Annotated in this window: 56 protein-coding genes and 1 pseudogene (1 of these 57 running past the window's edge); 14 read left to right on the top strand and 43 right to left on the bottom strand. The window is 42.8% G+C overall.

The features are described 5' to 3' along the window. The 5 genes from L1028_RS23040 to L1028_RS23020 form a co-directional block, all read right to left on the bottom strand. A protein-coding gene (locus L1028_RS23040; RefSeq protein WP_234540105.1) for a hypothetical protein crosses the window boundary here: on the bottom strand, positions 1-81 show its 5' end (the start). The gene continues 642 nt to the left of window position 1, outside the view; only the first 81 of its 723 coding nucleotides appear in the window; its start codon is at positions 79-81; its stop codon lies beyond the left edge, outside the window. Between the two features lie 177 nt (positions 82-258). Continuing rightward, a complete protein-coding gene (locus tag L1028_RS23035; protein WP_234540103.1) occupies positions 259-921 on the bottom strand; it encodes a glycosyltransferase in 663 nt (220 codons plus the stop codon). A 129-nt stretch (positions 922-1050) separates the two neighbouring features. Beyond that, the gene (locus tag L1028_RS23030) at positions 1051-1407 is read right to left on the bottom strand and encodes a nucleotide excision repair endonuclease (RefSeq protein WP_042192814.1); all 357 of its coding nucleotides are present in this window, start codon (positions 1405-1407) and stop codon (positions 1051-1053) included. An 85-nt stretch (positions 1408-1492) separates the two neighbouring features. Next, positions 1493-2467: an NAD-dependent epimerase/dehydratase family protein gene (locus L1028_RS23025; RefSeq protein ID WP_234540101.1), complete on the bottom strand. Its 975-nt coding sequence runs from the start codon at positions 2465-2467 to the stop codon at positions 1493-1495. Positions 2468-2562: 95 nt separating this feature from the next. Next, positions 2563-3117: a TetR/AcrR family transcriptional regulator gene (locus tag L1028_RS23020; protein ID WP_234540098.1), complete on the bottom strand. Its 555-nt coding sequence runs from the start codon at positions 3115-3117 to the stop codon at positions 2563-2565. Positions 3118-3429: 312 nt separating this feature from the next. On the opposite strand from L1028_RS23020, the gene L1028_RS23015 reads away from it, so the two are divergent. Beyond that, positions 3430-4920, top strand: a complete 1491-nt coding sequence (locus L1028_RS23015; protein WP_234540096.1) for a peptide MFS transporter — start codon at positions 3430-3432, stop codon at positions 4918-4920. A gap of 63 nt (positions 4921-4983) precedes the next feature. Here the strand turns inward: L1028_RS23015 and L1028_RS23010 are convergent, their stop codons facing one another. From L1028_RS23010 to L1028_RS23000, 3 genes are all read right to left on the bottom strand, one after another. Continuing rightward, positions 4984-6399, bottom strand: a complete 1416-nt coding sequence (locus L1028_RS23010) for a hypothetical protein (protein ID WP_234540094.1) — start codon at positions 6397-6399, stop codon at positions 4984-4986. A gap of 96 nt (positions 6400-6495) precedes the next feature. Continuing rightward, positions 6496-7266 carry a helix-turn-helix domain-containing protein gene (locus tag L1028_RS23005; RefSeq protein WP_234540130.1) on the bottom strand — a complete coding sequence of 257 codons (771 nt, stop codon included), beginning with the start codon at positions 7264-7266 and terminating at the stop codon, positions 6496-6498. Positions 7267-7448: 182 nt separating this feature from the next. Beyond that, positions 7449-8201 (bottom strand): SDR family NAD(P)-dependent oxidoreductase, encoded by a 753-nt coding sequence (locus tag L1028_RS23000; protein WP_234540091.1) that lies wholly within the window; start codon positions 8199-8201, stop codon positions 7449-7451. A 188-nt stretch (positions 8202-8389) separates the two neighbouring features. Between L1028_RS23000 and L1028_RS22995 the strand changes: the two genes are divergently transcribed. Then, complete coding sequence (locus L1028_RS22995; protein WP_234540089.1) at positions 8390-9031, top strand: TetR/AcrR family transcriptional regulator; 642 nt, start codon at positions 8390-8392, stop codon at positions 9029-9031. A gap of 58 nt (positions 9032-9089) precedes the next feature. On the opposite strand, the gene L1028_RS22990 is transcribed toward L1028_RS22995, so the two are convergent. The 3 genes and pseudogenes from L1028_RS22990 to L1028_RS31865 all read right to left on the bottom strand — a co-directional run. Continuing rightward, positions 9090-10211, bottom strand: coding sequence for a nitric oxide synthase oxygenase (locus L1028_RS22990; protein WP_234540087.1), 1122 nt, complete (start codon positions 10209-10211; stop codon positions 9090-9092). A gap of 149 nt (positions 10212-10360) precedes the next feature. Continuing rightward, the gene (locus L1028_RS22985; protein WP_094868406.1) at positions 10361-10639 is read right to left on the bottom strand and encodes a hypothetical protein; all 279 of its coding nucleotides are present in this window, start codon (positions 10637-10639) and stop codon (positions 10361-10363) included. 78 nt (positions 10640-10717) lie between these two features. Further along, positions 10718-11035, bottom strand: a pseudogene (locus L1028_RS31865) (methyl-accepting chemotaxis protein); the annotation flags it as partial. Positions 11036-11645: 610 nt separating this feature from the next. On the opposite strand from L1028_RS31865, the gene L1028_RS22975 reads away from it, so the two are divergent. Then, positions 11646-12506, top strand: coding sequence for a metallophosphoesterase (locus L1028_RS22975; RefSeq protein ID WP_234540083.1), 861 nt, complete (start codon positions 11646-11648; stop codon positions 12504-12506). A gap of 212 nt (positions 12507-12718) precedes the next feature. Further along, positions 12719-13825: a PdaC/SigV domain-containing protein gene (locus tag L1028_RS22970; protein WP_234540080.1), complete on the top strand. Its 1107-nt coding sequence runs from the start codon at positions 12719-12721 to the stop codon at positions 13823-13825. A 61-nt stretch (positions 13826-13886) separates the two neighbouring features. Here the strand turns inward: L1028_RS22970 and hmpA are convergent, their stop codons facing one another. The 10 genes from hmpA to L1028_RS22920 all read right to left on the bottom strand — a co-directional run bounded on the left by hmpA (position 13887) and on the right by L1028_RS22920 (position 23137). Continuing rightward, entirely contained in the window at positions 13887-15092 is a 1206-nt protein-coding gene (gene hmpA, locus L1028_RS22965) for an NO-inducible flavohemoprotein (RefSeq protein WP_234540078.1), read from the bottom strand. 206 nt (positions 15093-15298) lie between these two features. Continuing rightward, entirely contained in the window at positions 15299-16135 is an 837-nt protein-coding gene (locus L1028_RS22960; RefSeq protein ID WP_234540076.1) for a YitT family protein, read from the bottom strand. A gap of 45 nt (positions 16136-16180) precedes the next feature. Further along, positions 16181-16672: a VanZ family protein gene (locus tag L1028_RS22955; RefSeq protein ID WP_234540074.1), complete on the bottom strand. Its 492-nt coding sequence runs from the start codon at positions 16670-16672 to the stop codon at positions 16181-16183. Between the two features lie 29 nt (positions 16673-16701). Next, entirely contained in the window at positions 16702-17565 is an 864-nt protein-coding gene (locus tag L1028_RS22950) for a M15 family metallopeptidase (protein ID WP_234540071.1), read from the bottom strand. Between the two features lie 118 nt (positions 17566-17683). Continuing rightward, positions 17684-18379 carry a response regulator transcription factor gene (locus L1028_RS22945; RefSeq protein WP_234540068.1) on the bottom strand — a complete coding sequence of 232 codons (696 nt, stop codon included), beginning with the start codon at positions 18377-18379 and terminating at the stop codon, positions 17684-17686. A 126-nt stretch (positions 18380-18505) separates the two neighbouring features. Beyond that, entirely contained in the window at positions 18506-19513 is a 1008-nt protein-coding gene (locus tag L1028_RS22940; protein WP_234540066.1) for a sigma-70 family RNA polymerase sigma factor, read from the bottom strand. A gap of 100 nt (positions 19514-19613) precedes the next feature. After that, the gene (locus tag L1028_RS22935; protein WP_234540128.1) at positions 19614-20294 is read right to left on the bottom strand and encodes a YdeI/OmpD-associated family protein; all 681 of its coding nucleotides are present in this window, start codon (positions 20292-20294) and stop codon (positions 19614-19616) included. A gap of 67 nt (positions 20295-20361) precedes the next feature. Then, on the bottom strand, positions 20362-21396 hold the full coding sequence (locus L1028_RS22930; RefSeq protein WP_234540063.1) for a C40 family peptidase: 1035 nt from the start codon (positions 21394-21396) through the stop codon (positions 20362-20364). A gap of 153 nt (positions 21397-21549) precedes the next feature. Next, complete coding sequence (locus tag L1028_RS22925; protein WP_234540061.1) at positions 21550-22005, bottom strand: RidA family protein; 456 nt, start codon at positions 22003-22005, stop codon at positions 21550-21552. A gap of 73 nt (positions 22006-22078) precedes the next feature. Beyond that, on the bottom strand, positions 22079-23137 hold the full coding sequence (locus L1028_RS22920) for an LLM class flavin-dependent oxidoreductase (protein WP_234540059.1): 1059 nt from the start codon (positions 23135-23137) through the stop codon (positions 22079-22081). Between the two features lie 522 nt (positions 23138-23659). On the opposite strand from L1028_RS22920, the gene L1028_RS22915 reads away from it, so the two are divergent. Next, complete coding sequence (locus tag L1028_RS22915) at positions 23660-25087, top strand: putative bifunctional diguanylate cyclase/phosphodiesterase (protein WP_234540057.1); 1428 nt, start codon at positions 23660-23662, stop codon at positions 25085-25087. 48 nt (positions 25088-25135) lie between these two features. Beyond that, positions 25136-26791: a histidine kinase N-terminal 7TM domain-containing diguanylate cyclase gene (locus tag L1028_RS22910; RefSeq protein WP_234540125.1), complete on the top strand. Its 1656-nt coding sequence runs from the start codon at positions 25136-25138 to the stop codon at positions 26789-26791. Positions 26792-26863: 72 nt separating this feature from the next. Here the strand turns inward: L1028_RS22910 and L1028_RS22905 are convergent, their stop codons facing one another. After that, complete coding sequence (locus tag L1028_RS22905; protein ID WP_042131582.1) at positions 26864-27205, bottom strand: zinc ribbon domain-containing protein YjdM; 342 nt, start codon at positions 27203-27205, stop codon at positions 26864-26866. Positions 27206-27437: 232 nt separating this feature from the next. Between L1028_RS22905 and L1028_RS22900 the strand changes: the two genes are divergently transcribed. Continuing rightward, positions 27438-27776 carry a DUF4234 domain-containing protein gene (locus L1028_RS22900; RefSeq protein ID WP_234540054.1) on the top strand — a complete coding sequence of 113 codons (339 nt, stop codon included), beginning with the start codon at positions 27438-27440 and terminating at the stop codon, positions 27774-27776. A gap of 43 nt (positions 27777-27819) precedes the next feature. Further along, entirely contained in the window at positions 27820-28167 is a 348-nt protein-coding gene (locus L1028_RS22895) for a DUF2752 domain-containing protein (RefSeq protein WP_234540049.1), read from the top strand. A 6-nt stretch (positions 28168-28173) separates the two neighbouring features. Here L1028_RS22895 and L1028_RS22890 read toward each other — a convergent pair whose 3' ends face one another. The 6 genes from L1028_RS22890 to L1028_RS22865 all read right to left on the bottom strand — a co-directional run bounded on the left by L1028_RS22890 (position 28174) and on the right by L1028_RS22865 (position 36486). Next, positions 28174-28830, bottom strand: a complete 657-nt coding sequence (locus L1028_RS22890) for a response regulator (RefSeq protein WP_234540047.1) — start codon at positions 28828-28830, stop codon at positions 28174-28176. After that, positions 28827-33905, bottom strand: a complete 5079-nt coding sequence (locus L1028_RS22885) for an AAA family ATPase (protein WP_234540045.1) — start codon at positions 33903-33905, stop codon at positions 28827-28829. The genes L1028_RS22890 and L1028_RS22885 overlap by 4 nt, the downstream gene beginning before the upstream one ends. Before the next feature lie 219 nt (positions 33906-34124). Further along, a complete protein-coding gene (locus tag L1028_RS22880; RefSeq protein ID WP_234540043.1) occupies positions 34125-34760 on the bottom strand; it encodes a response regulator in 636 nt (211 codons plus the stop codon). Positions 34761-34815: 55 nt separating this feature from the next. Beyond that, complete coding sequence (locus L1028_RS22875) at positions 34816-34962, bottom strand: hypothetical protein (RefSeq protein ID WP_234540041.1); 147 nt, start codon at positions 34960-34962, stop codon at positions 34816-34818. A gap of 371 nt (positions 34963-35333) precedes the next feature. Further along, positions 35334-35888, bottom strand: coding sequence for a hypothetical protein (locus L1028_RS22870; protein ID WP_234540039.1), 555 nt, complete (start codon positions 35886-35888; stop codon positions 35334-35336). 112 nt (positions 35889-36000) lie between these two features. Continuing rightward, entirely contained in the window at positions 36001-36486 is a 486-nt protein-coding gene (locus tag L1028_RS22865) for a Crp/Fnr family transcriptional regulator (RefSeq protein WP_234540038.1), read from the bottom strand. A 76-nt stretch (positions 36487-36562) separates the two neighbouring features. Between L1028_RS22865 and L1028_RS22860 the strand changes: the two genes are divergently transcribed. Then, the gene (locus L1028_RS22860) at positions 36563-37414 is read left to right on the top strand and encodes a leucine-rich repeat domain-containing protein (RefSeq protein ID WP_234540037.1); all 852 of its coding nucleotides are present in this window, start codon (positions 36563-36565) and stop codon (positions 37412-37414) included. 15 nt (positions 37415-37429) lie between these two features. Here the strand turns inward: L1028_RS22860 and L1028_RS22855 are convergent, their stop codons facing one another. The 4 genes from L1028_RS22855 to L1028_RS22840 form a co-directional block, all read right to left on the bottom strand. Next, the gene (locus tag L1028_RS22855; RefSeq protein ID WP_234540034.1) at positions 37430-38419 is read right to left on the bottom strand and encodes a sensor domain-containing diguanylate cyclase; all 990 of its coding nucleotides are present in this window, start codon (positions 38417-38419) and stop codon (positions 37430-37432) included. 40 nt (positions 38420-38459) lie between these two features. After that, positions 38460-39251, bottom strand: coding sequence for an alpha/beta fold hydrolase (locus tag L1028_RS22850; protein WP_234540032.1), 792 nt, complete (start codon positions 39249-39251; stop codon positions 38460-38462). 143 nt (positions 39252-39394) lie between these two features. Next, positions 39395-40150 carry a class I SAM-dependent methyltransferase gene (locus L1028_RS22845; RefSeq protein ID WP_234540030.1) on the bottom strand — a complete coding sequence of 252 codons (756 nt, stop codon included), beginning with the start codon at positions 40148-40150 and terminating at the stop codon, positions 39395-39397. Positions 40151-40164: 14 nt separating this feature from the next. Further along, complete coding sequence (locus tag L1028_RS22840; RefSeq protein ID WP_042192886.1) at positions 40165-40707, bottom strand: hypothetical protein; 543 nt, start codon at positions 40705-40707, stop codon at positions 40165-40167. A gap of 95 nt (positions 40708-40802) precedes the next feature. Between L1028_RS22840 and L1028_RS22835 the strand changes: the two genes are divergently transcribed. Further along, positions 40803-41717: a phosphatidate cytidylyltransferase gene (locus L1028_RS22835; protein WP_234540123.1), complete on the top strand. Its 915-nt coding sequence runs from the start codon at positions 40803-40805 to the stop codon at positions 41715-41717. Position 41718: 1 nt separating this feature from the next. On the opposite strand, the gene L1028_RS22830 is transcribed toward L1028_RS22835, so the two are convergent. From L1028_RS22830 to L1028_RS22785, 10 genes are all read right to left on the bottom strand, one after another. Then, a complete protein-coding gene (locus L1028_RS22830) occupies positions 41719-42777 on the bottom strand; it encodes a copper amine oxidase N-terminal domain-containing protein (protein ID WP_234540028.1) in 1059 nt (352 codons plus the stop codon). Between the two features lie 92 nt (positions 42778-42869). Next, positions 42870-43100, bottom strand: a complete 231-nt coding sequence (locus tag L1028_RS22825) for a uracil-DNA glycosylase family protein (RefSeq protein WP_234540026.1) — start codon at positions 43098-43100, stop codon at positions 42870-42872. A 37-nt stretch (positions 43101-43137) separates the two neighbouring features. Beyond that, the gene (locus tag L1028_RS22820) at positions 43138-43620 is read right to left on the bottom strand and encodes a hypothetical protein (protein WP_234540024.1); all 483 of its coding nucleotides are present in this window, start codon (positions 43618-43620) and stop codon (positions 43138-43140) included. Positions 43621-43640: 20 nt separating this feature from the next. Continuing rightward, positions 43641-44864, bottom strand: a complete 1224-nt coding sequence (locus L1028_RS22815; protein ID WP_234540023.1) for an amidohydrolase — start codon at positions 44862-44864, stop codon at positions 43641-43643. Positions 44865-44974: 110 nt separating this feature from the next. Continuing rightward, complete coding sequence (locus L1028_RS22810; protein ID WP_234540022.1) at positions 44975-46612, bottom strand: methyl-accepting chemotaxis protein; 1638 nt, start codon at positions 46610-46612, stop codon at positions 44975-44977. Positions 46613-46656: 44 nt separating this feature from the next. Further along, positions 46657-47421, bottom strand: a complete 765-nt coding sequence (locus L1028_RS22805) for a polysaccharide deacetylase family protein (protein ID WP_234540020.1) — start codon at positions 47419-47421, stop codon at positions 46657-46659. After that, entirely contained in the window at positions 47421-48023 is a 603-nt protein-coding gene (locus L1028_RS22800; protein WP_234540018.1) for a YkoP family protein, read from the bottom strand. Before L1028_RS22800 ends, L1028_RS22805 begins: the two co-directional genes overlap by 1 nt. A gap of 26 nt (positions 48024-48049) precedes the next feature. Further along, positions 48050-48646 carry a sensor domain-containing protein gene (locus L1028_RS22795; protein ID WP_234540016.1) on the bottom strand — a complete coding sequence of 199 codons (597 nt, stop codon included), beginning with the start codon at positions 48644-48646 and terminating at the stop codon, positions 48050-48052. Positions 48647-48940: 294 nt separating this feature from the next. Then, positions 48941-50728 carry a helix-turn-helix transcriptional regulator gene (locus L1028_RS22790; RefSeq protein WP_234540014.1) on the bottom strand — a complete coding sequence of 596 codons (1788 nt, stop codon included), beginning with the start codon at positions 50726-50728 and terminating at the stop codon, positions 48941-48943. A 188-nt stretch (positions 50729-50916) separates the two neighbouring features. After that, positions 50917-52095, bottom strand: coding sequence for a PQQ-binding-like beta-propeller repeat protein (locus tag L1028_RS22785; protein WP_234540012.1), 1179 nt, complete (start codon positions 52093-52095; stop codon positions 50917-50919). Positions 52096-52316: 221 nt separating this feature from the next. Here L1028_RS22785 and L1028_RS22780 point away from each other — a divergent pair, with 221 nt between their 5' ends. From L1028_RS22780 to L1028_RS22770, 3 genes are all read left to right on the top strand, one after another. Next, on the top strand, positions 52317-52931 hold the full coding sequence (locus tag L1028_RS22780) for a LysE/ArgO family amino acid transporter (RefSeq protein WP_234540010.1): 615 nt from the start codon (positions 52317-52319) through the stop codon (positions 52929-52931). Between the two features lie 189 nt (positions 52932-53120). Further along, entirely contained in the window at positions 53121-54104 is a 984-nt protein-coding gene (guaC, locus tag L1028_RS22775) for a GMP reductase (protein ID WP_341482575.1), read from the top strand. Between the two features lie 230 nt (positions 54105-54334). Next, positions 54335-55225 (top strand): diacylglycerol/lipid kinase family protein, encoded by an 891-nt coding sequence (locus tag L1028_RS22770; protein WP_234540009.1) that lies wholly within the window; start codon positions 54335-54337, stop codon positions 55223-55225. Positions 55226-55327: 102 nt separating this feature from the next. Here L1028_RS22770 and L1028_RS22765 read toward each other — a convergent pair whose 3' ends face one another. Beyond that, entirely contained in the window at positions 55328-56509 is a 1182-nt protein-coding gene (locus tag L1028_RS22765; protein WP_234540007.1) for a multidrug effflux MFS transporter, read from the bottom strand. Between the two features lie 558 nt (positions 56510-57067). Between L1028_RS22765 and L1028_RS22760 the strand changes: the two genes are divergently transcribed. Continuing rightward, a complete protein-coding gene (locus L1028_RS22760; RefSeq protein WP_234540005.1) occupies positions 57068-57469 on the top strand; it encodes a RidA family protein in 402 nt (133 codons plus the stop codon). The last annotated feature ends 202 nt before the right edge of the window (positions 57470-57671 follow it).

Raw genomic sequence — 57671 nt, 5'->3', positions numbered from 1 at the left:
TGATAATTGCACCTTTTGAACCATACCCGGTTTGGACTGCTTATCCACTGAATCTTTCTTTTTAAAAAAGGGAGAAATCATTGATCTTATCACCTCAATTATAAAAAAATGTCAAAAAATGTCGAGTGCCCACGAGTCTATTATAGTTTACTTGTCTTGTCTGTAAGTGAGCCTTTATATCTAACTTTTTGAATTGGATCAAAAGACCTAAATTGTTGCCAATAACAAGAAAAAAGCACCCTTGCGGGTGCTCTGGTTTTAATTAAATTTATCGGGGAATTGTTTAACAATACCCTCGGTTAGTACATCTCCAAACATAATCATATGCTCCAGCCCTTTATCGAAAGCAACGATTTCGGCATCCCAATCCTTTTTAACCCTAGCTGTCACGTCGTCCGTAATTAGCTCCAAATGTTCATGAAACATCTCTTTCAATTGTTCATACGAATATTTGGGATTCTGTGCGCTAAGGAACTTAGCAATGTCGTCAGCGTTGTCATACCACTCTTTGTTGTATTTTTCTAAATCAGCCTGATTACCTGCTAGTACAGCAGCAACTACCTTTCCAGCAATGAGGATATGCTCCCGCAATAATTGAGCTAGCTTATCTCCTACTGCCTCACCGTAATACGGCTTATAAACATTGCCTATCTCCTGCTGATTCTGTAGCAATCTTGCCAGTACCTTCTCTTTGTCCTCGGAATTCGCAAAGGCGCTAACAATGTAGTTTTTCGTCCATATCACATGGTCGCTCCATAGTTTCCTAAGGTTATCTTTAAGCTCTATCACGGAGGGTGTTAAGCATTGTTTATGTGAGCTCTTTTTCTCTTTGGCTGCAGCATCGGCAGTTACGGGCATGACACTAACAACAAGAAACATACACAACAAAGTTAGCTTCGCAATCAAAAACTTAGGCTTCAATATGACCTATCTCCTTTTAAGCATTTATTAACTATCTTGCATAGTGTGTACCGATACTCTTATTTCATTCCTATTTTCTTTTAAGCACAAAAAAAAGCACCGTCATTAGACGGCGCCTCTTCCTTAAACTTATCTGAACATCACTTTATCTACATTGTATTTAGACTTCAATTCATTAATGATATACGTTTCGTAGATCTCTCTATGAACGGGGCTCTCGATTAAACTTACATCAATTCTGGTGACTTCGTCCCGATGCAGCTTGATATCAGATACGGTGTCTTCAAAATGTTTTTTGATTCTGGGTCTTAGCTTTCTCGCTTTACCTACAAACAACAACTCATCTTGGTCATTGTAGAACATAAAGATACCGCCGTAATCCCTTGGAATCAGATGGAAATCAGTGAATCCGTAAATATTGCTTAACTGCGGGTTGATTTGTTTAGTAATACTAACATCCACATTGGGCATAGTTATGTTGATCATTTTAGCTCACGTCCTCTTTCTATATAGGAGTAAATAGTATCATAAGTTAACCTTTTATTCTATCTTTCACAAAGAGCCTGGTTCTTTATTCTGCCTTGGACTGACGACTCATTAGAGCTTGGACAGTCTCTGTTATCCCTTGTTCAAAAGGAGTAGCAGGAATTGGACCCACAACACGCTCGTATTTACCACCGCTTAGGACCACAGGCTCTTTGGTTAAATATAGCATCTCAACGATCTCTTTCATGACTGGAACGAATACACCGAGCAGCGATAATCCAACCTTTCCTAAGGAGATAACGGGCTTCTTAAAGCCGCTTGCTGCTTGCGCTCTTCTAACGATATCCCGCCCTGAGATTGTGCTTGCCCCCGGAATGTTCCAATTCTGACCATAAGCTCCATCTCTACTAGCGAGCTCAACAATCATGACAGCGGCATCCGGCAAATACACATACTCACGGGCAACGGTCATATTTCCGATGAACACTGCAGTTTTACCTGCAGCGATGGACTCCAGGGTCGATCCTAAATAGGAAGCCTCATTGGCAGTAGGTCCATAATAATCCGGTAAACGGACAATGAGCCGCTGTGCTTTACTCCAACGCTGGCTAAAAAACATTTGTTCAAACTCAAGTTTCACTTTACCTTTTTTTGTATGCGGATTCTTCGGATATTCCTCGTCGATCGGCTTGTCATTCTGTCTTCTTCCATAAGGATAAATGCCATCCACCGCAACAACCTTTATCCCCAGCGTATTAGCCGCCTCCATGACCGCCTCTCCCATAGGTAACAGTCTTGTGCTCATTTCATTATACGGAACAGATGCACTATGAAAAATAATATCCACATCCTGTGCAGCTGATAATATATCCTTCGAATTAAATACGTCCCCTGCCATTAGCTTAAGAGCGGCGGGATTACCCAGCTTTGTTGCAAGCTTCTCCAGCTTTGGAATCGATCGCCCAAAGGCCACCGTTTCTATCCCTCTCTTTAATAATTCAGCGATAATTACCGTCCCTGTTCCCCCGGTTGCACCAAGCACAAGCGCCTTTGTTAACATAAATATGATCCCTCCTTGTTATTGATCAATCACTAACTAATGATCATAAATCTAAGAGCCGAAGCTCTTAGATGTTACAACGTATTTCATATCTACTACTCTGTCCGGTGTTTCGGCTTCAACTCTGGCATTCCAAGGGCCATAGAAATATTGCAGAGCATACCATTGGCCATGAAGGTACTTACCTCTACTTCAGGCTGCTCGATCCCAGCGGCGACAAACTTCTCGTGTACAAGGTTGGTGATCTCAAGCATTCCCTTTTTCATCGTTTCACGGATGACTTCATCGCGAATCCCTAACCCCTGAACTTGCAAAATAATCTCATTCGGATGCGTCTTCATCAACAACTCGTATACTTTAATGCTTTCCTTTAACACTTGATCTGCTGGGGCCTCTACTCCTTGAAACGAACGAATAATGCGTTCAAAAGCCCGCTCTAAGGAAGCAACAAACAATTCTTCTTTATTCTTGAACACCTTAAACACATAGGGCTGAGAAATTCCTACCTTTTCCGCAACCTGTGCTGTCGTAGCTCGGTAGTAGCCATTCTCGGCGAATACAACAACCGCTGCCTCCAAGATTTGTTCTCGGCGGTTTACGGAAACCGATTCATCCGATTTCTTGCGGCCGGAACTAGATTCTGTAGTCATAATAATCTCCTTACGCAACCAAATCCATTAGGTTATTGATCAATCACTTTCTTGATTAGAGTATATGCTCATCTCCTAAATAATGCAACTTAAAATCAACTATAATTTTTATCAACTTTCATCCGTACAAAAATACAGTAAAAGTTAATTCCCCATCTCCACTGGAAATATTACTAAAAGATATGACATTATTCAGAACCTTCTCACCAAAGGGTTGTGATTTTCCTCATGAGGGTATTATAAATATTAAGGTAGTGTAGAGTTGTGTTAACTTCATGAAAAGAGCAATTAGCATCTAGGAGGATTTGATTCATGTCAGCAACAGACAGGCAAAAAATTGTAGATAGTGTCCCGCAAACCGGATTTTTCGGACATCCTAAGGGACTATTCACACTCTTCTTTACTGAATTTTGGGAACGTTTTTCCTATTATGGCATGAGAGCGATCCTTGTTTACTACATGTATTATGAAGTAAGCAAAGGCGGGCTCGGATTTCCAGAGGATATGGCCCTTTCGATTATGTCTATCTACGGATCACTCGTATATATGTCTGGAATTATAGGTGGATGGCTTGCGGATCGGATTTTCGGGACTTCGAAGGCTGTCTTTTACGGCGGCGTTCTAATTATGTTCGGGCATATTTTACTGGCGATACCGGGAAATGCCACGCTATTCTTTTCTTCGATGATTATGATCGTGCTTGGAACCGGACTTCTTAAGCCCAATGTATCAAGTATTGTAGGCGAAATCTATAGTGAACAAGATAACCGCCGCGACGCTGCTTTCAGCATTTTTTATATGGGTATTAATCTCGGCGGATTCATCTCTCCGCTAATTGTAGGCGCTGTAGGTATGAATAATTTCCATCTAGGCTTCTCGATAGCCGCAATCGGAATGTTTATCGGACTAATTGTTTACGTAGTGACTCGCACCAAAAATCTGGGTCTGGCAGGTACGATTGTACACAACCCGATCCCAGCCGAACAAAAGAAAAAATTATTTACTTGGATTGGTATTGGACTAGTTATACTTGCTTTATTAGTTACGGTCGGCATTCTTACTGGAGCACTCACCTTTAAGACATTCATTAAGATCGTAGGGGTGTTAGGACTACTTATTCCTACAATGTACTTTATTGTGATGTACCGCAGTCCCAAAACAACAGCTGTAGAGCGATCACGGATTGTCGCGTACATCCCTTTATTTATTGCTTCGATTATGTTCTGGGCGATACAGGAACAAACTTCAACAGTTCTAGCAAGCTTTGCTGATAAGCGTACCCAGTTGGACTTTGCAGGCATACACATTTCTCCAGCTTGGTTCCAATCGCTTAACCCGCTGTTTATTATCGCCCTTGCACCTGCATTTGCATGGATTTGGTTAAAGCTCGGTAACCGCCAACCAACGATTCCACAAAAGTTCTCGCTTGGTTTATTGTTTGCCGGCCTGTCCTTCCTAGTAATTCTGATACCGGCTTACTTCGGTGGTGCCAATTCACTCGTGAATCCATTATGGCTGGTTCTCAGCTATTTTATCGTCGTCATTGGAGAACTATGCTTGTCACCTGTTGGCTTATCAGCAACAACCAAACTGGCCCCAGCTGCCTTTACCGCCCAGATGATGAGTATGTGGTTCTTGTCCAATGCTGCTGCGCAAGCTATTAATGCTCAGATTGTGAAGTTCTATACCCCGGATACCGAAATGCTGTACTTCGGAGTCATCGGCGGAGTCGCCATTGTGCTCGCGTTAATTCTCTTCCTGTTCTCTCCTAAGATTCAGAACTTCATGAAGGGTATTCGATAAACATATAAGGCTGTCGGGATATTCTCGGCAGCCTTTTTTTCGAGTCAATATTCTAAGCTAGGTCTACACCAGAAACATAGCAACAATCGTTGTAACTATCAGCCCAATCAACACCGGTTTAACGTTGCGTCTAGCGAGCTCAAATGGACTTACGCCGCAGATGGCGGCGGCTGGAATCAATGCCCATGGAATTAGCGTTCCCCCGCCAACCCAAATGGCAGATACCTGACCGAGTGCAGTTAAAGTAGCTGCGTCGGAATGTGTGGCAACAGCGAACAATTTTCCGATGGACCCCGCAAGTGAGATTCCCGAGAACCCTGAACCATCAAGGCCCGTAATGGCCCCTGTTATGGTAGCGGTCACAGCACCTACAGCACCATTTAGAGGTACATTATGCGCCAGAGCGACCCCTAGATCATTAACAATTCCCTGAGATGCAGCAGGTAAGACTTTACCAAACAATTCAGCAAAGGCCGAATCTCCCAGATAGAAGAATGCCGCAATTGGAATCACTGGACCGAATACTTTAAAGCCGAACGTAAGCCCATCGATCAGATATGTGGTGACTTGCTCCAGTCCTTTATTACGATGTGCGAGCAACGTAACTACAACCAAGATAAATACAGCAGTCCCGCCAACTAAGGCCGTTGCGTCTCCACCCTGTAAATCCAGCAGAAACATGCCTGCTACATCAGCTAGAAACAGGAGTGGGATAACGATCGCCAACCATTTCTTCAGTGTGGGAGGAATCACCGCTTGACCCTCGACCGCGTCACTGTCTGCAGCTAGCGCACTCGCGGCATTTTTCCCGGAAATAAGTCCATCTCGCCAAGTACCGTTCTTCTGATCTCGTCGCATCATCCAGTAAGCTGTTACCGTAGTGACTACACCCATCACTATAACAAGCGGAATACTCGCTTCCATGACACTGCTTACCGGAAGTCCTGCCGCATCTGCCGTCAATTTAGGTGCACCTTGAATAATATAATCACTCGACAGCGCAATCCCATGACCAAATAGATTCATCGCAATCGCTGCTCCAAGTGCAGGCAATCCTACGCGAATAGCAACGGGCAGCAGCACAACCCCTATCAGGGCCACTGCTGGCGAAGGCCAGAAGAACCATGATGTCACCATCATAATCAAGCCAATGCCCCAAAATGCCATAAACGGCGTACGTAAAAAACGGGTAAGCGGGGCAACCATCGTCTCGTTTATTCCGGTACGTGTTAAAACTCTGCTCATGGCTACAATGATCGAAATAATCATAATCGTACCCATAAGCTCCTTAGTTGCATATACAAAAGAGTTGAATACGCCTGTGACCGAACCACTAACCGTTTCTGTCGCGAGCCAGCCTAATACAAAGATGCCTGCAATACAGATCATCGTTGTATCCCGCCGCTTAATCAGAAGTGCCATAATGAACACGATGAATGCCAGATATACATAATGGAGCGCTGTTAATTGGATGCCCATCTCTGAACCACACCCTTCTCCTGCTTACAAGTGCTATATGTTATGCAGGGGTGTAGGCTAATGTTCGGTAGAAATGGGCGCTTAACTATTTATGGTTTAAATAGAAAGAGACGCTTTTGCTAATGTATCCATCACCTCGTCGCTTATAAATGGTGCGATAGACACGAGGGCTTTTATCCCTTCTTGTTCAAAGGCTCTTCTTGCGCACTCATCTAGTACCTCGTCACTTATAAAAGGAGCAATAGACAATAATGCGTTAATGCCTTCTCGTTCAAAGGCACTTCTTGCACACTCATCCAGCATCTCATCGCTTATAAACGGAGCAATAGACAACAGCGCATGAATTCCTTCTTGCTCAAAGGTAACTTTTGCGCACTCATCCAGCATCTCATCGCTTATAAACGGAGCAATAGACAACAGCGCATGAATTCCTTCTCGCTCAAAGGTAACTTTTGCGCACTCATCTAGTACTTCTTCGCTGATAAATGGAGCGATGGATAGCAGATCTTGTATCGATACTGGATCCTTCACATGTTCAAATACCTCGTTCACATGTTCCGTAAGAAGAATGGGCGCAACTTCGGAAATTTCGGCTACTGAAAGCTCATTTTGATTTAAAAATTGTTCTGTGGTATTTTCGAGTACATTTACTACTATCTGTGTCGATTTGCTCTTTTCAAGGATTGCATCAATGCTCACATTAAAAATTTCGGCCAGCTGGGGAAGCTTAGAAACATCCGGCATAGTCTCTCCTCGTTCCCAATTACTAACCGCCTGATAACTAATGCCTAGTTGATCGGCAAGCCCCATCTGAGTCATCCCTGTCTGCTTTCTTAAATCAGCGATATTCTTGCCTACCTTTAACATATCGAACACTGAAATCTCCTCCTCATTTATGATGATTTCAGTGTATCTATTACTATTAATTTTGTATATCAAGCGTTACTTGAGTGCTTATCGAGACGCCTAGAACGCAAAAAAGCCGCCCCACGCGTAGATAGAATCTAAGCATGAGACGGCTTTCTTAGTGTTGCCTATTTAGAAATTTATTATTTAGCCACGACTCCGCCATCAACTGGAAGCTCAACACCTGTAATGTAAGAAGCTTCATCGGAAGCCAAGAACAATACAGCTTCAGCTACTTCAGAAGCACGTCCAACGCGCGGCAATGCAGTCTGGGACATAAAGAAGCTATGCATTCTTTCATCATTTACAAATTCAGCACTCATTGGAGTTTCGATAAATCCTGGGTGAACAGAGTTCACGCGAATGTTATCTTTACCAAAGTCTACAGCTGCTGCTTTACTCAGCATACGAACGGCACCTTTAGAAGCTGTATAAGCGCCAGCACCGCTGCTGCCAGTCAAACCTGCGATGGAGGAGATATTGACGATGGAACCACCTTTATTGTTCTTCATTTGAGGAACAACATGTTTCATCCCAAGGAATACGCTGCTTACGTTAATGTTCATTACTTTGTTCCATTGGTCAACAGTGGATTCAAGCAATTGAACTGGGAACGAGATCCCTGCGTTGTTTACCAGGATGTCGATTTTTTCAAATTTGCTAATCACATCTTCTACAACTTTGATCCAGTCTTCTTCGGAAGCTACATTATGTGCATAAGCTGCTGCTTGTCCACCATTGGCTTCGATTTCTTTTACAACTGCTTGTACAGCAGCTTCGTTAATATCAGTTGCTACAACTGTAGCACCTTCTTTGGACAATAAAAGGGCTTCTTCACGACCCATGCCACTGCCTGCACCTGTAATAATTGCTACTTTATTAGTTAGACGATTCATAATTAAGTCTCCTCTATAATCGTATTGTGATATAATAATTCGAGCGATGATAGTCATACTATCATTGTGATATTTATCATATCATTATTACGAATTAACTACAACCTCTCCTTGCTTAATCCAATAAACGGTGGATATAATACTAATAATTAAAGAACCTAATTAAAGAATGGAAGGGTCTATCCCTCATGAATCCTAAAGCACGCTACGAAAAAGAACGATACGACGGTAAACAGCAGCGATTATATACGATTCTCGAATCCGCAGAACGAATATTTTCGCAAAAAGGAATTGAAAAGTCGACGATGCAGGATGTCGCAAGTGAAGCAAATATCGGGATTGCGACGCTGTTTCGATATTTTCCCAGAAAAGAAAAACTGATCGTGGCGGTGGCCACCCGAATGCTAGAGCCAATGCTCGATTATTTTAAGTATGTAGCGGACTTGCCACTTACCTGTCTCGAAAAGATCGAGATGTTATTCGATTTTTTTATTCAGGATCAAAATCATTTAAGCATTATTTTTATGGTCAATTTTGAAAGCTATGCCTCTCACTTAAATGAACCTGTTGAGGATGTTCTGGATTTCAATGCATTAAACCGCAAGATTTGGCATGAGTATTCCAGGATCATTCAAAATGGGGTGGAAGACGGTTCTATTCGCGCCGATCTCCCTGTGAAAGAGACCTTAATCACGCTGATGAACAGCTTTGCTCTCTTTTCCAGAAAGCTAACGATGAAAGAGAACATCCTCCTGCTAGAATCGGATTTAGACTCCGACAAGCAGCTTGAGCTTCTTAAACAAATCTTTCTAGAGCATTTAAAAGCCTAAAGAGCGCCAGTTTCCTTATGAGGGAAACTTGGCGCTTTTTTGATCATAAATTCGATTGCTAGTGAAAAGGACAGGTGGCCACAGGTGATCGTTGATAAAGGAAACGAGGGCTGTAATCATATTCTTTCAACTTATTGTCATGCCAAATTGGTGTAGCCGACGGAGACATAGGGGGAATCAACCATGACCAGCGCCCCGAAACCTGACGTCCATGTCCCTGCTCCTGCTCTTGGAATCTCACAAATTGATCGGCTGCTGTATGGTGATCAACGATGCTGACCCCCGCCTGCTTAAAGGAATGCAGTACTGCACGATTCAGCTCAAGAAGCGCCCGATCCTTCCAAAGCGTTGTGTTACTGGATCGGTCCAGTCCCATCAGATCAGCTATAGCTGGTAAAGCATTATACCGTCCAACATCCCCAAAATTACGCGAGCCAATCTCAGTCTCCATATACCAGCCGTTAAAAGGAGCCGCGGGGTATAGAATCCCGCCAATTTCCAACTGCATATCCGAAATGATCGGCACCGAATACCAGCGGAGCCGAAGCTCAGCAAAGGTTTCAATTTCAGGGTGGGTTAACGGAACCTCCTGAATGAGGTGTTGGGGAATAGGGAATACGTGGGGATGCCCATTGCCAATACTGATTACTATCGGCAACACATCATAATGGCCTCCTGTTCCCTGCCAGCCTAGTTGTTGGCACACTTTCGTAAATTCATCCGATGCCGGATCGCCAGCGCGTTCATGCTCAGCATCACCAGGATATCCCGCGTAACGAATCAATTGATGGTTCCAAATCCGGATTCTCCGATCAGGATCCTCCCCGCTGCGGAAGACCGTGATAAGTGGACGAATACGTCCTCCATTATTCGCCTTTTCCAGATGTCGCAGCAAAGCTTCAGCAATAGCCTCCTCGTTCTCTGCCAGACGTTCATCCATCAGCTCAATGGATTGCCAAAAGAGGCGACCAATGCAGCGGCTATTATGTCGCCAAGCCATTCTTGCCCCATGAGCCAGCTCTTCCGTTGTATGTGTGTAACTCCCGGATTGATTAATTTCTTCTCGTACGGCTTGGATGCGATGATCCATCTCAGCTTCCGTCTTATCAAGTTCAGCGTAACACTGACGAATGAAAGCCTCAGCCTGCCGGGTTAACTCCTCGACGTCCTTACCATTCATATTGTCTATCTCCCATCCAAGCTCTTGCTAGAACCTTCAATCCAGTATACCATCCCCACTCCTAAGCTACATCCTTAAGAAAACAGTGCATGAGAGTGAATGAGAACAACCCGTGAAGCTTAGAGCTTCACGGGTTGTAGCAGGAACATCTAGCGTTCTGAACGTTTCCCTTGCGTCTTTAATGCAGCAAGCCTGCTCTTATCCTCGGCCAGCAGTTCTTCAGCCAACTCCACACCTTGGGGGCCTAACCAGGCCTGAGCTTGCTCTACCGCCTGTTCGGTATGCGCCAAACGGTTCTCAGCCTGTGCCAAAGTCTGTTCTGTTGGATGACTAAGCGCCTGAGAGACAGAGAAATGAAGCTTGCCTAAAGCATTTTTGGCTTGAGTTACATTGTCGTTCGCTTGCAGACTGGAATCGGGTTGTTTCATAAATGAAATTCGCTCCCTTCTGAAATGCGCCTGTTCCCTTCTAGCATGGTTTAGGATAAGTAACTTTATGCATACACCCTACTGGATGATGGACTGCATGAAAGTAGTCATTTCTTTGCTGGCCTTATTTAAGCGTTCAATTACCCCGCTGAATTCGGTGACCAGTTCTGCTTGTGCATGTGAAGAAGCGGAGATCGCTTCAATTTCTAGCTCCATTTGTTTAATGGACTTTTGAACATCACTGAGTGATTTTTCAATATTATGGGTTGCTTCTTTGGTATTTACGGACAATTTGCGTACTTCCTTAGCCACAACGCCAAAACCCGCCCCCTGCTCTCCTACACGCGCAGCTTCGATGGCCGCATTAAGTCCTAGCAGGTTCGTCTGCTCAGAAATCTCACGAATGAAGCCAGTAACCTTATTCACTTCTTGAGACTCCGTTACCGCTCTACGTGTATTATCTAATATTTGCTGAGAGGTGGCCGATAATTCTTCAGATTGTGCAGCTACGCTCTGAACCATGTCCATTAGGTGATTACTTATCCCATTAATCTCGTTTGTAAATACCTCAAGCTTATTCTCATTCTCCAGTGTGTAGGCAATTGCGAACACACCTACTACTTCGTTGTCTGTTCCATATATAGGTACACATGTTGAAATCACAGGAGATCCATAAATTTCTGCTGGAATCCGGTTAAAGCTAACCTCACCTTTTAACCCATTTGAAAGCGTTAAGTCATCAGGCGGAATAGGACTTCCTTTGACCAGTCCAAAATCAATGGCATTACTTGGAGTATAATACTGGAAGATTTCCCTGTCCGTAATACCGATCATAATATCTTGCGAGTGAAGCTTTTTGAAGTAAGGTGCTGCGAGGACTAAGGCATCGATAATACTCATCTGTTCATCTCCCATTAAGTAAATGTATATGTAAGTTTATCGACACAATGGGTGACATAATGAATATTGTCATATTAAAGTAACAATCCTACCGTAGGATGGATTCATGAATACTAAACCTATAAGCAGACGCCAATTTCTGAAGAAAAGCGCTCAAGTAACACTGGGGCTATTTGGAACCGCTAGTGCATCCGGCATTTATTCACACTGGGTTGAGCCCTACTGGCTTGAAGTTAAATATATAGATATAAAGCTTCCTCTACTCCCTCCAACATTCGATAGATTTCGTATTGTTCATTTCAGTGATTTACATTTAGGGGTTTATACGAAGACGGAAGCCTTAGCAGAGTTAGTGCAGAAAATTCAACACGTTAGTCCAGATCTGATTTGCTTCACTGGAGATCTGCTCGATCATTCAGCCGAATATATTTCTGAAGCTGTAGCCTTGTGTTCACAGTTGCGGGCTCCCTTTGGACAATATGCAGTATTAGGTAACCATGATGCTTTTGGCACTAGGAAAGCTGTAACGAAAGGGTTAGCGCAATCTGATTTCCACGTACTTCATAATGAACATGTTGTCTTAAAAAAAGATGAAGCAGCACTTTATCTAGCTGGAGTAGATGATCCGTGGGTCGGCAAAGCAGATATCCATCAGGCGCTACACCATATCCCTGATAAGGCATGCACCCTGCTCCTTGCTCATGAACCCGATTTTGCTGATGAATATAGGAATCTTCCTATAGATCTGCAATTGTCCGGACATAGTCACGGAGGACAAGTGCGCCTTCCATTTGTAGGTGCCTTGTACACCCCGCCGCACGGCAGTAAATATTCAAGCGGATTATACCAGCTCCCAGATCGTCGACTCCAGGTCTATACCACACGTGGGATTGGAGTGACTCGTATGCCTATACGTTTTAATTGTCGCCCCGAGCTTACCGTAATTACTTTGAGAACCTCCTATTGATTCATAGAATTTTATAATGGTTAAGGAGAATAAACCTGAAGGTTAAAAAATCGTTAGAAACTTTGCGCTTTTCCACATTTAATACAACAACACTGTAACCCCAGATGTAACCAAAACTATTTGAGGCTTATGTATAATCGTAAGAGTGATAGAGGAACACAACACACATCGAACTACATATAAGCCCATTATTGGGAAGGAGATAATAAATCATGAACAAAACTATGAAATGGACGTCTGCTGTATTAGCAGCAGGAGTATTACTTGGAGGTACTGGACTCATCGGAGGGAATTCTGTTCAAGCTGCAACGACCGGTAGCAAAACGGTCAAACAAGCCGTTCAACAGCCCTCCGTGCTGCTTAAATATAAGGGCCAAACCTTAACACAGCAAGGGAAGATCGTAGACGGAAATACCATGATTCCCTTAACCGTATTACGCGACGCCTTCGGTCTTGCTATTCATTATAATTCAACCACAAAGACTTACAGTGTAAGTAGTGACTCGGTGAAGCTTAACATGGAGGTCTCTGACTATGGCGTCAGTACCGATTTAAACGGATATTACATTTATAGCATGACCGGAAATCATGAAGTGAAGATGATCAATAACCGCTTATATGTTCCATTCAAACTGTTAAATGATTATTTAGGTGTTCAAGGCGTATATAATCCAGCCCAGAAATCACTTGAGCTTAGCAAACAGGTGATGAATGACATCAAGATCACCTCTGTAACCTTAGACAAGAGCAATAAGAATGCTAGTATTAAAGTTCAGTATCCAAAAATCAGTGGTCTAACGGATGAAGTGCAAAACACGATTAATGCAGCCTTCAAAAAAGAGGCTGAACTATTCGTGTCAGAGGCTGAGAAAGAGTCTAGCCGTAGAGATGGCACGATAGAGAATAAATATGATTACTCTCAAAGTTATGTTGTCACCTTTAACCGTGAAGGCGTACTTAGTGTAGTAGTAGATCAATATGGTTATAGTGGTGGTGCTCACGGCGGTACCATGCGCGAGGGACATACCTTCTCGCTGAAGGATGGTAAGAAAATAGAACTTAAAGAGCTTCTAAAGGCAGAACCTAACTACAAACAAAAACTAGATAAAATGTTGAAGGCAAGCACCAAAGATATAGCTTTTCCGGAGTCAACTGGTGGACTAACAGATAAACCAGCCTTCTTTGTCAGTGAAAGCGGCTTAGCCATCTTCTATCAACAATATGAAATCGCACCTTATGCAGCCGGGATTCCTACCTACACCTTTAATTTCAGTTCAATACTGCCTAAAGGCACCGATCCATTTGCTTCTTTCAAATAAATACTACCGCAAAACAAAAAGCGCTTCAGTCAATCGACTGAGGCGCTTTTTGTTATCTATATTATTCTTCTAAACTGCCGGCTGGTCCAAAAAATTCAAAATGAATTCTGTCATCCGGTACCCGCCATTCCTTGAGAGCCTTATATATGACCTTCATAAAAGGGGTCGGCCCACAGAAATAGAATTCAGAGTTCACATCTGCTATTTCTTGAAGCCAAGAAAGATCAATATAACCAGATCTATTGTACTTGTCTTCTTCTCCTGGAGATTCATAACATACATAGGACCGAAGAGAAGAATGAGATTGCGCTAAATCTGCCACCCTATCTTTCATAGCATGCAAACTTCCATTAATGGCTGCATGAATATAGGTTACCTCGCGCTCTGGCTGTGCAGCAATTATTGTCTCCAGCATACTTACCATTGGGGTTAACCCCACGCCCCCACTGATTAGAACCACCGGAGTGTCACTACGCTGATCCAGTACGAAATCGCCCGCTGGAGAGCCCACTTCTAATATAGAGCCTACTTGGACGAAATCATGCAGATAAGTGGATACGACGCCCGCTGGTCTGTCTATCCCTTCACCTTCCCGTTTAACAGTGATACGGTAATACGCCTGTCCCGGAGCACTGGACAAACTGTAGTGGCGAATATGGGAATATTCTTCCCCCTCAGGCTGAACACGAACCGTGATGTACTGACCCGGGGAATAAGAGGAGATAGGCCCTCCATCCTCAGGAGACAGGTAAAAGGAAGTAATAAGCTCACTTTCTCTAACCTTCCGAGTGACAACAAAGTTTCTGAATCCACTCCAGCCTCCCGGAGCTTCTGCAGCTTCACGATACTTTTCTGCTTCCACACCAATAAAAGCATCTGCGATCACACCATAGGCTTTGGCCCATGCACCTATAATTTCCGGAGTTGCCGCATTGCCAAGCACCTGCTCAATCGCAGCTAACAAGGTCTCACCCACAATCGGATAATGCTCAGGCAATACACCCAGTGCTCGATGCTTCTCTGCAATCTGTTTTACCACCGGTAAGATATTCCCTAGTTGATCAATATTCATAGCTGCTGCAAGGACTGCGTTAGCAAGCGCTGTCTGCTGTCTGCCTTGCCGCTGATTGGCATGATTAAATATATTCAATAGCTCTGGATGGTTGTCAAATAACAGACCATAGAACGTCGTAGTAATGGTTGTTCCATGAACCTGTAATACAGGAACTGTTGATTTTATAATAGCAACCGTTTGTTGATCTAACATATGAATACCCCTCTCTCTTGAATTAGATAATGCCTCTATAAAAAGCATATAGAAGCTGCAAATGAGCGAGTGTGCGCTGAATCACTTTAAAATTTAATAAAATGTGAACAAGCAGAAAATGCAATGATATCCATCACATTCGAATGCCCGATCCAAAAAAAAGCTGTCCAAGTAGCTCGGGTAGCTACCGGACAGCACTTTAGCTCTTATTTTGCCAGCTCTACAAAGCCTTCTCCGAACACATCTCTTACATCGTGAATGGCGATAAAAGCCTCTTTATCAATCGATCTTACGATTTTCTTAAGCATGGTCACTTCCTGTTTGCTAATGACAATATAGAGCAGCTCTTTGGGTTCTTTAGTATAATACCCTCGGCCATAAATGACTGTGACCCCTCTATCCATGATTCCATTAACTTGTTCAGCAATTTTGTCCTGCTCCTTGGATACAATCGTAATGGCTTTCATAGGATTCACTCCCTCAATAATGAAGTCCATCACCTTAGTAGCTATATAGAGCATCACGATCGTAAACATCAGACTTTGAACACCAATGATGAAATACGAAGCAAATACCACAACTAAATCGACCAAGAGAAGAGCGTAGCTAACGTTCCAATCCAAAAATTTATGCAGGATTCTGGCGATAATGGTTGACCCCGCGGTCGTCCCACCCACGCGTATGATCATTCCGATACCTACACCAGACAAGATGCCTCCAAATATTGCATTGATGATCAACTCATCGCTAGCGATATGCCAATTTTTTGTAAGAATCAGGAATAATGAATTAAAAAACACCGCAATAATCGTGTATACCGTCGTTGTTTTATCCAGGAATTTATAACCTACAATCAATAATAAAGCATTAAGAATTAAGCTAACAATACCTGGTGACCACTGATACAAGTAGTATGTAATCATAGTCAGTCCCGTTACCCCGCCTTCACCGAACTCGTTCGGAATCACAAACAAGTTAACGGCCAAGGAGAACAGCAATGCTCCTACAATGATGGAAATAATATCCGAAATACGCTTTTTCATACCATGCCCCTTCTATCCTCTGTCTATATCTACCATCCACAAATACTAACATCGCTTCGATATAGTTGTAAACAATCCAGAAGAAACCAGCATTCTATATATGGTGTAACCGACTACCCCACCGCAAGTGTTTAAGATCAGATCATCCACGTCAAAGGTGCCGATATACAATACTAATTGTGTAACTTCAAAGCTCAGACTCAGTGCAAAAGAGAGTATGAAGACCTTTTGAAATAACCTTACTTTTTGCGACAACAGCATAGGAACAAAGGCTCCAAACGGAATAAATGCCAGAAGATTGCCCACTAAATTAAGTGATGAAAAAGGATCTGAAAGTGACAGATGCTTTATCTCTTGCGAGATCTCTTTAAAGGGTACATAGTTGCCCTGTCGTTTAAAAATTCTTTCGGGATGTTCGAGCATACGTCCCGCTTGTTCCCAAAGTGATTGCAAGCTAAAAGGTGCGCCTTTAAATACAATAATTCGGATCAAGAAATACATATAGACGATGAATACGGCTGCCAGCAATAATTTCATAATAGAGTTGCTCTTAGGCTCTGTACTCATCAAAATGTAGTGACAATTACGCCGTCCATATTATCGCCCGACGTTTTATATTGCCCTTTCTTTGGAATCTTAATACTTGTATAACCTGATACTGGATAATAGTTTACTGTATATGTTTTTCCGTCTACAACCGTTGAAATTTCACTATTCTCCTTCAAAAGATCTAAATATTGTTCCAGCACAATCCCCTTCTCATGAATGATCGCACTGTGCGGCAACCCGACATAACGGAAATGCCAAGGTTCATATTTAATCCCCGTAATCTCCGTTTTGTCCTTCGGATAGCGTAAAATAAAGCCGTATTTCCAAGAGTTATCTTCCAGCCATTTGCCTTCTGGCGCTTTGCTCATCTCCGATTGAGACGATCCGATGTCCAGAGATAATCCTAAATTATGTTCGCTATATTGTGCTGGCAAAGCATAGTCTGAGCCTTTTTCCTCATACAATTGCTCTTGCTCCTCAAAGTCTCTGTACCCACTGCTAATTAAAAAATGATTCACGCCATCCTTTTCAGCAGCCTTGATCATCTTATTGAATTTATGTGCAACACTTTCAGACAACCGAATCGAGGTATCTAGTAGTCCATAGCCCTGAACCAGATCCTTCTGATCAAATAAGGTCACAATATCAGACTTCACGCTGTCCTCATGTACCGGATATTGTCTGTTCACCAGCAATAAATCCCCTTGATATACCTGATCTTGCGTAACCACCTTTATACTATCGCTATCTCTAATCGATCCTTTCTGGATCTTATCATTCTTATCATTGTTATCAGCTAGATTACCCGTTTCCGGCAAATAACGAGCGGCTGCATAACCAAGCAACAACACAACGATCATCAAAAAGCCCCACTTCTTCATCCGTAATGTCCTCCCATTTCCTATTTACGCTTGATAAGAATAGAATAACGGAGACACTTTAAAGAAAAAGCGGGACAATTATAAAGTTTTTCTTAAAATATATAAGAGATCAGTGACCTTAGCCAGTAAAGGTGTATCCTACACCCCAGATTGTCTTAATAAATTTGTTCTTATTGATGTCTTCTCCAAGTTTTTTGCGCAAGGTACGGATATGCACCATAACCGTATTACCACTCTCATAATAGGCTTCTCCCCACACTTGTTGGAAAATGCTCTCTGCGCTAAATACCTGCTTGGGATGACTGGCCAATAAATGCAGAATATCAAACTCTTTCGGAGTTAAGTCTATCTCCTCACCGTAAAGAGTAACGGTATGTTCATCTGGTGAAATCGTCAATCCACCTACTTCAAGGACCGATTTAGGAACGGCTGCGGGCTGACTGAATTGTATAGAGCGCCGAAGCTGAGAATTAACACGGGCGACTAACTCCATTGGATTGAACGGTTTGGTCATATAATCATCTCCGCCCATGACTAGTCCCGTGATCTTATCCAGATCAGAAGTCTTCGCACTTAAAAAAATAATCGGCAGATGATGCTGCTCCCGAATGTGACGGGTTACCTCATAGCCATCCAGCCCTGGCATCATAATATCCAGAATCGCCAAATCTATCGTTTGGGACTCAATGGCTTGTACCGCTGCACGCCCATCGGATACTTTAATGATATGATACCCTTCTTTTTGCAAATGCAAAGCCACCAAATCCGCAATCTCCGCCTCATCATCCGCAATTAAAATCGTAATGCGCTTCATCTATACTTCACCCCTATAGGTTTATACTATATGATCTACATCCATTATACCCCAAACTTAAAAACCACTCCTAGGATGAAGTGGTTTCGATGAAATCTATGATGAATAAATAGAACTGTTGTATTATTATTTACTTTTATGATAGCTCTCTAGCAGGGCCTCTAATGAAATGCCATTAACTGTGGCGCCTGAAAGATTGCAGTCTTTTATCTCCACATTCGAAAGATCACACTCTACAAAAGATGTGCCGTTAAGCTGGCATCGTTCAAACTTATTGCCTTTACCATACAAGTGAATATCATGGAAATAAGCTTCTCCTAATTCACTATTGCTAACCTCAATTTCCCACAATCCGACTTCATTAAACTTAACAAGATGCATATTGATATCGTTAAAAGTAGTACTGCTCATATTAACATTGTCAAACTTGGTACCCGCCATATTTACATTAGAAAAGTTCGTCTTAGGCATATCAATATCATCGAATTCACTTTGGCCCATGGCCACACGACGAAAGTTGGTTTCAGGCATTCTTTCATCCTGAAAAACCCTCTTTTTAAATTCGTCCTGCAATTTGTTTTCACTTAGATTGTTATTCACTGTACTCAACATCTCCCTTTTTAAGATCGTTCTTGATCTGCGGAGTCTACTCTCGACAGCTTCAATAGATAAATCAAGGAAATCAGCGATCTCCCTAACCTTATAGTTGTCGATATAGAATAGAATGGTGACTATACGGTTAGCTTCGGATAAGGTGTTTAATGCCTTCCACACATCTTGCTGGAGTTCTTTTCGGAGGAGCTGATCTTCAGTGGTCTCCAGCTGAGAAACCTCGATTTGCTCCATGAATTCATATGCAGCTTTCTTCTTATTCACTCTAAACCAATCCATACATTCCCGTGTAGTAACTGCATATAACCAACTGGCGAGTTTCTCTGGCTCTTTTAAGTTGGGTAAATTACGATAGGTTTTAACAAAAACCTCTTGTGTAATGTCTTGCGCGGTGTGGAAATCACCCAATTTACCGTAAGCTACTCCGTATACTGCATTGGAATATTTACCGATAAGCCCACTGAATGCATCCATATCCCCTTTACACACTTTATCTACCAGTTCTGCATCCGTACAAGTCACTATCTGCCTCCTTAACAATCAAGCTCATAACATAGACGGAAAAGGAGTTCAAAAACCGTCTTTATGCCTGTAAATATTCTTTTTAATGAAGAGAGGTCGATTAGGACTCTGTACCACTGGCTTGCCGATACAACTCTCGACTTTTATAACCAGCCCTTAAAATCATCTTCATTTCCTCTTTACGCTTAGCTCTTGTTGCCTCTTGTTTGGCACTATAGACATATCGAGCCCAATCTTTGCGATATCCCGGGGTAAGCGATTGATAAATCTCAAGCAAATCCGACGTATCTTTCAGATCTTGCTCCACATTTGGAATGAAAGAAATATAATCATCCACAGATTGACTTGGTGTATTGGAAAGCTGACCTTTACCCTTAGCGTCCTCTTTTAACCCCACAACTGTAAAGACATCATCCAATCCTACCATGCGTGCAAATTTAATATTGCTTGTCCCGATGTAGCCATTCTCATCACTGCCCAGACCCTCTAGTAAGTCGTCACGATGAATAAAGGTCGGATACACTTTGTTTCCCTTTTTAGGGTACGCCACAAAGAGATAGCCATTCTTATGAAGATGCTGTTGCTCAATCACACGGTTCACTAGTTCCTGTAACGACACCATGTCTAGTACAAAGGCAAATATAAGATCATACGCCCCATTTAGCGAGGTATCATAATCCGTCAATTCCACTAAATAATCGGAGCCTTCTGGTTTACTCAATATCGCTACTTGGTTGTATTTTTGTAAGTTCAGCTTTTCTACGATTGTTTTAGTCACTATGCTTCATCCCCCAAATGTATTCGGATGCTTCTTCATCGTGATCATTATAGCCTAATCGCTACCCAATCTAAAACATTCTACGGGCCGTCACAAAACGCTTCTTCCACTTCTCACTCAGGGCTTCATAATGGACGCCTTGCTCTTTAGAATACGTATGCAATATCTGATTATTTCCCGCATACATGGCAACATGACCAATGTCGAGACCACGTGCACTAAAGAAGAGGAGATCCCCTTTACGGAGTTCACTGATCGCAACTTCCTTCCCTTCTTTGGCTTGATTATAAGAGGCGCGTGGCAGATCCACCGATAACACGTTATCAAATAAATGCGCTACGAAAGAAGAACAGTCAAAGGTAGATGTCTGGTTCGTTGCTGCACCAAATTCATAAGGGGTTCCCAAATACTTTTCACCGTAAGCAAGCAACGCGCTTCCCTGCTTCTCAGCGAGCGACTCACTAGTATAATCGCTATATTTCGCTTTAGCAGATATGTACCCCGTCTTGTTATCTTGCGTTCGCACTTCTAACCACAAAGCATCCACTTCTCTAACGATATGGACTTTATCGCCTACGGACAACATTTGCTGGACACCTGATTGATCCGATGAATTCGGCGAACTGCGCAGGTTAACCCCATAACGAATCGTTGTATCGTAATTCAGCGCAGAATAGATGCGGACGGTCCGAGTGTTAGCCTCCCACTTCACGGTGCTACCTAGAGCCTCGCTTACAAAACGCAGCGGCATCATCGTGTTACCACCGACAACCTGGCCCGGGACGGTTAAGCTTAGGGCTTGTCCATTTTTGTTCGCGGATAAATTTCCTATTTGATAGGTCAGTACCAGATTTCCCTTAGTGGCCTTAACTGTTTTGGTATCGTTGTTCCATGAAATCTTTGCTCCCTGTTCTTCAAACAGCTTGCGCATGGGAATAAGCGTTGTACCGTTTATGAGCAAGGGCTGAACCTCTAATTCAAGCTGCCGATCATCCAGAAAAACGCCTGTAACCTGATTCAAAGGCGTTACCGCCGCATGGGCTGGAGCTGCATAGAGTATAGATGTAAGTAGTGCAAATAGAGTGGCTTTCTTATGAATCCTCATGATGTCATCACCTCGTTGATTGATATGTTCAATTATTATTACTAAAAAAAGGGTAATTAGTTTTGTTACAATTATTGGGGTTGCCGTCTAACTACAGCTCAAACCATGTAAAAAAGAGGACTGCGGTCACCTTTCGGTGCCACAGCCCTCTTTTTAATCCACTTCAAAAATAGAATCGATAATGACCGGAAGATTATCCCTTACAGAAACAGCACCCAATACCGAACGAGCATGACTGCCCTTGTCTCCGAATACCTCCAGCATTAAATCCGAACAGCCATTAAGCACTTTGTGATGTTCTTCGAATAAGGGGTCTGCATTCACAAATCCTTGAATTTTGACCACTCTCTTCACTTTATCCAAGGAGCCTAAAGCTGACTCAAGGACAGCAAGGATCTCTATACCAGTCTGACGTGCAAAATGGTAGCCTTCTTCGGTGTTGAACTCCTGTCCTAGCTTTCCTTTGGGATGCCCAGCAGGTCCTTTTCCCGATACAAAACATAATCCATTAACGATGACGTAGTTAGCATACTTTGCCGCGGGTTCACTAGCACTAGGCAGGACAATCCCTAATGCCTCGAGTCTGTCCGCTATGATTCGATCCGTCACTTCAGTCTTCTCCTCCAATCGAAACTTCAATAAATTGGTAAGATCATACTGGTTAATCTAGAAAGGGTCAATCCTATTTTGCATCAACCTCTGCTTCCCATCTCGATATCTCAGCTCGAACAATTGGCGCTACTTCAGTACCCAATAGCTCAATGGCTCTCATTACATCCTTATGAGGCATCGTACCCAGCGGTACATGCAGCATAAAGCGTGTAATTCCTACGTGTTTGCGTAGGTGAATAATCTTCTCAGCAACAGTGTCTGGATCTCCTACATACAAGGCACCTTCAAATCTACGTGCCGCATCAAAGCTCGCCCGACTATAATGACCCCAGCCACGCTCACGGCCAATCACATTCATGCTAGCCTGCGTAGAGGGGAAGAACAGATCGGCCGCAAGCTGATTATCCTCTGCAATAAAGCCGTGCGAGTGTGAGGCAACCGGAAGCTTCGACACATCATGTCCTGCTTGGGCCGCCGCTTTCTTATAGAGCTTCACCAGTGGAGCAAACTGCAACGGACTGCCTCCGATAATCGCGAGCACAAGTGGTAGCCCGAGCAGGCCAGCACGAATCACAGATTCTGTATTGCCTCCACTGCCAATCCATACGGGCAAAGGATTCTGAACGGGGCGCGGATAAATCCCCAGATTATTAATGGCTGAGCGATGATTTCCACTCCAGGTTACTTTTTCGGATGCCGTTATTTTTAACAACAGGTCAAGCTTCTCATCGAATAACTCATCGTAGTCATTTAAATCATATCCAAAGAGCGGGAAAGATTCGATAAAAGAACCCCGGCCTGCCATGATTTCTGCCCGTCCATTTGAGATTCCATCAAGTGTTGCAAAATCCTGAAATACACGTACTGGATCAGCAGAGGACAGCACGGTTACCGCACTGGTCAGCCGAATTCGTGTCGTCTGTGAGGCAGCCGCAGCCAGCAAAACCGCTGGAGAAGATGCAGCATAATCCTTTCGATGATGTTCACCCACACCGAATATATCTAAGCCCACCTTATCTGCAAGAACAATCTCCTCTACGACCTCGCGCAATCGCTGTGCATGACTTATTAACTCCCCCGATTGAACATCCGGTGTTGTTTCTACGAACGTACTGATGCCTATTTCCACTTACGATTCCCCCTTAACTATAATTTTCTCTTCGAGTTGTTTGTTTGATTATAACACAAGTTACGTTCAAGCATAGCTAGGCATTAGTGCCTAGCTCCAGCTTGTCCAAAAACTCATTCTTAAAATTTGCAGAACATCGCTGACAAATAGAGGATTTTGATGAAATATGTTGAAATGATCTACAACAAGTAGCTCTCATGCATCTCATGCTTAATATAGGAGGGACATATGCTTCAAAGAAATAAACACAAAAATTCCATATCCAAACAAACCTTCAATCCTGTTTGGGGTTCCTTAAAAATCGCCGTAATATATTTTATTATAGGATGCTTATGGATTCCTTTAACAGATAAAGCCGTTTCCACTTTTACGCGAGATCCGGAGTGGATTAGACTTATTAATATAATTAAAGGCTGGTTCTTTATCCTCATAACAGCTTTGCTTATCTTTGCATTAATTCTAGGCACTCTGAAACGGATTAAAAGGATCGAAAAGAAACTGGATCTTGCCTATAGGGATAGGGTGAGCGCCCACGAAAATCTAGAGGCCGCCTATGAGGAAATCACAGCTACGGAAGAAGAACTCAGACAACAATATGATCAGCTCATTGAGAATCAAGAGAAGCTAGCCTTGAATGAAGAAAGGATGCATTACCTGGCGTATCATGATCTATTAACCGGCTTGCCCAACAAATTAGCCTTTTATGAGAATGGGCCTCACATTTTGGAACTGAATAACATTGCAGCCTTAATGTTCATCGACATTGATTACTTCAAATATGTAAATGATACGATGGGCCATGAATTTGGTGACCGGCTAATTGTTAAGGTAAGTGAGAGATTGGTGTCGCTGGTTGGGAGTAGTGGGGAAGTGTATCGTTTCGCCGGGGATGAGTTCATCGTTCTTTTATATTCTATTGAGAACAGTCAGTGCATAACAAGCGTAGCCTCCCAGATTATTACCGGTTTTAAAGATGCGATTGAGATGGATGACAGTCTCCTACATGTTAGCCTAAGCATCGGAATCAGTACTCACCCCGAACATGGAAGTAATATTATGGAACTCCTTAAATGCGCAGACATCGCTATGTATAAAGCCAAAGACGCTGGCAAGGGTCAAATTATTGTCTTTGATCAACCGCTCAATGATACTTTTACTGAGCGAATGAACATTGAGAAGCGGTTGTATAATGCTTTAGAGAAAAATGAGCTGGAAGTATTCTATCAACCACAGATTGATCTGGCTCAGAACAGGGTGACGGGACTAGAGGCTCTTATGCGCTGGAACAGCCCTATACTAGGTATGGTCCCTCCGGATAAGTTTATCAAAATAGCAGAAGATTCCCATCTCATCATTCCCCTCGGAGCGTGGGTGCTCAGAACGGCCTGCGCCTTTTTGAAAAGCCTTCATGAGCAAGGATTATCACATCTGACGATGTCTGTTAATATTTCAATGCTGCAGCTACTGCAAAGCGACTTCAATGAGTTAGTTCTAGACACCTTGCAAGCCTCCGGGCTAGATCCTGAATACTTAGAGCTGGAGATCACAGAGAGTGTTCTGGTTGAATCTTACGAATATGTGAGCAGTAAACTGACTGAACTCAGAGCTCACAACATAAAAATTGCCTTGGATGACTTTGGTACCGGTTATTCCTCCTTAAGCTATCTTACTCATATGCCGATCTCGACTTTAAAAATAGACAAGTCCTTCATTGATTCCATTCGAACAGGGACACATCAAGCCGTTCTCGTCGAACAAATTATTATGATAGGTAAACGCATGAATATGTGTGTTATTGCAGAAGGTGTGGAACGCACTGTACAACTCGATTACTTGCAGGAGCAAGGCTGCGATAAAATTCAAGGTTACTTGTTCAGTAAGCCACAGTCCGCACAGAGCGTAAAAGAGCTATTAACCGAGTGGGAGAAGGTTTCGAGCTTAAATGAATAAAAATGAACCTATTTTTTTGTATAAGAAGGTGTTACCGGATTGAATGTCATGACATGGATTGACTTATCATTATTCTTCGTTCTATTCGTTCTGTTCATCTACATATTTGTTACTGTAACAATCACTAACTTACATAAGGTTTACTTGACTTTCCATTTCACGATGATGTTATGGCCCTTCTGTCAATTTGCTCTCAAGACTACAGTTGATCCCGATGTTCAATTGTTTTATGTAAAGCTCGCTTTTATTGACTCGATACTGTTAACGATTGGATGGCTTCTTTTTACGATTTTTCTCACTGGCAAATCATATCTCCTCCGAAAAAAGAAAACGCTGATCCTATACATTGTCGCAGCATTGATCTTAATAGGAGTGATCATCAATCCAAAGCAAAGCTTTGTACTCCCTATGCATGGTGGATATGTTGAAAGATCCTATGGTCCGCTTTTTTGGCTGTTTATTCTCTTTTTGATCTGCACCATTACTATTTCTCTGTATATCATCTATTCAGCGCTTATATCGAACGCCACACAGCGGATCAAAAAACAGGTTACTCATGTACTCAAAGGTGTACTAGTGCTGACTGTATTTGTATTACTGGATGTCTTTCTTAATGTGGTACTATTTAAATCTCAGCCGGTGATTCCGGGGATGACCTCTCTGGGGATACTAATCTCTGCCATCTTTTTCGTCATTGCCATCCATCGCGATAAAATATTTGATCTCGTAACCATCGCCCATCAGGATATCATTGACACACTCACACTAGGTATCCTTGTACTGGATGATAACGAGACTGTGGTAGAAATCAATCGATCGCTTTTGCCAAATATCAACCTACAGATCGGTGATCGCTTCGACTTATCGACGCTAACACCCCAGGAGCAGACTGCCAGCGCTTTCCGATTGTTTCAACATTCATATCTTAAACAGCCCATGGAGAGAACCGAAGTTGAAGTATTCTACACCTCGCTCCAAGCATACATCAATATTACAGCGGCACCAATTGTCGTAGGCGATATCATGGTTGGACGGATTCTCACTTTTCAGGATAGAAGCGAGCTGCATCGCCTCATTGCTGAGACTAATCATCAGAACGTGATCCTGCAAGAGCGTAATCTGGCATTAATTGAAATCCAAAGTGAGCTTTCTCAGACCAACCAAAAACTCAAGCAGATGGCCATAACCGACAGCTTAACAGGTTGTTATAACCGTCATTACTTAACGCAGTACTTAGAACAAGAAATCATAGAAAATATGATATTGAAGCAGCCTTTTGCCATCATTCTACTGGATATCGACTTTTTCAAAACAGTGAACGACAATTACGGCCATTTAGTAGGCGATGTTGTAATTTGCAGCACGGTAGAGGTCATTAAGCAATCGCTGAGGGAGACGGATATTCTGGCACGTTATGGCGGAGAAGAGTTTATCGTCTATTTACCAAATACGAACCACTCACAAGCAAACCTCTGGGCAGAGCATATCAAATTCATGATAGAGGCCAATAAAGTATATTTGGATGAGGTTGCTCATTCTGTATCTATCACTGTAAGCATGGGACTACTGTCCATTAATAATTTTGCAGAGCAGTATGCAGAAAGCCCGACCAATCAACTAAATGATTTATTCGAATCTGTGGACAAAGCCTTATATCAAGCCAAAAATGCAGGACGAAACCAGATTGTTGAGATCATAAGATAATGCTCTTTCGAATATTGGCTCAAAAAAAAGAATCAGCCCTACTTCTATCGAAGGTAAGCTGATTCTTTCTTTTTATATCTTTTTAACAAATTCAGATTTTAATTTCATAGCTCCAAACCCATCAATTTTGCAATCAATATCATGATCTCCGTCCACTAAACGGATGTTTTTCACTTTGGTACCTATCTTCAGAACGGATGAGCTTCCTTTTACCTTAAGGTCCTTGATTACGGTTACTGAATCGCCGTCGTTTAATACATTACCGTTGGCATCTTTGATAACCTTTTGATCTTCACTATTCTCAGACTCTGATTCTAATGTCCACTCATGTGCACATTCCGGGCAAACAAGTAGACTTCCATCTTCATAAGTGTACTCAGAATTACATTTCGGGCAGTTCGGTAAATTAGACATCGTTTCATTTTCTCCAATCGTAGTTCAAATTCTAGCTGTCTTATAGCTGACCTTTAAAAGTATATTTCATATTCATGAAGGAATCCACTATATCCAGATAGTAAGCTTTGTTCGACATTACCTGATTTCCGCTTAGAAAACAAACTACTAAATATTATCTTGTATATGTTTTCACAATTGACTATGATAATAATAATGTAAAATTTTCAATAAATACATAGGAGAGTGAACAATGATTAGTCAAAGGAGTGTCGGATTTTCCATTATATTGTCATTAATTACATGTGGAATATACGGAATATTTTGGTTTATTGCTCTAACGAATGACGTAGGCAAGCTAAGTGGAGACTACACATTTACTGGAGGAAAGCATTTCCTTCTGACATTGATTACTTGCGGGATATGGAGCCTGGTTTGGGCCTACCAGATCGGTAAACATGTTGCAGAGGCTCAAAGACAACGCGGCCAACTCGTATCCGATAATTCAGCTCTTTATGTGATCCTCACCATTTTTAGTTTTGGTATTGTTACATATGCTTTGGTGCAATCCGATGTTAACAAATTGGTATAATTTCACTATGCATAAGAGGACACACCCTAAACTATTTTGGGGTATGTCCTTAAGTCTCCTTGGCTTCCTGTATTTCACTGTATGGATGCCCTTAACCAATATAGGTATACCTTGTCTATTTCATGAATGGACTGGATTTTATTGTCCGGGATGTGGAATCACAAGAGTTATTCTATCCTTGTTAAAGTTCGACTTCATTCAGGCGTTTAGATTTAACCCGTTGCTATTTATTCTGGCGCCTCTCTATATGCTGTACTTGATTACTGAAAAGAAGCGTATTCAACCACTTAGCCATGGAATTATGGCTTTGATGTTGATCCTAACCGTTACATTTGGAGTACTGAGAAATTTCCCAATGTTTGATTACTTGGCCCCAACAGTAATTCGTTAGCATCAACTATGGTTGCATAATCGCTTGAAGTCGCACAATCGCCTGAGCCCGGTCAACCACCTCTAATTTGCTATAAAGATTACTAATATAATTACGCGCTGTTCCCTCCGCGATATGCAGTGTATCGGCGATTTCGCGGTTATTCAGTCCCCGGATAATGAGCTGCGCCAACTCCTCTTCCCGTTCTGTCAGACTCATCCGATCTACATTGGATCTTTGCCAATGTTCGTACTCCGTCAGTCTATTCATTCTCGTCGCCAATTTCGCTGCTACCGGGGCTGGCAGGATAAATTGCCCGGATATCGTATCACGGATCGAAGAAATCATTTTGTCTGCATCCATATCCTTCAGCATATACCCGCTTGCTCCAAATGCCATACCCTCAACAATATAGTCGGTCTCTATAAAAGTGGTTAAAATCAGAATGAATATATCTGGACGAATCTGCTTGATTCGTTTTAGTGCACTGATCCCATTCATAATCGGCATTTGAACATCAAGCAGTACCAGATCGGGCTGAAATGTTTCCACCATCACGCAGGCCTCTTCACCGTTCTTGGCAGCGCCGACCACCTCCATATCATCCTCCAGATCCAGAATGGTACGAAGTCCTTCACGCGTCAACAATTGATCATCTGCAATTACAATCTTTATCTTACTCATTTTCTATTCCCAACCCTTCGCATTGGCAGATCGATTTCCAGTAGACAGCCCTCATTCATTTCTGAATCGATGGATAAGCTACCTCCCAGTTGCTCCACCCGTTCTTTCATCGTCCTAAGTCCAAAACCCATCACTATATGACTATCTCCTGACCCACGATCTTTGAGCCTAAACTGCAAATTCGCTCCGACAGACTCCAGACTAAAATGGAACTCCGTACTCTTACCGTGTCTGATTCCATTCGTTAGCCCCTCCTGCAAAGCATGATAGATGGCCTTTTTATAGGCTGTTGACATGGCCTCCGGCAGATCATAAATAATGGCATGGACGACAACGCCTGCATTACGCTCAGTATCACGAATCAGCTGCTTCAACATAACCGTAAGGTCCGAATACTTGTCCTCCTTCAGCATATGGACAGAACCGCGGATTTCATTCAAGCTATGCCGAACAAGATCCTGCGCCTCAACCAATCGCTGGACGCCACTATCTATATCTTTTTTCTGGAGCAGACGCTTTCCGGCTTCAATCTGCAGAATCGTCGATGTAAGTGTATGCCCAACAATGTCATGAATCTCTTGGGCAATACGATTACGTTCCTCAAAGACGGTAGCTTCGGCCAAAGCCGCAGATGTTTCTCGCATCGAACGCTCCAGACTACGAGTTCTTTCTACAACTTGGTCCTCTAGATTTTTTTTAAGATATTGGATTCCCGAATACAGCTTGGCGTTAGCAATTGAGATTGCGCATTGTGAACCAAGCAGCTTGAGCACATCGAGTCTACTTGGAGTAAATACACCTGGGGCTAGGTTATTCTCCAAATAGAGTAAACAAACCAATTTATTCTGATTCATGATAGGAAGACAAAGAACCGATTTCAGTCTATTCTTTCTAACGTAAACGTTACGCGTAAATATCCCATCACTGAGCGCATCATGTAATACAACCTGCTCCTGTGTTCTTGCTGCATAGGCTATAATCGCTGCCGGAACAAGATCTGACTCTTCCCCTAGAGGAACAGATTCGATATGTTGAGCCTCTGCGGTACCATAAGCTTCAACCATCCATTTGCCATCATGATCAAAAATAACTGCCCCATATTCGGCCCCAGCATTATGGAGCATGATCCGCATCAGCGTGGCCAATAATCGACTCATCTCCATCTCGCCCGATAAAGCTTGTGCAGACATCACCACAGAAAGGGAATCGACTCGATCGAGCCCGGGCTCCCGTTTAATATGCAGCAAATGGCTATGCTGCTGCTCAAGGTCAGCCGCTTTAGCCTTTGCGCCCCATTGCAGATAAGCCTCGTAAGCCTCAGTCATATAGATTCTTGCTAGATGCAATTTGCCATGACGAAGCCCATACTTGCCGTAACACTCCGCCGCCATCGCTAAATCGTGAATATGACCGTTGATACGAGCAGTCTCAATAGACTGCTCATATAAGGCTTCAGCTTGTCGTGGATCTCGCGATAGACGAGTCAGCTCAGCCTTCATCAACAGATATTTATGCTCATAATTTACCGGGCAACGCCTAGCAAACTTTTTCATTTTCTTCAGGCAACTGCGCATTTTTGCCCGATATATACGTTGCTCTTCAGCGTTATATTCCTCATGCAACTGAGCCCAGACTAAACATTCATACACAATCTGCATGGGACTGTCTAAGCCATCTTCACGTGATTTTATAATGGCTGCTGATTTCGCTAATGCCTCACTGGCTTCGCGGTACTCCCCAAATACATATCCTGTCAAATATTGGTATACCCAGACCATTTCTTGTATAAAATCAAAGGTATCTCCATGAACCGACTGTGCAAAATCAGGTTCGCTAATCTCTGCGATGTTAAATGGATCATCTACAGAGCGATAACCTGTCAATCGAAATAGAGTAGCCACAGCTATGATAGCCTGCTTACAATGAAGACTGTTGTTATGGCGCAGCAAATCTCCGGAATGAGTAATTAACCGATCATAGATATCGCCTAGTGGATGACCAAACTGCAAAAGGGAGGCACAGTTGATTAGCATGTTCTGGTTACCTTTCCATAAGTCACCTGATTCCAGCCCCACTTTACCTGCTTTCTCGGTAAACATACGGAGCATAGCTGGATCATAATTCCGCCAGCTATCGTAGCACATTGCAAACGCAGCCAAGGTTGTCATATGTAGTTTCGGATAGGGTTCCGATAAGCTGCACGCCAGCATGGCCCATTTAAATGTTTCTTCATCATTACGGAAGTAATAGTATTGAAACATTGCATAGCCTATGAATCCAATGGAAGCCTCCGGAGTCATCCCATAATCGAGCGTTAATTCAATCATGGTGAAGGAAGAAGCGAGCCACCCTTCGCGATTGACATAGAAGCAGGCATTGCTCGTATGATCTAAAGTGGACATTGCGACTCTACGAGCCTCATCCGTCATCGGAGGTAAAAGATTAAGCGATTCGAGTGAGACCTTCTGTAATCTATGCCGCAATCGTAACCATTGGAGTGTCAATTGAACATAGCCGGGATCAAATTTATGCTTCACATTCAGTAACGATAATGTATGCTGACCTAAGGAGATAACCTCTTCGTGGTTATCATTACTTGCTTCCAACTGCACCTTCATCGCGTAGACGTATGCCTTATCCATATTTGTCGCAGCTTTATCAATTAGCAGATGGAATAATTCATTAGCCGTGTCAAAATGGGAACATAAGTATTCGAGCTCCGCCTTCTCCCGAAATACCCGGAAGGTTAGCTCATAGTGCTCCTCCCAGCTCCGCTCCTCTAGTAACGCTGTTGCCTGAAGCATATATTGTAAGGCTGTCTCATGTGCGGTTGTTTGCTTCGCTTTTATCCCTGCCTGTAAGTTCAGCTCTACCAATTCAAGCCTCTGTTCAGGGCGACCTATCCACGCAAGCGCCTGATTCAAATGATGGACAGCTTCAAATAGAATTGTTCCTTCATTAAGAGAGCTGCGGCCTAGCAGTAGCATGCCAATCCTCCAATGCAGCTCTGGGCGCGCCTCTTCGGGAACAAGTGCATGAGCCGCCCGATGGATGCGGTTATGCTGGAATTTAAAATGCGTATATTCCTCCCCGGTAACAGGTTGTAGCAAGCGTCCATTCACAGCAGCTTCCAACGCTTCGGTCAATGTCTCTACCGGAATCTCCGTAATCTCGGCAAGCGTACCCACATCAAATATGCTGCCCAATAAAGCAGCTCTACTAAGTGCATACACCGTCTGATCGGGAAATTGCTGTAATTTACTTGAAAGATATGCTGCTGCATTATCGGGAACACTCAATTCAGTAATGCGCTGGAGGTCCCATTTCCAGCTTCGAAGATCCTCGTCAAATTTCACTCGCTGATCATCAATCAAATCCTGAAGGAATTGCTTAATAAATAGTGGATTCCCATCTGTCTTATGTAGAAGTACCCGCGCTAACTCGTCCAAGTCAGCAGCCTCGTAACGCATAACATCCAGTAGCAGTTGTTTTAAATCGGTGAGTTCAAGCGCCTGTAGAGAAATTTTACTCATCACTACGTTACGGTCAATCAAATGCTTTTCCAGCCTACTCAGTGGGTGCAGGCTCGTAATTTCCCGGTCACGATAAGAAAGAACGATTAGCAGATGACTCGTGGCCGTGTCCTCTATAAGCGAAGTTAGATATTGCAGCGATGTTTCATCCGCCCATTGCATATTGTCCAATATCAAGATCAAAGGATGATCCTCATGAGGAAAGAGGTGTATAAATCGACTCATGATTAATTGAAATCGATGTTGAGCTTCCAGCGGCGGCAACGGAGGTACAGATGGTTGGGGGCCAATCAAGAGCTCAAGTTTTGGGACGAGTTCAATCAGCAGTTGCCCGTAACCGTCTACAGCTTGTACAATACGCAGCTTCCAAACCTCCACCTGCAGCTTCGTTTCCATCAGCAGTTGACTGACCAATTCTTCTATAACTTGATGCCAGATGCCATAAGGGAGTGAAGTATGTAAAGATTCAAATTTGCCTCTGGCAAAAAAACCATCCAAAGAAATCGAATTTCTAAGCGTTTCTTTCAGAAAGGTTGTTTTGCCGATACCACTCTCACCGCTAAGCCAGACCGTCTTTACAGCACCTTGCGATGCTCGTTTCAGTGCTTCTCGTAAGCTTAGTTTCTCAAAATGTCTTCCGTAGAATCGTTCAGATACCGTCCAGCGTTCAGGAATATCCCAGCTTCCTAACAGGAAGGGCTCAATGTACCCGTATTGTTGTAGATGGGATAGACATTCCTCAAGATCCGACTTGATTCCAAAGGCGCTGGCATATCTCGCATCAGGCATTTTCTCCATGCATTTACCAACAATGTCAGAGACAGAGAGAGGGATAGCTGGAAACCTGTGATGTAAAGGCTCAGGTGTATCTGCAAGATGACGATATACAATATCAACAACATCATGAAGCTCAAAGGGGCGACTGCCTGAGAAACATTCATACATAATGACTCCAAGCGAATAAAAGTCAGAACGATAGTCCGGGTTCAACCCAGTTCGACCCGTTTGCTCTGGCGATATATAAGGAAGTACGGCATCCGGTCGCCCGCTTAAGGGTGACAATGGACAGGTATCATTTTCAGTCGAGCACATTCGTATATCCATAAATTTCGTTTCAAAAGTAATTGGATTGACGATTAGATGAGCGGGGGTTAGTTCATTTAGTGTTATTTTTTCACGATGAATTTGCATAAGACAATCAGCAACAGCGATGGCGATCCGAAGCAGCACTGGAAGCTCCAGTGAATCAGGTGTACGCAGTATCTGATCTAGCGTACTGCCCTCTATATCTTTTAGGAGAAGGACTGGCCGATCCGGTGTGATTTCCAGGCTATACGCCTCGATTGCTCCACGACCGCTAAGTCGCTTAAGCACGTCATACTCATAACGAAAAGCATCAACCATAGTAGATCCCGGGTACTCGCCTTTAGTTGTCTTGGCGATAACCCTAAGGCCATCTTCTTGACGTAGGAGTCTGTACAGCCTGATATCTGAGGTGGTTTCTATTTGATCTAACGTTTGGTATCCTGGCATCTCAAACATTAACAGCACTCCCTAGTTACAATTAGGTAGACAGAATACGCAATATCGCAAAGTAGTTATACTCATTATATCATCTGATCTCGCCGTGCTACTCTATGTTATATCGAGCCCTACCATCAGTTGTTCGATATAAAAACTCCTAAAAATTCAGGAGGTGTCCCAAGAGCTATGAACTGGCTGCTGAGACACCTCCTCGTATTTAATGCTAATGTTATATTTCTACTCATAAGACATTTCGTATTTTGTTAGCCCTATCGCGTTTGCGTACAGTGCCGCCTGTGTCCGATCATTAACCTGCAGCTTCGCTAAAATCTGGCTGACATGCTTCTTGACCGTAAATTCACTGATAAAGAGACGTATAGCGATCGTTCTGTTGCAAGCACCTTGTCCAAGTTCAATCAGTACTTCCTTCTCTTTCGGTGTCAATTCATCCGTCGGACTGCTGCCGCTAATACGCATCTTTTCTTCCATTAGACCAGGATCATAATACTTTCTCCCTTTGTACACTAACTGGATAGCAAAGAGTAATTCCTCCGGCAGCGCCTCTTTTAGGACATATCCATCTACCAGTACCTCTTCAGCCCTCAAAAAATCCTCTCTGCTCGCAGAGGAGGTCAACAGAATGAACTTACTAACAATGCCGCGAGCACGTGCTGTCTTAATGATATCCAAGCCTGATTCATCAACAAGCTTAAGATCAATGAGGACAATATCTGGCTTTGTTGCTTCAATCACATCAAATGCTTCTTGACCATTCGTAGCTTCACCAGCGAATTGCACACCTGGCTGCATTGAAATGACAGATGCCAGCCCTCTTCTAACTAAAGGATGATCATCCACAATAACGATTTTCATAGAAAGGCCTCCCTCTAAATCTCATGGCAATCTTAATTCTCTATATCAAATCCACTTAGGATACCGTCCAATTAATGTCTGCCCGTTTGGCCCCTTCCATCTTGAGCAAGATTTCCAATTTGATATACAGATCACTGGCCTTAAGCTCTGGATAATAGTCTGCCTGAACATTAGCAAAAGATTCTCTCACATGATTACGCATCTGAACAATCGAGTGTAAGCAGCCATAAAATAAGCTCCGATTATAACAGTGATGATCAATCCGATTCCTAACATCTGCATTCACCTCTAATGTATTTGATTAAATGGGCTGGAAGAGTTGGACCATCTGATTCATTATAATTAAAAGATTTATCCGGTTATAGTGAGCGTTGTCATCACTTCTGTCATATTACAAAATGGATGTTTTTTACATAATGCGAGCCTCATATTACGTAAGCCCAATAAAAAACAGGCGAATCATGGTTGGATATACCACAATTCGCCTGTTTTCTTTTGCCTATGGAATTTAATTATTAACTATCCCAGACCATGATTGATACTTTTGGACTGGTTAACCTCTTAATTTCCGAGTCAAAACAAACGCCGGAACCAATTCCACACATCACCCGTGATGGGGATTAACCCGAAGCCATGCTCGCCAACTGCGATTAGACCATATGCCCATTGGCCAATAGCTACTGCTCCCCCAGCAATTCGTCCTATGGCTACCACCCCAAATGCCGTATCACCTATGGCGACAGCTCCCAACGCTTTTTCGGCTATCGCGATCGCTCCTACAGCTACTCCTGCAATGGCAATCGCCCCAGCTGCGAAGCCAAGCCAGCTAAGTGCTATCGCTCCAAGGGCTAACCACATTCCTAGTGATATTGCACCCACGGATAAAACCCCTACGCTTATCGCACCTATGGAAATCAAGCCTATAGCTACATCTCCAATAGCAATTAATCCAACGGCTGTCATCACTTGTGGCTTGCTTCCGTGACCATACCCCTGACCTGAGTATCGACCCAAATTGCTGCGAATACTTACCACCGGAAATGATGGAGACGGCCATTGATAATCAATTTCTCGTCCACCTAACCCTCTAGAATCCGCCCAGCGTGTGAAGTACTTATGCCATTTCATATCCATCCCGTCCCCCTTCTCAATTACCTTAATTATACAACCCCAGGGGTTTGCCTGTACTCAGACTCTGACCCGAAATTCATCTCATCCTCTAGACGGAGATATGCTCGTCTCAATCAAAATCCGTATACTCCAGTAAATACGCCGGGTCTAACACGGTAATCTGCTGATGTTGAATATCAATAATCTTTTGCTCTTGCAGATCTTTAAGCACAAGGGTAGCCGTCTCCCTGAGTGTTCCGATCATATCCGCGAACTGCTGATGGGTTAGTCGGAAATTAATCCTAATCTCGCCTTGCTCCTCTACTCCGAATCTTTGGTATAGTCTTCTTAGTGTAAAAATCGCACGCGCTCTCGCATCATGAAATTTCATTTCGTGTAATAACCGATTCGATAACAATAAACGGTCCATCTGCAGCTGCATCAATTGTTCTTTAATCAACGGGTAATCGGCAAGCATCTGCTCGAAAGGCTCACGTTTAATCTCAAATAATACTGTATCGTTCATAGCCACCGCAGATAACACTCTTACATTGGAGGGATGGATCACTTCCAAATCGTCAAAGAAATCCCCTTTTCCAAAAAGATCTACGGCCAATATACAGATAATAAATCATCATCCTGTTATATTCTATCGTAACGATGCCAAAACCAATAACAAAGGAGATCCTTCTATGAGATATAATTTTGACGGAAAAGGACTTACAGAAACGCCAGAGATCGTATTTGAGAGCAAATCGCTACTAGAACTGAGCATGTACAACAACCACATTAAAGAGATTCCCGATCAGCTTTTCCTTCATGATGAATTAGAGGTACTTAACTATGCAGGCAATGAAATCGAGCGGTTATCAGAGAGCATCAATCGTTTAGTTCACCTTAGGATGCTGGATTTAGGCCATAATCGACTGAAAGTGTTGCCGAAGAGCATTGGCGGACTACAGGGGTTGGATTCTTTTCTATACCTAAGTAATAATCAGTTTGAACAGCTGCCGGAGCAGCTTTGTAATCTCCAGAAGCTCAAGTATCTGAACGTGACGGATAATCATCTCAAGCAATTACCTATCCGTATAGGTGAAATGAGCAGTCTCATTGAATTGCGGCTATATTACAATCAGCTGGAAAGTCTGCCAGATTCGATCACACAAATAAAAGGGCTGAGAGAGATCCATCTATATGGTAATCAACTGGTCTTGTTACCCGAGCATTTGGGTGCAATAGAAGAACTTCGGATAATTGATTTAAGTGATAATCGAATCACTCAGTTGCCTTCATCCATCGGTAAACTAAGCAAGTTAAGAAGACTGAGTCTTCGAAAAAACAAACTGAATAAGCTTCCTGAGGAAATGGGTCAATTAAGCAGCCTTGTTGAGCTTGACCTAAGAGATAATCATCTGCAAGAAATTCCGGATTCCTTTCTACAGCTAGAACGATTAGAGAAATTGGATCTCAGATGGAATCACAGCTTGAAGGGAACAGATATTTTAGAACAATTAGAGCAAAGAGGATGTATCGTTTATAAATAACAAAAAAGCCCCCTGTTAAAGAAGCTTTTCATTCAAATCTATGCTATGCGTGACTCGGTTTCTCCCCTGTTCTTTAGAAGTATAGAGCGCTTGATCAGCTTTTTGCAGTAGGGTGGCTTCTGAATCGGTTGGAATAAAGGTAGCTACACCAATGCTCACCGTAATCTGGCCCATTTCCCAAGTTGAATACGCGATAGATTTCCGTAAATTCTCGGCTATGTTCTTTGACTCTGAGATATCTGTATTAGGTAAAAGAAGTACGAATTCCTCACCGCCATATCTAGCCGCAATATCCTCTTTACGAGATTGCAATTTCAAGATACTTGCCATTTTCTCCAGCACATAATCACCTGTCTGATGCCCATAGGTATCGTTCACTTTTTTAAAATGATCAATATCTATAATACACAGCGAAAATGCTGCCTGATCCCGGCCATACCCTACAATCTGCTCTTCCAGCTTCTCTTGAAGAAACCTTCTATTCTTCAGCCCGGTCAGCTTATCTGTATTAGATAGCTCTACTAAAACGGCATTCATCTCCATCAGCTCGGCTTGCTTCTGTTCAATTTCCAAATGAATTCGCTTGAGTTCGGCAAGCGCCTGATCCTTTTCCCAGTAAGCTACTTCTATTTGCTTCTTGGCAGACCGAAGCTCCAGCTCATAGTCAATGCGTTTTCCCATCTGTACCAAGATACAATCAATGATCTCTACACCTTCACACTCCAACCGTCTGCCATTCAATAAATATGGAACCGCTTTACCTTCACTATCTTTCAGATTTATAAATAACTCTTCCACCTGTCCATTTAGATTAATAAAAGGATAGAAGTATGAATGAAAAATAAGCTTGTTTGCCGTAGACATGATAGATTCAAAATGCTTATGCACCAAATCAACCTGTTTATACCCCATACGGTCCAAGAAAGTATGATTCACATCCTTGATTATTCCTTCATGGGTAATAGAAACATAGCCACAAGGCGCATATCTTAATCGGTCATCCATGATCTAAATATCCTTTCAACACAGCATAATCTCGTCCTGCTTACGTAAGATATTCATTAATTAAAGTGATGGTCTCCTCAGGATGGCTAATATGCGGGTAATGCCCTTTAGCCTCCATTAACCGGAAGGTACTATTATTCAAGTGTTTATGTAGATATTCTCCAGCCGCTATAGGTACGATACTGTCATCCGAGCATTGTAGAATAAGTGTAGGCACTGTAGCCTTAGATAGATCTTCTCTATGATCTGAAAAGAACGTAACCTCAGCAAACTCTCTTGCAATAACAGGATCTGCCGAAATAAAGCTGCGTTCCAGTTCTTTCGTTAACATCGGGTCAGGGTTGTTCATAGCAAGAGGTGCCATAAAACTAGCCCAGCCTGCGAAATTCATCTCCATCATCTCCAGAAGCTCAGTAATATCACTCTTCTCGAAGCCTCCGAAATAAGCACCGTCATTTAAATAACAAGGAGAAGGACCAATCATAATCATTTTATCAAAATAGTCCGGCCGCTCAATCGAAGCAAGCATCCCGATCATAGAGCTAATAGAATGACCTATAAAAATAATATCTTTGAGTTCCAGCGTTTCGATGACATCCAATACATCCTGTACATAGCCGTGGAGCGTATGATATTTATCTGTTGTATATGCATTTAAATTCGAGTTACCTGAGCCTACATAATCAAATAGAACGATTCGATATTTTTTCTCAAAAGAAGGTGTAATAAACTGCCACATGCTCTGGTCACACCCAAATCCATGTGCAAAAAGGATCGTTCGTTCTCCTTCTCCAATCACTTTCACATGATTCCGCACCCTAATATCGTTCATTTTATATAACTCCCTTTATAGTTAGCATTCTCTCAATTTTGAAGGGTTGCCCTATAAATATCAAGAGCATAAAAAACTCCGCTTGAACAATCGGGACTGACCCCATCACTAGGATTTGAGTCTTTTTAATATGCTGATCATTACTATACTTCACCCCAATAGACCTCGGTCTCATATTCAAAAATTACTTTATCATCCTGTTTATTTCGTTCAAATAGGCTCCGCAGCTCCGTCATCATGTTCTCGTAACGTGGATCTCCGGGGGCCGGAATGTAGGAAGACGATCTCGCCCGCCCGCTTAATCCTTCGAAATTAAACACCTGCTGATTGCTAAAGTGCGCTACTTGCATCTGTCCTGTCTTAAAAAAGGAACTAAGGATCTCAGGGCTAATGTTCTTATGATTAACTTGAGTGTAGTCCGTGCCGAAGGTTTGCACCAGCTGCTCATACTCCTCCAGAAATGGGGTACCGTAAGTACACCGAGAATTCCATATCAGAACTGCCTTTCCACCTGGTTTAAGAATCCGCTTGAATTCCAATTGTGCTGAATCCCTATCAAACCAGTGAAACGCCTGAGCACATACGATAAAGTCTACAGACTGGTCTGGCAATTCTGTCTTCTCGGCAGACCCAGGCAATGCGCGGAAATGATTGTCCTTTGCGAACTTCTCTTCCGCAGCTGTACGCATTTCCGGATTGGGTTCAACGGCAGTCACACGACTCCCGCGCTCCAGAAGCAATGCTGAGAATATTCCCGTTCCTGCGCCAATATCAGCAATTTCACAATTCGGTTTTAGCCCAATCGTATGGTACAAATAATCAATGGCTTCTTTAGGATAACTCGGGCGATATTTCACATACGAATCTACCCGATTTGAGAACCGTTCTTTGTTATTCATCCAAATACTCTCCCTTAGCTTTTAGGTTCGTACTCACTTAATTTGCCTTGATAGATTAGCTTTAACCGATCGCTTTGCCGAAAATCATCCGGCGTTACGAGCGCAGGTAGCTTGTTCCATAGCTTAATGCCGGACCTCTCCAGAATTTCCGCAACAAATTGTGAGCAGAAGTAGGAGTTGCTGAATTCGACAGGTTCCTTCAGTGCGATACCAATCACGCCGAGAATATTATAGAGATACTTTTGCCGGCTTCGGATAAAGACTTTGAGTACCCGCTCCATTTTCTCCACTTCACGGGCTGTAACTTGAAGTTCATATAGAACACACGTCGTATTTGGATATTTGCTGAACGTGCCCGTCTTAATATCCTCCTTCACGAATCCTCCGTTTAGAGGGTTGCTCGGGTGCTTTCTGCCAAAGCTATATAACTCGGAAAGCTCCCGATTAAAGGAGATCGAGGCATGATTATAAGGGGCTCTCGTGTAGCCTTGAATAAGCTTCGTAAAGAGCGTTCCGGTATTCGTAAGCAAGATAAAGACCGATGGATCATCTGCCATTTACAATTTTCCCCTTATCAAGATTGAACGTTTCCTTCATAATAACATATGAACCCATTAATGGAATCTACTCTACGACAAGTTGGTGATTAGCTATCGACCGCTCTCTATTAACGGTAATCCTGATTTTTGCAGCCTTATCGGCCATTCACTTGATGTATGTAGTTATAGGCAAATTACAGCCCAGTAAAGACTATACAGGTATCGGCTTCCGCATCAAAACCTGGTGGGGAATGCTTTTTATCTTTTGTTTGGCTACTCTCTTTAATCCAGTCGTCTCACTATTGGCACTAATGGTGCTGACCTTCTTCGCACTCAAAGAATATTTCTCCATGATAAAGTCACGAAAATCCGACCGCAGACTATTTCTGTGGGCGTACTTATCCATTCCTCTACAGTTCTACTGGATTTATATCGAGTGGTACGGGATGTTTATTGTGTTTATTCCAGTCTATGTATTCTTACTCCTACCACTGCCTAGGCTCATTAATAAAGGGACCGTTGGCTTCCTGCGTAGTGTTAGTTCAACCCAGTGGGGATTAATGCTGATGGTTTTCGGACTTAGTCACTTAGCCTATTTTCAATTTGCTACACCGGAGTATGGAGCGGGGCTTGTATTATTCCTAGTAGTGCTGACACAGCTGAATGATGTGGTCCACTATCTCTCATCCCTCTATATGGGAAAGCGCAAAGTGGTCCCAACTGCCAACCCGTATTTGACCTGGGAAGGTTTTGCCTGTGCGTTCGTCGTAACAACCGGGGTCTCCTATCTGATCTATCCCTACCTGACGCCGCTCAACCCGATCTTCGGTTTCTTATCAGGCATGCTAATCAGTTTGAGCGGCTTCTTGGGTAGCTTAACGGTTTCCGTGCTGAAGCGAGATTTGCTCATCGGTGATGGTGATAAATTCGTAGCTTTAAAAGAAAGCTATTTAAGTCGTGTCGATAGCTTGACCTACACCTCGCCGGTCTTTTTCCATGTCATCCGTTATTTCTTCGATTTCATGTAAATTAGTTTTCTACAACGATTTTGGTCGCTTGGCCGATAGGCGGCAAGCTCTCGGTCAACATCGGACCGTAGAACGCATACACTTTGTCACCTTTTTTTAGCTCACTTGTAGCAATCTTCTGATTGTCTTTCGTGCCGAGAATAGTCGTAGTATCTGTAGTATTTAGAACAATCGTCTCGAAGGAAGAATCACTGAGCTTATCGCCTTTGATCACAACGCGGGTCGTGCCATTATCCGAAGGAGTAACCTCTTCAATCACACCAGCAGTTCCCAAAGTCTGCTGATCGGGAGCTTGTTCTTTTACAACAATCTTGATCGCACTCGTCAGTGGTGGCATGCTCATAGCCATGACCATGCTGTGCTCGGCCTCGATAGACATGCCCAGCTGCAGATCAGCCAAGGTTAACTTCTTATTATCGGCAGTAACGATTTCCGTTTCATCGGAAATACTTAGGCGAACGCCATGACCATAGCCGTTGAGGCCGATTTCAGCATTTTTTTCACCCTTATAGATACTAGTAATTGATCCTTGCTTGATCGTGTCTGAAGAGGTCTCTCCATTGCCTTGTTCCTTGGAGTTAATCGAAATCGTTCCAGTTGGGCCTGCGATAACTTCAAGCTTCATTACTTTTTCGAAAAAAGATAATGGGACGTAGGATTTACCATTCTTTAGCTCTGGTACAGCACCCAGCGAAAGAAGTGTTGTGCCATTACGGTAAGCATCTTTTGCAATTTGAAAGGACATCGACTGGCTATCTTTCTCAAGACCTAGCGATTGAAGGCTTTGAGTCCATGTTAACTTATATCCAAGCGCTTCAGCTGCTGTACGGATAGGGATCATAACTTCCTTGCTTGAACCTACGTATAGCGGAACATCGACTGGGGAGAAGCCCTTACCATCAATGACAAGCACATATTTTAGACCACCATATGAATCCTGCGGCACTGAGGAATTGGTCGCTGGTTTGACTGGAGCTGGCTGGATTGGGGCAGCTGAGATGACGTTCGATGCTATGAGCGTGCCAGCCAGGACCGCTCCGATTACTTTGAATGTTTTCATAGTGAATTATACCTCCTGAGATGAATGAAATTGTGCTACTCTATCATTCTTAACGTGAGGTTCAGAAAAAATGTTGCGATAAGATTGATCACTCAGACGTTCCATAAATGATCTTGGAGCGTCTTTGTCATGTTCTCTTGATGGCTGGCAAACTGCTTAAATCTATGTCCGTTCGCTCCAGAAGGATGAGGAAATCCCCATAAACAGCGCTGATCATCGAGCTTACCCTCAGATACCAAAAGCTTGAGCATTCCCTCCACCGTTTTTCCCAGAGGAATAATTAAAGCTTGGCTCAGAATGCCCAGCTCCTGCTCTAATGACAAAAGGGCACATTCTCTAAGAAACGGATCTGAAAGTAGCTTAGGATGGATGTGCTCCGCTATAATTTTTCTTCTCTACGAATACAGGAAAACGCAATAAAGAGGTGGTATGCAAGTTCGTTTGCTGCTCCTGAAAAAACTGGTCACAAGAGGTAAGGTTCAAATACTGATGAAGCCCAAGTGTATCTAGCATGTGAATTAACGTACTCCGCATGGAGCCTGCGAACCTCGCCGCTTCTTTTGCTTTTCTGCATACCGCTTCATCTGAAAGTCCGGCTTCCAACCCTATGACCGCTTCTTGTATGGCTATTCTCATCTGTGTAAAACCAGGTGTTAGCCCAATAATAATCACCTTTGCAGATGAATTGATGTATTCATTGTGCGGTGCATAGTACATTTCGAGCTTCCCGCTTCGCTTCACTAGAAGCTCATCCACCTGAAGATCGTCTTTCGATAGCGCGAAACCTTTCGGAAGTGAGAGCATCGCTGCTTTAAAATGTTGTAAATGGTTAGAGATGAGCATGTCATCCACCTCTCATGTTCCTATAATGATCCACTCACGGGACGCCCCTCGAACCATACCGCTTGACGGTCCGCTCTTCTTGCTACTGCTTCGGCCGAGCAGCTGGCATGCAGTAACACAAAGCTTGCAGTGTCTCCTACTTTTGGCCATACCTGTTCACCCTTTAGATTAAGAGGCGTTATCCCCCCTGTTATGAATCTAAGGGATTGCGATAAGGACCGTTCATCACTACACCCATATAACTCCGCGAACCGTCCCGCCTTCTCTAATTGATCACCATTTCCAAAAGGGGACCAGTGATCCGTAAGGCTGTCGGTTGCCAGTTTCACTTGTACACCTTCGCTGTGCAGCATCGGTAATGGCATCGTCATTCTTCCAATAGGTACTGTGGAAGCAATAGCCATACCAAGCGATGCCATCCGTGTAGCCATTTCTTCTGCTTCCTGCTGCGATGCACCTGCGAACCAGAATGCGTGACTAACGGTCACCTTGCCCTGTAAGCCAGCTTCTTCTGTGAGATCAGCCAAACGCGATAGCGTCTGCTTCCCTGCTTCTTTTCCATCATGTAAGTGAAGATCAATGCCAGCATTATTCATTACCGCTAGCTCGACCATGGTCTGAAGTGACTTCTCGATATCTCCATCCACTGAGTATGGATCGACACCACCTACATAGGTTGCCCCCTCTGCCAGGGATTGCTTTACTAATTCAACAGAATTGGAGCGAAGCAGACCATGCTGCGGAAAGGCTACAATTTCAGATGAAATTTTGCCGGAGAAGGTATCCATTGCTTGCAGGGTTGCTTCTAAACGCTTCAGACCGCTGACAGGCTCAATATTACAATGACTGCGCACATGTGTGGCACCGAAACGCTGTATAAGCGTCAATATGCTCTCCGCTTGTTGTCTCGCCATGGGCAGCAGCTTTGGCAATAATACCTTCTCTTCCTCAATCCGTTCAAATACACTGGACGCAGGCTTTACTGCCTTCCATGGTCCAGCGAAATATGTTTTATCTAAATGGATATGCGCCTCCTCAAAAGAAGGAAGCATCAATAACCCTTTGCAGTCATATTTAGGTAGATGACTCTGAAGCTCCACGTCCGCTCCAACCACTTCTGAAATCTTATCCCCGTCAATTCGGATATGACAAACCTTCGTATCCGTACCAACCACTTGTCCGTCCTCAATAACATAACCCTGCTCTAATCTTATATTGGTTAACCAGTAAGAAGCATTTAACATGCTACCCCATCCTTTTCTCAACGATTTAATATAGGTGCGAACCACTTTATCCTAAATGGTACCATAGCCCTTCCTATATAAAAAATGTCTGAAAGGTTTTTAGCATAAGACTATATCGTAAATATCCCAACTTCTAACTTTAAAAATACAGATAACTCGCTGAGCTCTCTAAGTTTGGTCGTCATCTCATCGATAGTCGCAAGCTGTTCCTCTGTGGAAGCGGCTACTTCCTGTGAGGACGATGCCGACTGATCAATGAGCTGCGAAGATTGCACTAGAGCTTTCAATGATTGATGTGACATTGTAGACAACTCGCCAAATATGCCTTGAATTCGCAGTGTGCTTTGGGTCGTTAGATCAACCTTCTGAACAATTTCCTCCAGGGATTGTTGCCCCTGTAATACTAAACCATTCTGTTGATTGACCACTTGTTGACTCGATTCCATCGTTTTGACCGCTGCATTCGTATCCGCTTGAATCGCACCAACAAGCTCGGCAATCTGCTCGGCTGCTCTTTCAGAGCCTTCAGCAAGCTTACGGATCTCTCCTGCAACTACAGCAAAACCTTTCCCTTGTTCTCCAGCGCGAGCCGCTTCAATGGCTGCATTAAGCGCGAGTAGATTCGTCTGACTGGCTAATTCGGAGATCACGGTAATAATCTCACCGATTTGGCTGGACCGGTTGTTCAGCTGTGCAATGGTTTCTGTTGAGCGCGCAATGGAACTAACCATAGTTTCAAAGTGATTTACAGATGCCTGGTTTGCACGCTGGCCAGTTTGCACAGCTTTTATTAAATGACTGGAATCGTGAACTGTCTTTACCGTCTCCTGCATAATTTCCTCGGAGATTTCTCCTGTCCGTTCCATCATCGTGAGTACTTGCCGCACATGTTCTGCTTGCTCCCCCGACCTCTCAGCCATATCCGTAATAATCGTTGTGATTTGCTTGGATGTTTCGTTCGTCTGCTCTGCTGAAACTTGAAGTAACTCTGCATTTTCATTCAGATGATTAGCCTGAGAAGTGACATTCCCGACGATTGCCCGAATGTTATCCAGGAACTGATTTATGGAATACGCCAGCATCCCAATCTCGTCATTTCGCTTCATATCCAGCTTCTTGGTCAGATCACCTCCGTGTTCCACAAGCTCCATGACATGCTCATTGATCCGGCGCAGCGGCTGTACAATAAGTCGGGTTAAGATAATGAATAGCAAGACAATAAAGATAATCAGAGCGATAATAAAACCGCCTATAATTAAATATTGGTTGTCCATCATAGGCTCCAAAATCTGTTCTATAGGCATCGCCAGCACTAACTTATACTCTGTATCGCCGATCCTTGTAAAGGCATAAACATTCCTCGAGTCCTCTGTACCACTAGTTCCCGTAGATTGCGCTATGATCTGACCGACCTTTTGCAGCTGTATGTCCGGTTCTTCAAAAATAGCCTTACCTATAACGTGCTTAGGGTTCTCGCTTGCTACGTATCGTCCAGCTTTATCTATGACAAAATAATAACCTGCACCCTCCTCCCTCATTCCAGCCAAGCTCTTCTCGAAATCATTCGAGAATCGACTATTTAGTTTAGTAGAAGTAAGCTCCACCTTATAGTTAAGCTTTTGTCCAACTTCATGACTGACAATTTCATTAAACTTAGAAAATGTATATATACATAGACCTGCAAAAATCAACACCATGTATACTACAGCAACGGTCATAACAATGGTTCGAACGGTTTTCTTTTTCAATGTCGGAATTCCCTTCCAATCTAGTGACATCATGTCATCCATAGCTACAGATTAATCTGACCGTGATGTTTGACTCTGGACCTAGCTTCTCCAATACGACTAGCTTCCTTGTTCAGCAGCTCATCCACCCGCAGGCCCTTTAACCCCCTTCTAGGAATCTCCTTTAAGACTTCTTCCAGTCCGGTGATCATGTTCAGCGGCGCTTCTCGATCTGCCCCCGGTGTATCACCATTGTCGTGCAGAACGATGATAGAACCGGGTTTAATCTTTTTCAATAAGTCATGCTTTATTTGGGCTGCGCTAACAGACGCCTTCCAGTCTCCCACCATAACAGACCACAATACAATCCGATAAGAACGTCTGAGTAAAACAAGATCGCCTAAATTAAGGAGCCCCCAGGGTGGGCGATACAAGATAGGCCGCTCTCCTGTAATCCGCTCGACAATATCAGCTGTTCGATCTACTTGCTTCCGTCTATTCGTCCATGGGGAGTAGATCCAGTTAGGCGTATGTGTATAATTATGAATGCCGATCTGATGTCCTTCACGGTGCATTCGCTGGATTAAATCCGGGAATTGCTCAGCCTTTTTGCCTAATACGAAGAAGGTTGCTTTAACGTCATGTTCATGCAGCAAGTCCAATAATTCAGGGGTATAGCATGGATCTGGTCCGTCATCAAAAGTAAAGGCAACTTCCTTCGCGGCATTTCCTCTGGATACAACACCCCACCCCAATATTCGAGTAATCACAAACGGAACAATCATATAAAGAATAATCGCATCTATAGCTAAAATAAGGAGCGTCCACATTAGGAAACCGCCTCTTTCCTTCGCGAAGCAAACCGCGCTTTCAAAGACTGCTTACTAAGTACGAGCATCTTAGGAGACAACTTCTCCGTGCTGTCCTCAACGCGATGTTTCCCCTCTGGATGCAGCATCCGAAGTAAGAACCGAAGATAGATTCCGAACCATCGCCGCTGCCATTTGGACTTGATAGGATGCTGCTCAAACCCTATTCCATGAATGATCCCGCGGTGAAGTAGCGTAATCCCCGTTAGCGCCTGCACTTTGCTTAGTTCTGGATTGCTATCTAGTTCACGACTAATCTCCTTCATGGCCTCGCGAAGCATACGTGCAGTTCGAATTCCGGCCCGATCAGCGCCCAGGGTACGCGTAAGCTGCACTACCTGACGATTATCCAGATGAAGCTCACCCACCCAATCTCCGGGAAGAATCTGATGCCCATCTTTGCAGACTATACTTTCACCGTGATACTTTAACACGACCAATTTACATATCCCGTATCTCCACACGGACTGACTGCGGAATTTGGTGACAACAGCAAATAGGTTCTCCCACATCATCCAAAGAGATTGCGAAAATAATTTTATAAATGAAACTGAGGCTACCATTAATCTTCCTTCTTTCGTGTAAAAGTTTATCTTCTAGCAAAATCTTTCACTAAACGCCGCGTATACCTGCCGATCATCTTTACCAGACTGTTTCCGAGATAAGCACCTATCCATAAAAACAATGCACCTAATAGCATGAAAAAAAGTGAGATGCTCAGCGTATTATTTTCAACCCCGAATAACGATATAGAAGAGATGCCGAATAAATACAAGACAGGTGATAACAAGAGAATAATAGGGGTCAAGTAAAAAAGAGTTGCACATATAAGACTCACCATTCCGATAATACACTGCAGCATCAACCCTATAATTGCTCTCCAGTTATGCTCATCCAGAAACTCTGCCTTAACCCTTTCCCACAAGCTACCCTCTTCTTGAGCTCGGGTTGGTATCGTCCGCACGGAGATATCTGTATAGACTTTTGTTCGAATTCGCTCATGCTGTAAAAAGGTCTCGGTAGAACGCAAAACATAATAAAGGATCGGAATCCCTACTAAGGTAAAGGACATCCCGACCCCAAAGGTGATGCCCACCAAATAGAAGCACATGTAAAACAGCCCTGTGGCAAAAGTAATTAATAAAAAACAGAAATTTCTCACATGTTTCCGGATCATTTGATTCATATGATTCTCTCCCTCTCTTCAATAAAAATTTGTTCATCTTCGCAGTTCCTATGCTAATGCTCCTGATGTAAAACCGACCAGTGCCATAATGTCATATGACAGTTATTTCATACAAACATAAACGCCTCCGGCGTCCTTATAAGGACGGTAAGCGTTTAAGCGAGAAATATAAGACATAAAGTATGGTGTGAAACTTATACTTTCTTATATTTTAAAAAAAGCACCCTATCGCCTACTCCCGCGAGGGAAAGCAGACAACAAGGTGCTCGTTAATTTCAGGTGATTCGGTTATGGTTATTCCGTAGTGCCAAATGCTTTCTCAACAGCCTCTTCACGGTTCCGCACACCCAGCTTAGCGTAGATGGTAGAAGCGTAATTTCTCACCGTCCCATCGGACAAATATAATTTGGCAGCAATAGACTTATAACGCATGCCCTTTGACAGGCATTCTAGAATCTCCAGTTCACGCGGGGTCAGTCCATATTCATTAATCTGCTCAGTCTGCGCTTCAGAAGCTGGTTGCATCTCATAATGATCAATTAATACATTCGTAATAGCTGGTGTAATCATCTTTACGCCCCGATGTACGAGACGTATTCCTTCGAATAGCTCTTGCGGCTCGGTAGACTTTAACAAGTAACCATCTGCCCCGTTTTGTAGTGCTTCGACCGCCATATCTGCTTCTTGAAAAGTAGTCAGAATCAACACTCGTACCCCTGGCCACTTTTGCTTAATAATCTTGGTTGTTTCCGCACCGTCCATGCCTGGCATATTTAAGTCCATCAGCACCACATGAGGTTGATCCTGCTCGCAGAAGCTTACCGCATGCTCACCATTCTTTGCTAACCCTATGATCTCAAAATCGGGTTCCTTCTCTAGTATAATTCGTAGACTATCACGGATATACGGTTGATCGTCTACCAACAATATGCGAACCGTCTCCTCTCGTATCTCTTCAAGCCTCGGCAAACTACAGGTCACTAAAGTTCCTTCCCCTGGCTTAGAATAAAAATACACTCGCCCTTGCAAGTTAGAAGCTCGTTCCTTCAACGCGTTCAGACCAAATCCTGCTGTTAAATCTGCTGCGCCTAATCCATTATCCTGCACGTCCAGCCGGATCAATTTCTCTTCGTAATGTAGACTAATGACAATTTCACTGGCTCGACCATGACGTACTGCGTTGGTTATTGACTCTTGCAGGCATCTGTATAATGTCATTTGAGCCTGCTTGGATACTGTATATGCCTCTCCAAACGTTCTTAGGCGAATCTTAACCTTCGAGAAAGTCTGGAAATCATCCACTAATTTCTGCAGGGACTGAATAAGCGTCAATGAATCCTGCGAAGAGCCCACATGGTGCAAATATCGACGAACATCATCTAGGCCATTGCGAGTTAGCTTTAACAAGGCATCTATCTTTTGCTCCCCATCCGGAGTGTTCACCTCAGAACGTAAAGTTTCTAGCCCCATAATAATTGATGTATATGAGTGACCCACCGTATCATGCAGATCTTTGGACAACCGATCCCGTTCTTCCAGAAGTGTCATACGCTCGACTTGTGAGATATACTGCTCCAAGACCGCATTCTGATCCTTAATGATTCCGCTCTGCTTGTGATTAACCACCAGTAAATGAAAAGCAAAACCAAGCGTATACACCAAACCAATGTTCAGGATCATCGAGACAGCATCCATTTGTTGTGACAATCTAGATAACATAATTGGAATCAAAATAACCGTGATCGGAGCTGACCAACGATAAGACTTCTGTGCACTATTGCTGGCAATCATAAAAGTGATCGGTAGAAAAGTTACATACGACTCAGGAAACAGAGCAGCCAAATATAAGCATAGACCACCCGAAAGGAGGATCTCCGCAATCAGATAATACTTGTAATGCAACTGTAAACAAAACCAAGGCACTGAAAAAGAGAGCACACCCCAAACAAACGCGATCCAGAAAGGAATCGTAAAATCCTCCGAGAGATAACACATGGTGACCATAAAAGAAGTAGAAAAACAAATCCGAAACAGGAGGACGAGCCAATCGTACCAGAACCACTGTTTGACCAGATTAAACAAGACATTTCCCCCTATATACTGTGCTGACTAGACCTTTATTATAGTGTAACCCCCTAAAGCCTTACTAGTTACAAAAGGTCATGAGATGGGATGACATTTATGTTAAGGGTGTAATTACTGAATAGAAAAAAAGATGCCATCCCTAGTAGGGGCAGCATCCCGTGATCAATCCTAATCGATTTCTGGAATTAAAACTTAATTCGTGAAAATCCATTATTCGTCATTATATATCCCACTTCGTTACCTACATAGATGAAATTATAATCATTCTTCAGCTTAAAAGTATAATCCACTGCGAGCGTTTTAGGATTTAAAACATATGTGGCGGAGCCCGGAAAGCCAAGCTCAATATTGCCATCTTGTAATCGGTTCAACGAAACAAAAAATTCTGTCTCATCTTGAAGAGCTACCGACTTAACTAATCCTTTGATATTATATAGGGATAGCTTCCCATTGGCGTAAACCCCATAAACCTCACCAAGTGAGGAGACGACACCGTTACCTGCAATATCTCTTCCCCATAGTAATTTACCTTTAGGGTTAAATCCGAACAACCGATTCCCTGTCTTTGGTATATTGGCACGGACTAACACTGTTCCATCAGAAAGTACATTATTGTAAGGTACTTCAGTGTACGACTCAACTGGCAATTGATATGTAAACACTGAATTTAACGAAGAATCAAGCGCCTGAATTCGCGAGCCTTTCCCACCTCCATAATTCGTTTGAATTAGGACACGATTTCCTTGCGCCAATACCGTTCCTTTATAAGATACATTTTTTATTTTAGTTCCATTTTTATTAATTAAAATTAGTGAACCCGCATAATTTCCATTGTCATCAAAGTTACCTTGGGATGCAAAGACTAGACTTCCATTATCAAGTCTATATAAGTATCCCTCTGTCTGAGACAAATTCACTTTCCATTTCCGTTTTCCATCAGGTCCCACCGCATAGATCTGAGTTGCGTCAGGTGAAAGATTATCTGTAAAGGTTATGTATACCGTTCCATCTGGCGCCACTAAATAATCTTTCGATTCACGAAACATTGCTGTGCCAGGGTCTGCAAAATTAACTGACCACTTTAGCTTCCCTGTCTGTGTATCATAGGATCTCAGCGTATCAACCAACCATACCTTAGTTTGGGTAGCATGCTCTTCCTTAGTGTGGAGATACACTGTATTTAATGATGGAACCTCCACGGGACTCCCTTCTATGCTTTCTAATGCTCCCACAACATTCAGCTGACTCCATTGATAATCAGGTAATTTCGTTACTGTTCCAGCAGCTTCTACAGCAGTAGAAGCTAACGTACTTACGGTAATCAGGAAGAGAGTAAGCAAGCCTGTAAATATTCCTTTTTTCAAAATTATCAACCTTTCTTTCCATATATAGTATGTATCTTGTTACTTTACTCCCTTTTTTTAGGGACAACAAGATCAGATTAAACATCTTTTTAAATGAAAGCCCTTAGGAAATCACCAACTAATGACTTTTGAATGGTTGATTCAAAACTATCTCGAACATATGGAACACCATATCCACCACAAATTTTATAACGCATTACTCATCATCGGAGGAATCATCTATGTTAGCCGCACTACTTCACGGAATCGCCTTAGCCTTTGGATTAATTCTTCCGCTTGGCGCACAGAATGTCTTTGTATTTAACCAAGGGGCCTCACAGCCACAGTTTAAAAAGGCCATTCCAGTTATTATGACAGCTGCTTTATGTGACACCCTTCTTATTTTATTAGCCGTGTTAGGTGTTTCCGTTCTTGTGTTTGCCATCCCTGTTCTACAGACCGCTTTATTTGCTGTGGGACTTGTATTCCTTTTGTATATGGGATGGTCCATCTGGAGAAGCACACCGACATCTTCATCCCAAGATGCAGTACCACTATCTTCAAAAAAACAAATCCTGTTTGCGATGTCCGTCTCTTTATTAAATCCACACGCGATCTTGGATACGATTGGAGTTATCGGCACTAGCTCTCTGAATTACACGGGCATAGACAAAGTTATATTCGCCGCTTCGACTATCCTGATTTCCTGGATTTGGTTCTTTGGGCTTGCTGTAGCAGGAAAGACCGTAGGACAAATAGATTCAAGCGGCAAAATCATGCTGATCATTAATAAGATCTCTGCGATTATCATTTGGGTCGTTGCAGCATATATTGCTTACAAGCTTTATCAGATGTAACAGAAGAAATTCCTACATCTAGTTCATTATATGAATCATAAGCCGTACACCAAATCGTCTATAATTAAGTCCAATTTACACCATAATGTACTAGAATTTTGACTTCTTGTTCAGAATGCTGTACATTACAAGTGGACGAACAATCAACAAACCAAAATACTATAATGTTCGCATTTAGAGGTGTATATAATGAAAAAAGTATTCGATTATGAAGATATTCAGTTAATTCCTGCAAAATGTATCGTAAATAGCCGTTCTGAGTGTGATACAACAGTCACCTTAGGTGGTCATACTTTTAAATTACCTGTGGTACCCGCAAACATGCAAACCATCATAGATGAGAAGATCGCAAGCTTCTTAGCCCAAAATGGCTACTTCTACATTATGCATCGTTTTGAACCGGAGAAGCGTACGTCTTTCATCAAGGACATGCACTCCCGCGGATTAATCGCTTCCATTAGTGTCGGAGTCAAAGAAGAAGAATATGATTTCGTTAAACAATTAGCTAACGAACAGTTGATTCCGGAATTCATTACGATCGATATAGCACATGGTCATTCCGAGGCTGTCATTCGAATGATCAAACATATTAAACAGTATCTACCTGCTAGTTTCGTCATTGCTGGAAACGTGGGAACTCCTGAAGGCGTTAGAGAATTAGAGAACGCTGGGGCCGACGCTACTAAAGTGGGAATTGGACCAGGGAAAGTATGTATCACGAAGATTAAGACTGGATTCGGTACAGGTGGCTGGCAATTAGCCGCACTACGCTTGTGTGCCAAGGCTGCAAGTAAGCCTATTATCGCTGACGGTGGCATTCGGACACACGGGGATATCGCCAAATCCATTAGATTTGGTGCTTCCATGGTCATGATCGGTTCCCTATTTGCTGGGCATGAAGAATCTCCTGGTGATACCATCGAGATCGATGGAAAGCTGTATAAAGAGTACTTCGGCTCCGCTTCTGAATACCAAAAAGGTGAAAAGAAGAATGTTGAGGGCAAAAAAATAGTTGTCGAACACAAAGGCGCTTTAGCAGAAACGTTGAGAGAGATGGAGCAAGATCTTCAGTCCTCGATTTCTTATGCTGGAGGCAATAAATTGGAAGCCATTCGTAAAGTCGATTATGTTATCGTTAAGAATTCCATTTTTAATGGTGACAAGGTCTATTAACAAGCATAGACGCCTTCGGCGTCCTTATAAGGATGGCAAGCGTTTAAGCGAGAAATATAAGACATAAAGTATCGTGTGAAACTTATACTTTCTTATATTTTCAAAAAGAGGTGAGTAAGACGACTTGGGTCGTCTTGCTCACCTTTTTTTAGTTTGTTATGATTTCCGCTATACCACTTTGGGGTAATCATCTAATAGGCTATTAGATTGAACAAGAGAGGATAATCCCTATGCGGCAAGCTATGATTATTATTAACCCCTCATCTGGTAAAGAAGAAGCTGGCGAATATGTCAGATATGCAGAAAGAGTTCTAGCTGATCAAGGCTACTTGGTTATGATCAGGGAGACGGCAAAAGAACTAGATGCAACTCGTTATTGTATCACTGCCTGCGAGGAGTGTTACGATCTAGTCGTCTCCATTGGCGGGGATGGCACGCTTCACGAGACCATTAATGGCCTTATGAATCAGAAACAACACCCAAAGTTAGGTGTAGTCCCCTTAGGAACGGTTAATGACTTTGCCCGCGCATTACAGATTCCGCTGAATCCCGAAATAGCCATTCAAACCCTTGCTTCCTCTAACGTAAAGACAGTAGATATTGGTTGCTTGAATGACCGCTTATTCGGCAACGTTGTTGCTGTAGGCTCAATCGCCGGATCATTATCCTCCGTATCAACCGAAGAGAAAACTAAGCTCGGCTCATTGGCATATTTGAAAGAAGGCCTAAAACAACTTACAAGCACTTCTCCTCACCCTCTTGTCATTCATTATGACGAGAAGACATGGCAAGGCGATTCCCCGCTTTTTCTCGCCGTGTTAACCAACTCCGTTGGCGGATTCGAGAATCTGATACCTGATGCTGCGGTTGACGATGGTCTGCTTCACTGTTTTATTATTCAAGACCTCAGTATACTCAATACCATTACGGCCAGTATTTCTTTACTACTTGGCAGCCTTAAGGATCATAAAGAAGTTGTCTATTTCACGGCCCAAAATGTAACTGTAAGCTCTATAGAAGCCGTAAGAACCAATGTGGATGGTGAAGAAGGTCCGATTTTACCGATTACGCTAAGTGTTCTCCCTCGTCATATCCAAGTCATTGTGCCGGAAGTGGACTAACAAATAAAAGCAGTCCGGAACTCAAAAAGTTCCAGACTGCCATTATTATATGGAAGCCCCGTTCCATATCTATCTTCTTTTTGCAAATCACTTATAAAAATCCTATTCCGCTACAATAAACTTTTTACTTAATAACCACATTCCGCCGCTAATCCCTAAGAAATAGATAGGCATCGTCAGTAATGAACCATTATGCAGGGCGCTCATTCCCCATGTCGCCAAACTAACTAATAAGTAATATCCCAAGCTGAAGATCGCACCTGCTGTTCCTACAACATCCTGAAAATTGACAAGCGCAAGACTTAGACAATTAGGTAAGGCGATACCGGCCCCCATTAACATGACAAAAAGGGTTATTAGAATGCATACCATCAACATCATATTCGACAACGAGGCAAGGCTGCTTACGATTGTTAATAGCAAAGCCCCGCTGGTCATCACTAGACAACCGATATGAATTATTTTTTCTGGAGCATAGATGGTCAATAGTCTCTTGGACATCATTGCTCCCACGATCGATGCCAAGGCCACAATAATACCTAGAAAACCATATACTCCTGGCGAAATGTTAAAGTGTTCAATGAATATAAAGGGTGCTTCAGCATAGTAGCTAAATAAAACTCCATTGATGCCCCCGATCAGTAACCCAAACACAAGTACACGTGGCAATGAGAGCATTCTTTTAACGATAGGTAGAATAGCAACCTTTTTTCTCTTGGAAACATCCGTTGTTTCTGGTAGCTTCAAAAAGGCATACACAAACAACAACATGCTCATTATCACCAGTGTAAAGAAGACCGCTCGAAAGCCAAAGGCCTGATCTACCCATCCGCCAATAAGCGGCCCTACTGCTGGAGTAAAAGCAATAACCGCCGATATTTGGGCAAACATCGCATGCCGTTTATTTCCGGACACACTCTCACGAAGAATCGTTTGTGTAATGATCGAGCCTGTCGCTGCTCCAAACGCTTGAATGAAACGGCTGACCAGAAGTAGATTAATGGACTCAGAGTAAAAACACATCAAGCTTCCAATACCATATACAATGAGGCCACCCAGCATGGCAGGTCTCCGTCCGATGAAATCAGAGAGCCAACCCCAACACAAAACACCTAAAGCAAATCCGATAAAATATATACTTAATGTTAATTGTACAGAACTATTAGAGACCCCAAGTGCTGCCGCAATATCCGGCAATGATGGAGTGTAGATCGTCTCACTAATTTGCGGAAAAGCCACAAGAACAATCATTAGCAGTAAAGATGGTGCTGCATATTTTTTCATATTAAATTCGCCCTCCTACAAGCTTATATCCTAGAACAACAGAATATGAGCCTAGCTAGGGAAATGGGGGCATCATTATGGCAAGACGACTATAGATCATCATGTTCGATATTACCTTTCATTGTTAAGTTTTCTTTGTTATATAGGAGGGTTTCAATGATTCAACTAAACTATCATTATATACGGAAATAGAAAAGCTCTCAAACGAAATGCTTCGTCTGAGGGCATATTTATGTTACGAGTTTTGTTCCGATAATCCATGTACAGTTAAAGACTCTAGTTATGTTGTGCCGGAGGAGGCAAAGTTGCCGTCTCACATGAATTAATGTTATCATTCGGATGAAGTTATCTTACTTTAAATATGAAGGAGGAATACCTGATGAAAAAGAGATCCCTAAAATATTTGTCTTTTGGTATTGGGTATTCTACTGCTGTTTTTTTCTAAAATTAATGATGGATAGGATAGGTCTGTCAAAAATTAAGAAAAACTAAAAAACAGTGGAGATATATAACCTAGCTATCGTTATGTATCTTCTATTTAAAGGAGACTTCATAAAAATGAACTTAAATAATAATGTGATTACAAGATATAATCCGGAAAATATTGCGAAACCCGTTGGTAACTATAGTCATGTAACAAAAATAAGCAGAAACGCTGAAATGTATGTGTTTTCTGGTCAAATTGGAATCGATCAAACCCGTAATATCCCTACAGATTTTAATCAACAAGTAACAAATACGATGAGTAATATTGTCGAAGTCCTTTCTTCTCAAAAGCTAACTCCCGATCATGTAATCAAAATAAACATTTGGGCCACAGAAGAAATCGATTGGGATCATTTCTATGGAATTTGGAATAAAGTATTCGGGATGACGCCTCCTTCAATGACCATTGCTTATGTTAAAGGATTAGGTTTACCTGAATTAAAAATTGAATTAGATGTTTGGGCTGCAGGATAAACTAAATTAAGCAGAACTAATTTAAAATACTGTACGCAAAACGAGCCTTAGAAGCGATTCTAAAGGCTCGTTTTTCTTATCCTAGAGTAAAAGGCTGAACAAATTCAGCCCCTCCTCATCAAACCGTACGTGAGGTTTTCCCTCATACGGCTTTCCGATGTCCGTCACTCATGGGCATGCAGATTACAATAACGTTTTAAGT

This window comes from Paenibacillus pseudetheri (assembly GCF_924513355.1).
GTDB lineage: Bacteria > Bacillota > Bacilli > Paenibacillales > Paenibacillaceae > Paenibacillus_AQ > Paenibacillus_AQ pseudetheri.
Note: the sequence above shows the minus strand (reverse complement) of the source record. Positions and strands in the feature narration are given on the sequence as shown.

What these genes read in the sequence shown, in the direction of transcription:
- L1028_RS23030 (WP_042192814.1), bottom strand. Translation starts at nt 1,407, where the DNA reads ATGATCAACATAACTATGCCCAATGTGGATGTTAGTATTACTAAACAA.
- L1028_RS23025 (WP_234540101.1), bottom strand. Translation starts at nt 2,467, where the DNA reads ATGTTAACAAAGGCGCTTGTGCTTGGTGCAACCGGGGGAACAGGGACG.
- L1028_RS23020 (WP_234540098.1), bottom strand. Translation starts at nt 3,117, where the DNA reads ATGACTACAGAATCTAGTTCCGGCCGCAAGAAATCGGATGAATCGGTT.
- L1028_RS23015 (WP_234540096.1), top strand. Translation starts at nt 3,430, where the DNA reads ATGTCAGCAACAGACAGGCAAAAAATTGTAGATAGTGTCCCGCAAACC.
- L1028_RS23010 (WP_234540094.1), bottom strand. Translation starts at nt 6,399, where the DNA reads ATGGGCATCCAATTAACAGCGCTCCATTATGTATATCTGGCATTCATC.
- L1028_RS23005 (WP_234540130.1), bottom strand. Translation starts at nt 7,266, where the DNA reads ATGTTAAAGGTAGGCAAGAATATCGCTGATTTAAGAAAGCAGACAGGG.
- L1028_RS23000 (WP_234540091.1), bottom strand. Translation starts at nt 8,201, where the DNA reads ATGAATCGTCTAACTAATAAAGTAGCAATTATTACAGGTGCAGGCAGT.
- L1028_RS22995 (WP_234540089.1), top strand. Translation starts at nt 8,390, where the DNA reads ATGAATCCTAAAGCACGCTACGAAAAAGAACGATACGACGGTAAACAG.
- L1028_RS22990 (WP_234540087.1), bottom strand. Translation starts at nt 10,211, where the DNA reads ATGAATGGTAAGGACGTCGAGGAGTTAACCCGGCAGGCTGAGGCTTTC.
- L1028_RS22985 (WP_094868406.1), bottom strand. Translation starts at nt 10,639, where the DNA reads ATGAAACAACCCGATTCCAGTCTGCAAGCGAACGACAATGTAACTCAA.
- L1028_RS22975 (WP_234540083.1), top strand. Translation starts at nt 11,646, where the DNA reads ATGAATACTAAACCTATAAGCAGACGCCAATTTCTGAAGAAAAGCGCT.
- L1028_RS22970 (WP_234540080.1), top strand. Translation starts at nt 12,719, where the DNA reads ATGAACAAAACTATGAAATGGACGTCTGCTGTATTAGCAGCAGGAGTA.
- hmpA (WP_234540078.1), bottom strand. Translation starts at nt 15,092, where the DNA reads ATGTTAGATCAACAAACGGTTGCTATTATAAAATCAACAGTTCCTGTA.
- L1028_RS22960 (WP_234540076.1), bottom strand. Translation starts at nt 16,135, where the DNA reads ATGAAAAAGCGTATTTCGGATATTATTTCCATCATTGTAGGAGCATTG.
- L1028_RS22955 (WP_234540074.1), bottom strand. Translation starts at nt 16,672, where the DNA reads ATGAAATTATTGCTGGCAGCCGTATTCATCGTCTATATGTATTTCTTG.
- L1028_RS22950 (WP_234540071.1), bottom strand. Translation starts at nt 17,565, where the DNA reads ATGAAGAAGTGGGGCTTTTTGATGATCGTTGTGTTGTTGCTTGGTTAT.
- L1028_RS22945 (WP_234540068.1), bottom strand. Translation starts at nt 18,379, where the DNA reads ATGAAGCGCATTACGATTTTAATTGCGGATGATGAGGCGGAGATTGCG.
- L1028_RS22930 (WP_234540063.1), bottom strand. Translation starts at nt 21,396, where the DNA reads ATGAGGATTCATAAGAAAGCCACTCTATTTGCACTACTTACATCTATA.
- L1028_RS22910 (WP_234540125.1), top strand. Translation starts at nt 25,136, where the DNA reads ATGACATGGATTGACTTATCATTATTCTTCGTTCTATTCGTTCTGTTC.
- L1028_RS22905 (WP_042131582.1), bottom strand. Translation starts at nt 27,205, where the DNA reads ATGTCTAATTTACCGAACTGCCCGAAATGTAATTCTGAGTACACTTAT.
- L1028_RS22900 (WP_234540054.1), top strand. Translation starts at nt 27,438, where the DNA reads ATGATTAGTCAAAGGAGTGTCGGATTTTCCATTATATTGTCATTAATT.
- L1028_RS22895 (WP_234540049.1), top strand. Translation starts at nt 27,820, where the DNA reads ATGTCCTTAAGTCTCCTTGGCTTCCTGTATTTCACTGTATGGATGCCC.
- L1028_RS22890 (WP_234540047.1), bottom strand. Translation starts at nt 28,830, where the DNA reads ATGAGTAAGATAAAGATTGTAATTGCAGATGATCAATTGTTGACGCGT.
- L1028_RS22885 (WP_234540045.1), bottom strand. Translation starts at nt 33,905, where the DNA reads ATGTTTGAGATGCCAGGATACCAAACGTTAGATCAAATAGAAACCACC.
- L1028_RS22880 (WP_234540043.1), bottom strand. Translation starts at nt 34,760, where the DNA reads ATGAAAATCGTTATTGTGGATGATCATCCTTTAGTTAGAAGAGGGCTG.
- L1028_RS22875 (WP_234540041.1), bottom strand. Translation starts at nt 34,962, where the DNA reads ATGCGTAATCATGTGAGAGAATCTTTTGCTAATGTTCAGGCAGACTAT.
- L1028_RS22870 (WP_234540039.1), bottom strand. Translation starts at nt 35,888, where the DNA reads ATGAAATGGCATAAGTACTTCACACGCTGGGCGGATTCTAGAGGGTTA.
- L1028_RS22860 (WP_234540037.1), top strand. Translation starts at nt 36,563, where the DNA reads ATGAGATATAATTTTGACGGAAAAGGACTTACAGAAACGCCAGAGATC.
- L1028_RS22855 (WP_234540034.1), bottom strand. Translation starts at nt 38,419, where the DNA reads ATGGATGACCGATTAAGATATGCGCCTTGTGGCTATGTTTCTATTACC.
- L1028_RS22850 (WP_234540032.1), bottom strand. Translation starts at nt 39,251, where the DNA reads ATGAACGATATTAGGGTGCGGAATCATGTGAAAGTGATTGGAGAAGGA.
- L1028_RS22845 (WP_234540030.1), bottom strand. Translation starts at nt 40,150, where the DNA reads ATGAATAACAAAGAACGGTTCTCAAATCGGGTAGATTCGTATGTGAAA.
- L1028_RS22840 (WP_042192886.1), bottom strand. Translation starts at nt 40,707, where the DNA reads ATGGCAGATGATCCATCGGTCTTTATCTTGCTTACGAATACCGGAACG.
- L1028_RS22830 (WP_234540028.1), bottom strand. Translation starts at nt 42,777, where the DNA reads ATGAAAACATTCAAAGTAATCGGAGCGGTCCTGGCTGGCACGCTCATA.
- L1028_RS22820 (WP_234540024.1), bottom strand. Translation starts at nt 43,620, where the DNA reads ATGCTCATCTCTAACCATTTACAACATTTTAAAGCAGCGATGCTCTCA.
- L1028_RS22815 (WP_234540023.1), bottom strand. Translation starts at nt 44,864, where the DNA reads ATGTTAAATGCTTCTTACTGGTTAACCAATATAAGATTAGAGCAGGGT.
- L1028_RS22805 (WP_234540020.1), bottom strand. Translation starts at nt 47,421, where the DNA reads ATGTGGACGCTCCTTATTTTAGCTATAGATGCGATTATTCTTTATATG.
- L1028_RS22800 (WP_234540018.1), bottom strand. Translation starts at nt 48,023, where the DNA reads ATGGTAGCCTCAGTTTCATTTATAAAATTATTTTCGCAATCTCTTTGG.
- L1028_RS22795 (WP_234540016.1), bottom strand. Translation starts at nt 48,646, where the DNA reads ATGAATCAAATGATCCGGAAACATGTGAGAAATTTCTGTTTTTTATTA.
- L1028_RS22780 (WP_234540010.1), top strand. Translation starts at nt 52,317, where the DNA reads ATGTTAGCCGCACTACTTCACGGAATCGCCTTAGCCTTTGGATTAATT.
- guaC (WP_341482575.1), top strand. Translation starts at nt 53,121, where the DNA reads ATGAAAAAAGTATTCGATTATGAAGATATTCAGTTAATTCCTGCAAAA.
- L1028_RS22770 (WP_234540009.1), top strand. Translation starts at nt 54,335, where the DNA reads ATGCGGCAAGCTATGATTATTATTAACCCCTCATCTGGTAAAGAAGAA.
- L1028_RS22765 (WP_234540007.1), bottom strand. Translation starts at nt 56,509, where the DNA reads ATGAAAAAATATGCAGCACCATCTTTACTGCTAATGATTGTTCTTGTG.
- L1028_RS22760 (WP_234540005.1), top strand. Translation starts at nt 57,068, where the DNA reads ATGAACTTAAATAATAATGTGATTACAAGATATAATCCGGAAAATATT.